The 49,985-nt window shown below is 71.4% G+C and carries 44 protein-coding genes, 1 tRNA gene and 1 pseudogene; 19 read left to right on the top strand and 27 right to left on the bottom strand.

The annotated features are described in order from the left end of the window. The first annotated feature begins 26 nt into the window (after positions 1 to 26). Together KCQ71_RS14935 and KCQ71_RS14940 are read left to right on the top strand one after the other, a co-directional pair. Positions 27 to 1,292: a glycine-rich protein gene (locus KCQ71_RS14935; protein ID WP_223407245.1), complete on the top strand. Its 1,266-nt coding sequence runs from the start codon at positions 27 to 29 to the stop codon at positions 1,290 to 1,292. A 24-nt stretch (positions 1,293 to 1,316) separates the two neighbouring features. Beyond that, positions 1,317 to 1,670: pseudogene (locus KCQ71_RS14940) on the top strand (Ig-like domain-containing protein); the annotation flags it as partial. A gap of 164 nt (positions 1,671 to 1,834) precedes the next feature. On the opposite strand, the gene KCQ71_RS14945 reads toward KCQ71_RS14940, so the two are convergent. Next, entirely contained in the window at positions 1,835 to 3,520 is a 1,686-nt protein-coding gene (locus tag KCQ71_RS14945; RefSeq protein WP_223407249.1) for a DEAD/DEAH box helicase, read from the bottom strand. A 206-nt stretch (positions 3,521 to 3,726) separates the two neighbouring features. Between KCQ71_RS14945 and KCQ71_RS14950 the strand changes: the two genes are divergently transcribed. Then, complete coding sequence (locus KCQ71_RS14950; protein WP_223407252.1) at positions 3,727 to 4,164, top strand: hypothetical protein; 438 nt, start codon at positions 3,727 to 3,729, stop codon at positions 4,162 to 4,164. 41 nt (positions 4,165 to 4,205) lie between these two features. Here the strand turns inward: KCQ71_RS14950 and KCQ71_RS14955 are convergent, their stop codons facing one another. Next, a complete protein-coding gene (locus KCQ71_RS14955) occupies positions 4,206 to 5,198 on the bottom strand; it encodes an aldo/keto reductase (protein WP_223407254.1) in 993 nt (330 codons plus the stop codon). Continuing rightward, positions 5,195 to 5,953, bottom strand: coding sequence for an SDR family NAD(P)-dependent oxidoreductase (locus KCQ71_RS14960; RefSeq protein ID WP_223407256.1), 759 nt, complete (start codon positions 5,951 to 5,953; stop codon positions 5,195 to 5,197). Before KCQ71_RS14960 ends, KCQ71_RS14955 begins: the two co-directional genes overlap by 4 nt. A 125-nt stretch (positions 5,954 to 6,078) precedes the next feature. Here KCQ71_RS14960 and KCQ71_RS14965 point away from each other — a divergent pair, with 125 nt between their 5' ends. Continuing rightward, positions 6,079 to 6,669 (top strand): SGNH/GDSL hydrolase family protein, encoded by a 591-nt coding sequence (locus tag KCQ71_RS14965; RefSeq protein ID WP_223407257.1) that lies wholly within the window; start codon positions 6,079 to 6,081, stop codon positions 6,667 to 6,669. Between the two features lie 194 nt (positions 6,670 to 6,863). Here KCQ71_RS14965 and KCQ71_RS14970 read toward each other — a convergent pair whose 3' ends face one another. The 10 genes from KCQ71_RS14970 to KCQ71_RS15015 form a co-directional block, all read right to left on the bottom strand. Continuing rightward, the gene (locus tag KCQ71_RS14970; protein ID WP_223407259.1) at positions 6,864 to 7,367 is read right to left on the bottom strand and encodes a hypothetical protein; all 504 of its coding nucleotides are present in this window, start codon (positions 7,365 to 7,367) and stop codon (positions 6,864 to 6,866) included. 164 nt (positions 7,368 to 7,531) lie between these two features. Next, positions 7,532 to 10,057: an ATP-dependent Clp protease ATP-binding subunit gene (locus tag KCQ71_RS14975; RefSeq protein ID WP_223407261.1), complete on the bottom strand. Its 2,526-nt coding sequence runs from the start codon at positions 10,055 to 10,057 to the stop codon at positions 7,532 to 7,534. 195 nt (positions 10,058 to 10,252) lie between these two features. Then, positions 10,253 to 10,762 carry an O-acetyl-ADP-ribose deacetylase gene (locus KCQ71_RS14980; RefSeq protein WP_223407263.1) on the bottom strand — a complete coding sequence of 170 codons (510 nt, stop codon included), beginning with the start codon at positions 10,760 to 10,762 and terminating at the stop codon, positions 10,253 to 10,255. A 109-nt stretch (positions 10,763 to 10,871) separates the two neighbouring features. After that, entirely contained in the window at positions 10,872 to 11,297 is a 426-nt protein-coding gene (dtd, locus tag KCQ71_RS14985) for a D-aminoacyl-tRNA deacylase (protein WP_223407265.1), read from the bottom strand. A gap of 4 nt (positions 11,298 to 11,301) precedes the next feature. Then, complete coding sequence (locus KCQ71_RS14990; RefSeq protein WP_223407267.1) at positions 11,302 to 12,294, bottom strand: asparaginase; 993 nt, start codon at positions 12,292 to 12,294, stop codon at positions 11,302 to 11,304. Then, a complete protein-coding gene (locus tag KCQ71_RS14995; RefSeq protein ID WP_223407269.1) occupies positions 12,288 to 12,620 on the bottom strand; it encodes a DUF2516 family protein in 333 nt (110 codons plus the stop codon). Before KCQ71_RS14995 ends, KCQ71_RS14990 begins: the two co-directional genes overlap by 7 nt. A gap of 25 nt (positions 12,621 to 12,645) precedes the next feature. Further along, a complete protein-coding gene (locus KCQ71_RS15000; protein WP_223407272.1) occupies positions 12,646 to 13,788 on the bottom strand; it encodes an FUSC family protein in 1,143 nt (380 codons plus the stop codon). A gap of 160 nt (positions 13,789 to 13,948) precedes the next feature. Beyond that, positions 13,949 to 15,049 (bottom strand): CAF17-like 4Fe-4S cluster assembly/insertion protein YgfZ, encoded by a 1,101-nt coding sequence (gene ygfZ, locus KCQ71_RS15005; RefSeq protein WP_372454036.1) that lies wholly within the window; start codon positions 15,047 to 15,049, stop codon positions 13,949 to 13,951. 77 nt (positions 15,050 to 15,126) lie between these two features. Beyond that, complete coding sequence (locus KCQ71_RS15010) at positions 15,127 to 15,756, bottom strand: nitrobindin family protein (protein ID WP_223407276.1); 630 nt, start codon at positions 15,754 to 15,756, stop codon at positions 15,127 to 15,129. A 49-nt stretch (positions 15,757 to 15,805) separates the two neighbouring features. Further along, complete coding sequence (locus KCQ71_RS15015; protein WP_223407278.1) at positions 15,806 to 16,528, bottom strand: hypothetical protein; 723 nt, start codon at positions 16,526 to 16,528, stop codon at positions 15,806 to 15,808. A 109-nt stretch (positions 16,529 to 16,637) separates the two neighbouring features. Between KCQ71_RS15015 and KCQ71_RS15020 the strand changes: the two genes are divergently transcribed. The 5 genes from KCQ71_RS15020 to KCQ71_RS15040 all read left to right on the top strand — a co-directional run bounded on the left by KCQ71_RS15020 (position 16,638) and on the right by KCQ71_RS15040 (position 20,544). After that, on the top strand, positions 16,638 to 17,405 hold the full coding sequence (locus tag KCQ71_RS15020) for a winged helix-turn-helix transcriptional regulator (RefSeq protein WP_223407280.1): 768 nt from the start codon (positions 16,638 to 16,640) through the stop codon (positions 17,403 to 17,405). 185 nt (positions 17,406 to 17,590) lie between these two features. Further along, entirely contained in the window at positions 17,591 to 18,238 is a 648-nt protein-coding gene (locus tag KCQ71_RS15025) for a DUF47 domain-containing protein (protein WP_308116646.1), read from the top strand. 4 nt (positions 18,239 to 18,242) lie between these two features. Continuing rightward, positions 18,243 to 19,235 carry an inorganic phosphate transporter gene (locus KCQ71_RS15030; RefSeq protein WP_223407282.1) on the top strand — a complete coding sequence of 331 codons (993 nt, stop codon included), beginning with the start codon at positions 18,243 to 18,245 and terminating at the stop codon, positions 19,233 to 19,235. Between the two features lie 121 nt (positions 19,236 to 19,356). After that, on the top strand, positions 19,357 to 19,800 hold the full coding sequence (locus tag KCQ71_RS15035) for a septum formation family protein (protein WP_223407284.1): 444 nt from the start codon (positions 19,357 to 19,359) through the stop codon (positions 19,798 to 19,800). 132 nt (positions 19,801 to 19,932) lie between these two features. After that, positions 19,933 to 20,544, top strand: a complete 612-nt coding sequence (locus KCQ71_RS15040) for a septum formation family protein (protein ID WP_223407286.1) — start codon at positions 19,933 to 19,935, stop codon at positions 20,542 to 20,544. A gap of 34 nt (positions 20,545 to 20,578) precedes the next feature. Here the strand turns inward: KCQ71_RS15040 and pstB are convergent, their stop codons facing one another. The 9 genes from pstB to KCQ71_RS15085 form a co-directional block, all read right to left on the bottom strand. Beyond that, on the bottom strand, positions 20,579 to 21,358 hold the full coding sequence (gene pstB / locus KCQ71_RS15045) for a phosphate ABC transporter ATP-binding protein PstB (RefSeq protein WP_223407288.1): 780 nt from the start codon (positions 21,356 to 21,358) through the stop codon (positions 20,579 to 20,581). A 54-nt stretch (positions 21,359 to 21,412) separates the two neighbouring features. Then, complete coding sequence (pstA, locus tag KCQ71_RS15050) at positions 21,413 to 22,462, bottom strand: phosphate ABC transporter permease PstA (protein WP_223407290.1); 1,050 nt, start codon at positions 22,460 to 22,462, stop codon at positions 21,413 to 21,415. Beyond that, on the bottom strand, positions 22,462 to 23,469 hold the full coding sequence (pstC, locus tag KCQ71_RS15055; protein WP_372454031.1) for a phosphate ABC transporter permease subunit PstC: 1,008 nt from the start codon (positions 23,467 to 23,469) through the stop codon (positions 22,462 to 22,464). Before pstC ends, pstA begins: the two co-directional genes overlap by 1 nt. A gap of 103 nt (positions 23,470 to 23,572) precedes the next feature. After that, entirely contained in the window at positions 23,573 to 24,715 is a 1,143-nt protein-coding gene (gene pstS, locus KCQ71_RS15060) for a phosphate ABC transporter substrate-binding protein PstS (protein ID WP_223407292.1), read from the bottom strand. Between the two features lie 228 nt (positions 24,716 to 24,943). Then, positions 24,944 to 25,924, bottom strand: coding sequence for an NUDIX hydrolase (locus KCQ71_RS15065; protein ID WP_223407294.1), 981 nt, complete (start codon positions 25,922 to 25,924; stop codon positions 24,944 to 24,946). Between the two features lie 3 nt (positions 25,925 to 25,927). Then, positions 25,928 to 28,135: an RNA degradosome polyphosphate kinase gene (locus KCQ71_RS15070; protein ID WP_223407296.1), complete on the bottom strand. Its 2,208-nt coding sequence runs from the start codon at positions 28,133 to 28,135 to the stop codon at positions 25,928 to 25,930. 27 nt (positions 28,136 to 28,162) lie between these two features. Then, entirely contained in the window at positions 28,163 to 29,173 is a 1,011-nt protein-coding gene (gene mshD / locus KCQ71_RS15075; RefSeq protein ID WP_223407297.1) for a mycothiol synthase, read from the bottom strand. Beyond that, positions 29,173 to 29,805 (bottom strand): hypothetical protein, encoded by a 633-nt coding sequence (locus KCQ71_RS15080; RefSeq protein ID WP_308116647.1) that lies wholly within the window; start codon positions 29,803 to 29,805, stop codon positions 29,173 to 29,175. The genes mshD and KCQ71_RS15080 overlap by 1 nt, the downstream gene beginning before the upstream one ends. A gap of 96 nt (positions 29,806 to 29,901) precedes the next feature. Further along, positions 29,902 to 31,107, bottom strand: a complete 1,206-nt coding sequence (locus KCQ71_RS15085; protein WP_223407299.1) for an alanine racemase — start codon at positions 31,105 to 31,107, stop codon at positions 29,902 to 29,904. A gap of 46 nt (positions 31,108 to 31,153) precedes the next feature. On the opposite strand from KCQ71_RS15085, the gene KCQ71_RS15090 reads away from it, so the two are divergent. The 8 genes from KCQ71_RS15090 (at position 31,154) to KCQ71_RS15125 (ending at position 38,021) form a co-directional block, all read left to right on the top strand. Further along, positions 31,154 to 32,494 (top strand): D-arabinono-1,4-lactone oxidase, encoded by a 1,341-nt coding sequence (locus KCQ71_RS15090; RefSeq protein ID WP_223407302.1) that lies wholly within the window; start codon positions 31,154 to 31,156, stop codon positions 32,492 to 32,494. Positions 32,495 to 32,535: 41 nt separating this feature from the next. Continuing rightward, complete coding sequence (locus tag KCQ71_RS15095) at positions 32,536 to 33,369, top strand: transglutaminase-like domain-containing protein (protein ID WP_223407303.1); 834 nt, start codon at positions 32,536 to 32,538, stop codon at positions 33,367 to 33,369. Positions 33,370 to 33,488: 119 nt separating this feature from the next. Next, a complete protein-coding gene (locus KCQ71_RS15100; RefSeq protein WP_223407305.1) occupies positions 33,489 to 34,004 on the top strand; it encodes a TM2 domain-containing protein in 516 nt (171 codons plus the stop codon). Between the two features lie 71 nt (positions 34,005 to 34,075). Then, positions 34,076 to 34,148: transfer RNA gene (locus KCQ71_RS15105), tRNA-Lys, on the top strand. Positions 34,149 to 34,319: 171 nt separating this feature from the next. Then, the gene (locus KCQ71_RS15110) at positions 34,320 to 34,895 is read left to right on the top strand and encodes a TetR/AcrR family transcriptional regulator (RefSeq protein ID WP_223407307.1); all 576 of its coding nucleotides are present in this window, start codon (positions 34,320 to 34,322) and stop codon (positions 34,893 to 34,895) included. 22 nt (positions 34,896 to 34,917) lie between these two features. After that, positions 34,918 to 35,913 (top strand): type I glyceraldehyde-3-phosphate dehydrogenase, encoded by a 996-nt coding sequence (gap, locus tag KCQ71_RS15115; RefSeq protein ID WP_223407309.1) that lies wholly within the window; start codon positions 34,918 to 34,920, stop codon positions 35,911 to 35,913. 87 nt (positions 35,914 to 36,000) lie between these two features. Then, on the top strand, positions 36,001 to 36,522 hold the full coding sequence (locus KCQ71_RS15120) for a hypothetical protein (protein ID WP_223407311.1): 522 nt from the start codon (positions 36,001 to 36,003) through the stop codon (positions 36,520 to 36,522). Next, positions 36,519 to 38,021 carry a glycoside hydrolase family 3 protein gene (locus tag KCQ71_RS15125; protein ID WP_223407313.1) on the top strand — a complete coding sequence of 501 codons (1,503 nt, stop codon included), beginning with the start codon at positions 36,519 to 36,521 and terminating at the stop codon, positions 38,019 to 38,021. The genes KCQ71_RS15120 and KCQ71_RS15125 overlap by 4 nt, the downstream gene beginning before the upstream one ends. Here KCQ71_RS15125 and KCQ71_RS15130 read toward each other — a convergent pair. The 4 genes from KCQ71_RS15130 to KCQ71_RS15140 all read right to left on the bottom strand — a co-directional run bounded on the left by KCQ71_RS15130 (position 38,018) and on the right by KCQ71_RS15140 (position 45,472). Then, positions 38,018 to 39,856, bottom strand: a complete 1,839-nt coding sequence (locus KCQ71_RS15130; protein WP_223407315.1) for a heparinase II/III domain-containing protein — start codon at positions 39,854 to 39,856, stop codon at positions 38,018 to 38,020. The two genes, KCQ71_RS15125 and KCQ71_RS15130, sit on opposite strands and share 4 nt — an antisense overlap. A 44-nt stretch (positions 39,857 to 39,900) precedes the next feature. Then, positions 39,901 to 43,617: a CBM96 family carbohydrate-binding protein gene (locus KCQ71_RS15135; protein WP_223407316.1), complete on the bottom strand. Its 3,717-nt coding sequence runs from the start codon at positions 43,615 to 43,617 to the stop codon at positions 39,901 to 39,903. 552 nt (positions 43,618 to 44,169) lie between these two features. Beyond that, positions 44,170 to 44,304: a hypothetical protein gene (locus tag KCQ71_RS27355; RefSeq protein ID WP_283248695.1), complete on the bottom strand. Its 135-nt coding sequence runs from the start codon at positions 44,302 to 44,304 to the stop codon at positions 44,170 to 44,172. Positions 44,305 to 44,440: 136 nt separating this feature from the next. Then, the gene (locus tag KCQ71_RS15140) at positions 44,441 to 45,472 is read right to left on the bottom strand and encodes a LacI family DNA-binding transcriptional regulator (protein WP_223407318.1); all 1,032 of its coding nucleotides are present in this window, start codon (positions 45,470 to 45,472) and stop codon (positions 44,441 to 44,443) included. Between the two features lie 78 nt (positions 45,473 to 45,550). On the opposite strand from KCQ71_RS15140, the gene KCQ71_RS15145 reads away from it, so the two are divergent. Then, a complete protein-coding gene (locus KCQ71_RS15145; RefSeq protein ID WP_223407320.1) occupies positions 45,551 to 46,780 on the top strand; it encodes a CobW family GTP-binding protein in 1,230 nt (409 codons plus the stop codon). 88 nt (positions 46,781 to 46,868) lie between these two features. After that, positions 46,869 to 47,570 carry a VOC family protein gene (locus KCQ71_RS15150; RefSeq protein WP_223407322.1) on the top strand — a complete coding sequence of 234 codons (702 nt, stop codon included), beginning with the start codon at positions 46,869 to 46,871 and terminating at the stop codon, positions 47,568 to 47,570. Between the two features lie 31 nt (positions 47,571 to 47,601). Here KCQ71_RS15150 and KCQ71_RS15155 read toward each other — a convergent pair whose 3' ends face one another. Continuing rightward, a complete protein-coding gene (locus KCQ71_RS15155) occupies positions 47,602 to 49,725 on the bottom strand; it encodes an alpha-galactosidase (RefSeq protein WP_223407324.1) in 2,124 nt (707 codons plus the stop codon). Positions 49,726 to 49,985: the final 260 nt, after the last annotated feature.

Raw genomic sequence — 49,985 nt, forward strand, 5'->3', positions numbered from 1 at the left:
CCCTGAGATTCTCCGCTCCTGCTGCCGTGGCTCTGCTGCTGGCCCTCGGCGCCGCGCCACCGGCGGTCGCCGCAGAGGGCGACCCCTGCGATGGGGCGACGCTGTGCACGCAGACCTTCGGCGTCACCGGCGCACCGCAGTTGTGGACGGTCCCGGACCACATCACGGAGGTCACCGTGGTCGTCGCCGGCGGTGCCGGCGGCAGGTACTTCTCCGACGGCGGCGCCGGCGGCCGCGCCGAGGCCGCGATCGCCGTCGAGCCGGGACAGCAGTTGGCGCTCGTGGTCGGCGACGTCGGGGAGGTCAGTCACGCGGGCGGTCGCGGCGGCTACGGCGGCGGCGCCGGCAGCTACGGCAACGGCTATGGCGGCGGCGGCGGAGGCGGCAGCTTCCTCTTCGCTGAGCACCCCGGGGACTGGGACCTGCTGCTCGCCGCCGGCGGCGGCGGCGGAGGCGCCCGCGATAGCAGTGACTGGGAGGCCTACGGCGGCAACGGCTACGGCGGGGCCGGCGGCTTCACCGGCTCCGGACCTGACGCCGACCCTGCGGTCGATGGCACCCATGTCGCGGGCGCCACCGTGACCGCGGCCGGTTACGGTGGCGCCTCGCCGCTGCCGGCCACATTCGATGGCACCGACTTCGTCCCTGGACAGGGCCAGCAGGGCGCCGACACCGGGGGCCAGGGCAGCGGCGGCGGAGGTGGCGGCTACTTCGGCGGCGCCGGGGCGCAGCAAGCCTTCCGGGGCGGCGGCGGGGGCTCCGGGTTCGTCGGCGACGGCATCACGGTCACGAGCGAGTCGGCCAACACCGGTCCGGGAGTCATCACCATCGGCTACGCCAACCTGGGCACCGCCGCACACCTGAGCACCGCGACCGTGGACGCGGTGGCAGGCGAGCCGATCTCGCTGACCGGCCTGATCCACCAGTTCGACGCGCCGGGCGGCGGCGGCACCCTGACCATCACGGCGACGCACGATGGGTCCAGCGAGGCCATCGCCGAACTGCCCGTGACCACGGCTGGGGACTTCCCCTACGCCGCGACGGCCGAGACGACCTTCGTCCCACCGACCCCCGGGACCTACCAGTTCGACCTGACCTACTCCGGTGATGCCATCCACGCGTCCGCGACCGCCGAGACCGTGACCGTGACCGTGACCGCAGCCCCGGCCGTTCGAGCGACGACGACCATCCTTTCCGCGGATCCTTCCGTCCCGACCGAGGGCCAGTCGGTGACGCTGTCGGCGCTCGTGACCGGAGCCGGGGACGAGGTCGTCGCACCCGCGGGGGCATGAGCCGGGAGCCGAGCCGTCACCCCGCCGGCAGGACCGACGCCGTCCGGGACCGTGACTTTCTCCGCCGACGGCATCGAGATCGGCACCGCCGCCGTGTCGGGTGGTGTCGCCACCATCGCCTGGACGGCAGGCCCGGCCGGAACGACCACCCTGACCGCCACTTACAGCGGCGACGCCGACTACGCGGGGTCCGCCCAGGAACTCATCATCACGGTGGCCGAGGTCGTGGCGCCGACCGATGACCCACCCGCCGCGGCACCCGCGGCCGGACCCGAGCTGGCCGCGACGGGCGCACAGATGTCACTCCTGGCACCGGCCGTCGCGCTGCTCATGGGTGGGGCCGTTCTGCTGCTGCTGCGCCGCCGAGTGGTCGGCTGAGCACCGCCGAACGAACGCTCGACGGCGGCCGTCGGCGATGCTCGCGCGTCGCCGTCGGCCGTCGGCACCTTCGGGTGTCGCCGCGCTCGCGTGACGCCAGACGGCTCGAGGCCCCCGTCCGGTAGGACGAGGACCTCGAGTTCGGTGTGGTTACCGGTGCTGGGTCAGCGACCCTGCGCCGGGGAGCCGGCTGGACGGCCGGAACGGCGCCCACCGCGGCTGCCCCGCGGCGCACCGCCGCCGGAACCGGACCCGGCGGCTGCCGGTCGCTCACCGGCCCAGGATGCCTGCATGCCCGAACGAGTCTGGCCGCCGGTGCTGGAGCCCCCGCTGTTGGTGGAGTACGTCAACGACGAGCCGCCACCGCGGGGGCCGCCGGAGCGTCCCCCACCGGAACGGGCGCCACCGGTCGGGGCGCCGGAGCGACCACCACCGGAACGGGCGCCACCGGTCGGGGCGCCGGAACGACCACCACCGGAACGGGCGCCGTCAGACGCGCCGCCGGAACGCGAACCCGCGCCCTCGCCCTGCGAACGTGCACCGCGCGAGCGGCCACCGGTACGGGCACCGGCGCCGGAGCGCTCACCGCCACGACCGCCGCCACCGGAGCGGCCGCGACCGGGACCCGACGGCGCAGGCGCAGTCGCCGCTGCTGCGGGGGCCCGTGATGGGTCCACCTTGGGGGCGACGTCACCGACGAGCTTGGCCACGGTGGCCGCGTCCGGACGCACCGGGGAGGCCGTGATCTTCGCGGCGCGGGTCAGCTGACGCACGTCGCCGCGCTGCTCGGGGAGCATCAGCGTGACCACGGTGCCACCGGAGCCGGCCCGCGCGGTGCGACCGGAGCGGTGCAGGTACGCCTTGTGCTCGGCCGGCGGGTCCACGTGCACGACGAGCTCGATGTCATCCACGTGGATCCCGCGGGCAGCGATGTCCGTGGCCACGAGCACCCGGACGGCGCCGGTGGAGAACGCGTCGAGGTTGCGCTCACGGGCGTTCTGGGACAGGTTCCCATGGAGGTCGACGGCGGGGATCCCGCTCGCGGTGAGCTGCCGGGCCAACTTCTTGGCCTGGTGCTTCGTCCGGGTGAACAGCAGCCGGCGGGAGGTACCGGCGGCGAGCTGCTCGATGATGTCGCGCTTGGCGTCCGCACCGGACACCTCGAAGATGTGGTGCTCCATGGCCGCGACCGGGGACGAGGCCGAGTCCACCGAGTGGGTCAGCGGGTCGGTCAGGTAGCGCTTGACGATGATGTCCACGCCGTTGTCGAGCGTCGCGGAGAACAGCATCCGCTGGCCGCCGCGCGGGGTGGCGTCCATGATCCGCTTCACGGCGGGCAGGAAGCCGAGGTCGGCCATGTGGTCGGCCTCGTCGAGAACCGCGATCTCGATGTTCTCCAGGTTCAGGTAACCCTGGCCCTTGAGGTCCTCGAGGCGACCCGGGCACGCGATCAGGATGTCCACGCCGTCGTTCAGCGCGGTGACCTGCTTCCCCTGGCCGACGCCGCCGAAGATGACGGTGTGGCGCAGGCCCGCGGCCGCGGCGAGCGGTGCGATGGTCTCGGCGATCTGGCTGGCGAGCTCACGGGTCGGGGCGAGCACGAGACCGCGGGGCTTGCGGGAGGCGGCCCGGCGGCCGTCGGTCAGCCGCGCCACCAGGGGCACCGCGAACGCGATGGTCTTGCCGGAGCCGGTCCGGCCGCGGCCGAGCACGTCGCGCCCGGCGAGGGTGTCCCGCAGGGTGGCGGTCTGGATGGGGAAGGGTTCGGTGATGCCGCGCGCGGTCAGGGACTTGACCAGCGCAGCCGGAACGCCCAGGGCCGAGAATGACGGCGTCTGGGCAGGAGTCATTGATGACAAGGAGTTGTTTCTCTCGTTCGTTGGGTTCACCGCAGTGGTCGACACTGGTGCTGCCTGGCCGAGTGGCCGGCGCATGAAGAACCGCGATGCCGGCGCGAACCATGCGCGCCTGATGTCCATCATCCCCCATGGCGCGGTCATTCAACGAATGACGTGAGAAGTGTCACAATGGAGTGCAGGAGGCAGGCGCGGTGATCATGGCGATTCGTTCGGGTATGACGGCGGTGCTCGCCTGCGCACTGGCGGTCGCCGTCAGTGCGTGCGCGGGTGGCTCCGGCGAGCCGTCAGACGCGGACCGGCCGGACGCGCTGGCGACCTGGGCCGCCGAGGACGCCGAGGGTGGGGACGGCGCGCTGCTCGTCGGGACCCTGGTGCTCGACGGCGGTTGCCTCGTGGTCCGTACCGAGGTGTCGCTGGAGGCGGACCCGTCGCGGCCGATGGAGGTCACGCCGGTGTTCCCGTGGCCCGAGGTGGAGTGGGACGGGCAGACCCTGCGCGTGCAGGGCATGTCCGTGTCGGTCGGGGAACAGATCGAACTCGGCGGCGGGCTCGGCTCGGGGCCGTTGCGTGAGGACAACCGCGTCGAGATCCCGGAGACCTGCCCCTCGGAGCAGTTCTTCTACGTGGGCGCGTAGGCGCCTTGCGAGGCGCCGACCCGGCACGGTGACGTCGCAGGCTAGGGCGCGACCACGCCGTCGGGCAGGAGTCCTTCCGCGACCAGGGCGGCCCACAGCCGGTCATCGACGTCGGTGGTCAGGCGATCCGCGAGTTGGCGCACCTCGGCGGCGGAGCTGAGGCCGAACGTCGCGTTGACGACGCCCCGGGCGCGGCGCCCGAAGTGCACGGCCGCGGTCGGCAGGTCCACCCCGAACCGGGCGCAGATGGCGGCGATCGCGTTCGCGCGCTCGACGATCGCGGCGGGCGCGGGCCCGTACTCGTAGTGGGCATCGGGTGCCACCCGCGGCCGCGCGAGCAGCCCCGAGTTGAACACGCCCACGTTCACGATCCCGACCCCGTGCTCGGCGCAGGCCGGCACCAGCTCGGGCCAGGCCGGCTGTTCGAGCAAGGTGTACCGGCCGGCGACCATGACCAGGTCGATCCCATGCCCACCTTGCCCGCCGGTGGGCGCGGCGCCGCGCACCAGGTCGACGAGCACCTCGACGTCCTTCGCGCCGGCTCCGATCGCGGCGACCAGGCCCTCCTCGCGCAGCTCGATCAGGGTCCTGACGGCGGCGTGCGCGTCCGCGCGCGGATACTCCTCGGGGTCGTGCAGGTAGGCCACGTCGACGCGGTCGAGGCCGAGGCGCTCCAGGCTCGCGGTGAGGCTGGCGCGGATCCCGGCCGGGCTCAGATCCACGACCCGACGGCGGGTGGTCGGCACCCAGAACCCATTCTCGGTGTCCAGTTCGCCGGGCACGTGGTCCGGGTTGGGTTCGAGCAGCCGGCCCACCTTGGTGGACAGCACGTACTCCTCGCGCGGCCGCTGCGCGAGCAGGGCACCGAGGCGTTCCTCGGACATGCCGAGGCCGTAGTGCGGTGCGGTGTCGAAGTAGCGCAGCCCGGCGGCCCAGGCCGCGGCGAGGATGTCTTCGGCGACGGCGTCGGGCACCGGTCCGTAGAGGTTGCCGAACGCGGCCCCGCCGACGCCGACCGGGGGGAGGTCGATCACGTGGCCGGCGCGGGGCGGGGTAGCTGGATCCCGGCCGTGCCACCGTCCACGGACAGGCAGGTGCCCGTCACCGACCCGCTGGCCGGGGAGGCCAGGAAGACGACGGCCTTGGCCACGTCCTCCGGCGCCACCAGCCGGCCCATCGGCTGCCGGCCCTCGAGCGCGGCGCGTTCGGCGACCGGGTCCGCGGCGTTCGCGAGCAGTCGGCCGACCCACTCGGTGCCGACCGTGCCGGGTGCCACGCCGTTGACCCGGATGCCCTCGCCCACGTGGTCGGCGGCCATCGCCTTCGTCAGGGCCAGCACCGCGCCCTTGCTCGCCGCGTACGCGGCCCGCTGTACGAGGCCGACGAGCGCGACGATCGAGGACATGTTCACCACGGCGGCCCGGTCCGACCGGCGCAGGTAGGGCAGCGCGGCCCGGGTGACGGAGGCGATGCCGACGACGTTCACGTCGAGCACCTTGCGCCAGATGTCCAGGTCGCCGTCCTCGACGGTGCCCTGGGCGCCGATGCCGGCGTTGTTGATGATCGCGTCGATGCCGTCGAGGGCCTCGGCCGCGGCGGCGATGGCCGCCCTGGTGGCCGCCTCGTCGGTGATGTCACAGACGAAGGAGGCGACACCCTCATCCGGGGACTCGGTCAGGTCCAGGACCGCGACCCGCGCGCCCTGCGTGAGGAACTCCGACGCCGTGGCCGCGCCGATGCCGGCCGCTCCCCCGGTGATGACGACCCTGAGGTCCTGGATGTCCGACATGGATGCCTCTCTGCAACATGGGCACGGCGCGCCCGCGCCGCCGATCGCGCTCATCCTAGAAGTCCGTCCGGATACCGACCACAGGGTGTTCACCCCTCGGGCGTCGATGGGTAGGCTGCCCGATCGTGACCATTCTTCTGACGGGTGACTCGATCACCGACGCCGGACGTGACCGTGACGACCTCGCCGACCTTGGCTCCGGCTATGCCGCCCTCGTTGCCGCGGACCTGCCGGGCGAGCGGGTGATCAACACCGGCATCAGCGGCAACCGCGTCGTGGACCTGCGGGCCCGCTGGGACGCGGACGTCCTCGCGCACACCCCCGACGTGCTCTCGATCATGATCGGCATCAACGACACCTGGCGCCGCTACGACAACGACGACCCGACGTCCGCGCAGTCCTACGAGACCGGCTACCGCGACCTGCTCACCCGCGCCCGGGCGGCGGGCATCGGCCGGATCCTGCTCGTGGAGCCGTTCCTGCTGCCGGTCCGCGGCGACCAGTGGGCCTGGCGCGAGGACCTGGACCCGAAGATCGCCGCGGTCCGGCGTCTCGCCGAGGAGTTCGGGGCCGAGTTCGTCGCGACCGACGGGCCGTACGCGCAGGCCGCCTCCCGCGCCGGCGCCACTGCGCTCGCCGCCGACGGGGTACACCCCTCCCCCGAGGGGCACCGCTTCCTCGCGGACCGCTGGCTCGAGGTCTACCGCTCCGCCTGACCAGGCATCGGGCCGCGGGTGGCGGGATGGCTGCCCGAGCGCTGCGTCACTGACCCGCCACGTGGGTCAGTGGCGCAACGCTCGCATCAGCGGAGGTCTGGAGCCGTCGAGCCAGTCCCGAACACGTCGAGGCAGTCGCCGCGAACCGGCTGCCTCGAGGCGCAGGCGACTAGCTCGACGCCTGTCAGCGCCCGTCAGCGGGCGTCGCTCTTGGCCTGCCGGCGAGCGCCCTGCGCCTTGCTGCTCGCGGCCGTCTTCTTCTGTACCGGTGCGCGCGAACCGACCTTGCTGCTGGCCTTCGCGCGGGAGGCCTTGGCAGGCCCACTGGCAGGCTCGGCCGGGCCCTTGGCGGCCTCACCGGCGGCGGCGGCGAGACGCTCCGCCTTGAGCTCGGCGGCACTGGCCCGAGCGGCCTTCGCCAGCGCCGCGCTGACCCGAGCCAGGGACTCCTCGAAGATCTCCGCCTTGTCCCCGCTGCGCCGGGGTGCCCGGCTGGCGGCGCCTCGGGCAGCCTTGACCGGCACCTGCTCGGCGACCTCGGCGCGGTGCAGCTTCACGTATTTCGTGCGGGCCCGCCGAACCCTGGTGAGGAGGGCATCGAGCCCGTCCTCGTCGAGGGTGTCCAGGTTCTTCTTCTCCGTCTCCAGGACGAGTTCGTACTCCTTGGACGTCAGGTTCCCGAGCGTTGCCTTTGCCACGATCCGCCTCCCGTTCACGCGCCGCGCGAGGGCCACGCCGCGCCAGGTCACCGAGACTACGCGGGCGATCCCGCCGCCGAACAGGGCCAACGGCCCCGTATCGACACGAAAGGGCCGGCCACCGTGATGGTGGCCGGCCCGTTCGTGAACGGCGATCGCGGGGATCAGTCCGCGGACGCGGCGGGCAGTTCCGGCATGGCGCCGGCCCCGACCGCGAGCGGTTCCTTCTCCTCGGTGGCCTTGGTCTCACCGCGGAAGGTGAACTCGCCGAGCAGACCCTCGCCGACGGCGTCGACGATGATGTTCTGGCCCGCGGAGAGCTCGCCGTAGAGGATCTTCTCGGAGAGCTGGTCCTCGATCTCGCGCTGGATCGCACGGCGCAGCGGCCGGGCACCGAGGACCGGGTCGTAGCCGCGCTCGGCGAGCAGTTCCTTCGCCGCCGGGCTGAGCTCGATCGTCATGTCCTTGTCCGCCAGCCGGTTGGCCAGCTGCGCCATCATCAGGTCGACGATCTGGAAGATCTCGTCCTGGGACAGCTGCGGGAACACGATCACGTCGTCGACCCGGTTCAGGAACTCCGGGCGGAAGTGCTGCTTCAGCTCGTCGTTGACCTTGACCTTCATCCGGTCGTAGCTCGTGGACAGGTCCCCACCGGCCTGGAAGCCGGTGAGCATGCCCTTGGCGATGTCCCGGGTACCGAGGTTCGTGGTCATGATGATCACGGTGTTCTTGAAGTCCACCACCCGGCCCTGGGAGTCGGTCAGGCGACCGTCCTCGAGGATCTGCAGCAGCGAGTTGAAGATGTCCGCGTGGGCCTTCTCCACCTCGTCGAAGAGCACCACGGAGAACGGCTTGCGGCGCACCTTCTCGGTGAGCTGGCCACCCTCCTCGTAGCCGACGTATCCGGGCGGGGACCCGAACAGCCGGGACACGGTGTGCTTCTCGGAGAACTCGCTCATGTCCAGCTGGATCAGGGCGTCCTCGTCGCCGAACAGGAACTCCGCGAGCGCCTTGGCGAGCTCGGTCTTCCCGACGCCCGTGGGGCCGGCGAAGATGAACGAGCCACCAGGCCGCTTCGGGTCCTTCAGACCCGCACGGGTGCGCCGGATCGCCTGGGAGAGCGCCTTGATCGCCGCGTCCTGGCCGACGATCCGCTTGTGCAGCTCGTCCTCCATGCGCAGCAGCCTCGAGGACTCCTCCTCGGTGAGCTTGAACACCGGGATCCCGGTGGACGCGGCGAGCACCTCGGCGATGAGTTCCTCATCGACCTCGGCGACGTTGTCCATGTCCCCGGACTTCCAGGCCTTCTCCCGCTCGACGCGGGTGTTGGCGAGGTTCTTCTCCTCGTCCCGGAGCCGGGCGGCGCGCTCGAAGTCCTGATCGTCGATCGCAGACTCCTTGGAGCGGCGGGTCTCGGCGATCTGCTCGTCGAGCTCACGCAGCTCCGGGGGCGCGGTCATCCGGCGGATCCGCAGGCGGGCGCCGGCCTCGTCGATCAGGTCGATCGCCTTGTCCGGCAGGAACCGGTCGTTGACGTACCGGTCGGCGAGCGTCGCGGCGGCCACGATGGCCGAGTCCGTGATCGTCACCCGGTGGTGCGCCTCGTACCGGTCGCGCAGGCCCTTGAGGATCTCGATGGTGTGCGCGAGCGTGGGCTCGGCCACCTGGATCGGCTGGAACCGGCGCTCGAGCGCGGCGTCCTTCTCGATGTGCTTGCGGTACTCGTCGAGGGTGGTCGCCCCGATCGTCTGGAGCTCCCCACGGGCGAGCATCGGCTTCAGAATGCTGGCAGCGTCGATCGCGCCCTCGGCGGCACCGGCCCCGACGAGCGTGTGGATCTCGTCAATGAACAGGATGATGTCTCCGCGGGTGCGGATCTCCTTGAGCACCTTCTTCAGGCGCTCCTCGAAGTCACCGCGGTAGCGCGACCCGGCCACCAGGGCGCCGAGGTCGAGGGTGTAGAGTTGCTTGTCCTTCAGGGTCTCGGGCACGTCGCCGCGCACGATGTCCTGGGCCAGGCCCTCCACCACGGCGGTCTTACCGACGCCGGGCTCACCGATCAGCACCGGGTTGTTCTTGGTGCGCCTGGAGAGCACCTGCATGACCCGCTCGATCTCCTTGCTGCGCCCGATGACCGGGTCCAGCTTGTTCTCGCGGGCTGCCTGCGTGAGGTTGCGGCCGAACTGGTCCAGCACGGCCGAGCCCGAGGGGGTGCCCTCGGTGGGGCCGCCGGCGGAGACCGGCTCCTTGCCCTGGTAGCCGGACAGGAGCTGGATGACCTGCTGGCGGACCCTGTTCAGGTCGGCGCCCAGCTTGGTCAGCACCTGGGCGGCGACGCCCTCGCCCTCGCGGATGAGGCCGAGCAGGATGTGCTCGGTGCCGATGTAGTTGTGGCCCAGCTGGAGCGCCTCACGCAGGGACAGCTCGAGGACCTTCTTCGCACGGGGAGTGAACGGGATGTGCCCGGACGGCGCCTGCTGACCCTCGCCGATGATCTCCTGCACCTGCTGGCGCACGGCCTCCAGGGAGATGTTCAGCGACTCCAGTGCCTTCGCGGCCACGCCCTCGCCCTCGTGGATGAGGCCGAGCAGGATGTGCTCGGTGCCGATGTAGTTGTGATTGAGCATCCGTGCCTCTTCTTGGGCAAGGACGACCACTCGGCGGGCTCTGTCTGTAAATCTCTCGAACATCTGCGTACTCCTCACGGGCCGGGACCGACACCGGTCATGGCGGTGTGTGTCATCGATGCTAACGGCGCCGGTCCGGCGATGATGCCCCTGTTCGCCAGCGGCAGAGAGCACGCCGGTCACGATCGTGCAACGCCCGACGGCGGATGGTCGCCGACGCTCGTCGGCGCACCCCGCTCGTCGTGGTCCGAGGCCGGTTCAGGCGAGCCGCGCCTGGAACTGCGCGAGGGCGTCGGCTCCGAACAGGACGAACCGGACCGTCTCGACGCCGGGTACGCTCGCCGCTCGTACGGTGCTCACCGCGATCTCGGCGACCTGTGCCATCGCCCAGCCGTAGACCCCGCCGCTGATCGCCGGGAATGCCACGGATGCGGCCCCGAGCCTGCTCGCGACGGCGAGGCTCGAGGAGAACGCGGACGCGAGGAGCGCCGGGTCCGTCTGACCCGCATGCCGGTTCGGCCCCACGGTGTGGATGACCCACCGGGCGGGCAGGTTCCCGGCCCCGGTCGCGACCGCCTGACCGACGGGCAGCCCGTCCCGGAGGGTGGTCGACCGCAGCCGCTCGCACTCGGCCAGCAGCGCCGGGCCTGCCGCGCGGTGGATGGCACCGTCGACCCCGCCACCCCCGAGCAGCGAGGAGTTCGCTGCGTTCACGATGGCGTCGACGGACTGGGTGGTGATGTCACCGGCGATGGCCTCGATGCGCATGACTCCACTGTGGCACGTCCGCGGATCCGGTCGCCCATCCGTCCGGTCACCCATCCGCACAGCGGGCCGCCTCAGTCCGGGTCCCCCACTTCCCGGCCACGGCGACCGCTCAGCTCTCCACGAGCAGCGTGAACGGCCCTTCGTTCACCAGCGAGACCGACATCATCGCGCCGAACCGGCCGGTCGCCGTCGGGATGCCGCGCTCGCGTAGGTCCGCCACCACCGCCTCGACCAACGGCTCCGCGACCGGCCCCGGGGCAGCCGCGGACCAGGACGGGCGCCGACCCTTGCGGGTGTCGCCGTAGAGGGTGAACTGGCTGACCACGAGCGCCCCGGCGCCCGGGGTGTCGGCCACGGACGTCTCCCCTTCGAGGATCCGCAGCTCGGCGATCTTGCGGGCCACGCGCCGCGCGTCGTCGACGGTGTCCTCGACCGCGACCCCGACGAGGGCGAGCAGTCCCGGGCCGATCTGCCCCACCACCGCACCGTCGACGCTCACCGACGCGGAACTGACCCGCTGCAGCACCGCTCGCATCGGGTCAGCGCAGTCCGGGCGGGGCTGCGGCGCCGAAGGCCGCGCGGATCGCGCCGGCCGGTGCCCCGCCACCGAGGACGGGCACCCGCCCCCAGGACCAGAACCCCTCGACGCCCAGCTCGTGCAGCGCGGCGGCGAGGATCACCGCACGGGCCCGCCCTCCGCCGTCGGACACCTTGAACGCGAGCGCGCGCCCGTCAGGCATCGCCGCCGCGTACACGCCGTCGGCGCCGTCCTTGGCGACCAGACCGGGCTCGGAGGTCATCGCCTCGGTGACGTCCCGGCCGGTGCCGCCGACCAGCCACGGGTGCGCGGTCATCGCGGCCCGCACCCGCGCCTCGGGTCCGGTCTCCGCGGCCGCGATCCGGGCGAACGCGCGCGCCAGACCGAGCACGGTGGTCGAGAACTGCGGCGCCCCGCAGCCGTCCACGGCCACGTGCGCGGGTTCGACGCCGGTCAGTTCGGTGATGGTCGCCGCGATCGCCTGCTGCAGCGGGTGCGCGGGATCCAGGTAGCCGTCCGTGGGCCACCCGGCGGCCCGGCAGGTGGCCAGCATGCCGGCGTGCTTGCCGGAGCAGTTGTGCGCGAGGGCCGACGGCGGTCTCCCGGCCGCGATCCAGGCGGCGGCGGTCGGTTCGTGCCAGGGCAGCGACGGCGGTGTGCGCAGGTCGGCCTCGCTCAGCCCGGCGCCGGCCAGGATGCTCGCCGCGACGTCGAGGTGGCGCGGCTCGCCGTAGTGCGAGGCGCAGACGAGCGCCAGCTGCTCGTTGCTGACCTCCAGCCCGGCGCGCAGCATCGCCAGCGCCTGCACCGGCTTGATCGCCGAGCGGGGGTAGATCACCTGCTCGGGCTCGCCGAGTGCGAGGACGGCCGCGCCGTCGGCGTCGAGGGCGACCAGGTGTCCGGCGTGCACCGACTCCACCAGCGTGCCCCGGATCACCCACGCCAGCGGCGCCCCGGGTGCGGGCCGATCCAGCTGCGGCGGCGGCTTCACCACCGGCCACCGCCACCGCTGCCGCCCGAGCCGCCGCGGCCGCTGTACCGGGCCACGGCGGGTCGCACGTCCGCGAGGTAGATGCCGGCCGGGATCGCCGCGATGAGCACGAGGAACAGCGAGCTGCCGCCACCGCCCGCGGGGATGCCGAGGAAGCCGAGCACCGTGGCCAGTGCGAGCACGCCGCCCCAGAACCCCTTGGTGCGCTTGTCCGCCGAGGTGAACGCCGTCGACGGCCGCAGCAGGGCGTCGACCAGGGCCCAGAGGGCGAGCCCGAAGGCGATGACGGACAGGCCGAGGAACAGGTACGCCTGGATGATCGCGATCACAGCATGAGGGTACGCGAGCGACGCCTCAGCCGGGACGCCCGGTGTCGATCTCGACGAGGGCCTCCCGGGCCTGGGTGCCGGTCATCCCGGTCAGCTCGAGCAGGTCCACCACGAGCGAACGCAGCAGCACCACCAGCGTCTGGGTCTGCCACCCGGTGAACGCCTGCGGGTCCAGGTCGCCCGCCACCGCGAGCAGCTGCGGACGCAGCCGGATCAGGTCGGCGTTCGAGCCGAACGCGACCCCGATGTCCCGGCTGGCCCGGGCGGTCACCTCGAGGATGTCGGCGACCCGGTCGTTGTCCTGCAGGTTGACGGAGACGGACCAGGACCGGCGCGCGATCACCCGGAGGTTTCGCATCGCCCGGTCGCACAGGGTGCTGGCCCGCTGGAGCCGGGTGAGGAGGTCGTCGTGGCGCAGCGCCGACGGCGTCAGCCGGGTCGCCTCGAGGGCGTCCCGCACGAGCGTGTTCCACTCGTCGATCACCCCCTGGGACCCGCGCGCCCGGACCAGGGCGTCGTTGAGGACCTCCGGATCGGCGAGCCGGATGCCGCGGGCCAGGTCCTCGGCGGTGATGGCCAGTTCCGCCATCCCGGCGGCGGCCAGCGACTGCGCCCGCTTGCGCACGTCGAGCGGCAGCAGGGCCGCGGTGAGCAGCGCCAGCGCCCCTCCGATCAGGGCGTCCAGCCAGCGCCCGACGCCGCCACCCAGGAGCGTCGTGGAGAACCCCACGATCACGACGGCCTGCACCCCGGCCTGCATCGCGAGCATCTGCGCGCCGTCGATGAGCCGGGCCATCGAGACCGCGAGCGCGAGCACCACGGCGATCTGCACGGGGCCGGTGCCGAACAGATGCGCGAACACCTCCCCGAACGCCACCCCGAGGGTCACTCCGAGCGCGAGCTCGGCCACCTTGCGCGGGCGCCGGTCGTTGCCGTACCCGAGGCACACCCAGGCGGCGATCGCCGCGAACACCGGCACCTCGTGACCGACCAGGTACAGCGCGACGGCATAGGCGATCCCGGCGGCCACGGACGCGCTGAGGATCCCCACGGCGTTCGAGCGGAGCCGGCGGACGCCACGGGCGACCCGGGCGACGACGAGGACGCGGGCCCGGCGAAGGTCGAATCGCCGTCGGGGTGCCTCGGCGCGCGCCGGTCCGTTGCTCACACCTGAAGAGCGTACGGGTGGCGGGCATCTCCCACCGATCGGCTGCGGCAAGGCCGCCCGACGGCGCTACCTCCGTCCCGCAGGCCCGTCCACTCGGGCGGGTGCTACAGCGTCCGACGGCGCTCCCTCGGTCCCGCAGGCCCGTCCGCTCAGGCGGGTGCTACAGCGTCCGACGGCGCAGCTTCGGTCCTGCGGCCGGCTCCGGTCGGTTGGTGCCCGCACCCTCGACGGACACGATGAGCTCCTGGGCGGCGGCGATGCCACCGACCGTCAGCTGGACGTCCGGGGCGACGTTGCGCTTGATGACGGCCAGGGCCACCGGGCCCAGCTCGTGGTGGCGCACGACGGACGTGACCCGCCCGACCTCACGTTCGCCGTCGAGCACCACCTCCCCCGGCTCCGGGGTGAGGTGCTCGCTGCCGTCCAGGTGCAGCATCACCAGCCGGCGCGGCGGCCGGCCCAGGTTGAAGACGCGGGCGACGGTCTCCTGGCCCCGGTAGCAGCCCTTGTTCAGGTGCACGCCGGTGCGCAGCCAGTCCAGCTCGTGCGGGATGGCCCGCTCGTCCACCTCCCTGGCCAGACGGGGGCGCCACGCGGCCACCCGCATCGCCTCCCACGCCCAGGCTCCGGCGAGGCGGGCCCCGGCGCTCTCGGCAGCCCGGACCACGGCCGGGACCTCGGTGCGAGGCACCAGCCACAGTTGCGCGGCCCACTCCGAGCCGGGGTGGTCGGCGTCGGCGGGGCCGTACCGGGTCGAGCCCGGGGCTGTGGCCGGCCAGGGGTCGCGCCAGGTCACCGGTTCGGCGCCGTCGTCGGTACGCAATGACGGCCCCGCGGCGGACGTGCCGAGGACGGCGGTTTCGGTGTCGACGGCCACGTCCACCCGGAGCATGAACCTCATCGACTCCAGGAACGCGGCGAGCCCCGCGGCGTCGTCGGCCTCGGTGATCAGCCAGGTGGTCGTGCCGTCGTCGACGACGGCCGGGGCGTGCTCGACGCGCCCGTTCGGGTCGAGCAGCAACAGTTCGGTGGAGACCCCCGGGGCGAGCGTGGCGACGTCCTGGGAGCTGAGGGTGTGCAGCCAGCTGAGCCGGTCCACGCCGGTCACGGTCACGACCCCGAGGTGGGACAGGTCCACGACGGCCAGCCCTCGGGCGAGGTCACGCTGCTCCCGGTTGGGTTCGCCGTAGTGCGCGGCGACACCCGAGTCGGGGCCGCCGGCAGCGACGGCGCCGTGGCGGGACAGCAAGGGCGAGGCGATGGTGGTCACACCAAGGTCAAGGCCGGCGGGCGCTGCTTCATTCCGGACCGCGGGTCCGCCCTCCGCCCCGATCGAGTTCATTGCCGCTGGAGCCGGCCGGAGGAGTAGGACTGCATCTCGTGCCCGAACGCGGCCATGTCCGTGGCCCACATGAGCTCGCTGCGCACGAGGCCGTACATCCGGGCGGCGGCGGAGACCTCCGCGCCGGACGCGGTACGGGCGATCAGGTCGGTCGCGAGCTCGATGCGGGGCCCCTGGACCACGCCGAGGTAGACGCTCACGTGGCCGCTCGGTTCGGCGAGCAGCACCTCGATCTCCGTGGCCGACGGCGGCGGTGCGGCCGAGCCGGTCGTCTCACCTTCCGCTGCGGCGGGCGCGGGCGCAGGCGGGTCGGTCAGTGCGCTGGGATCGTCGGGCACCGTGGGCACCACGCGCCAGAACCCGGACTCGGTGGCCCAGAGCTGACCGGGGCGCAGGGCGGACACGTCGATGTCACCCTCGAGGGAGTCGAGCTCGCCGTCGAGGTTCCAGGTGGTGGCGGTGTACGCGAGATACGGGCCACCGTCGGAGGTGAAACTGACCTCGACGAGGACCGGCCGCTCCGGGATGTCCGGATAGCTGAGGAAGCCCGGACCGCGCCAGGTGCCGAGCAGCCAGGCCAGCGGGTAGGTCTCGGGGGCAAGGCCGTCGGGGATGGCGAAACTCATGGGCTTGGACTCCCTGGGGGCGGGTCGGCTTTGCCGCCGATCGTACCCGTCAGACGAGCAGGAGCCGGGCCAGCACGTAGACCGGCAGCCCGGCCACGGCCACCGGCAGCATCGCCGCGGCCAGCGCCGGGAAGGGCCGCCCGGAGGCGGGGAACTGCCCGAACAGCCGGTGCGCCGCGGCGACCACGACCCCAGCGGAGAGGCCGATCAACGCCCCGGCGGTCGGTCCGACGTCGGTCACCGAGCCGACCGCGAACCCGCCCGCGGCGGCCACGACGATGGTGACCCCGGCGCCGATCCAGCCCGGGAACGGCAGGGCCGTACACGTCGCGGCGACGGCGAGCGTGACCGCGCCGCAGAGCAGCAGGCCGACCGCCGTCGGGCCGGTGCCGACGGCGATCCACCCGGTCGCGGAGGTGACCACCGCGGTCCCGGCCACGACGCCGGAGACCGATTCCACCAGGCGCGGGCGCCCGTCCCGGCGCACGAGTTCGTGCACGAACGCGCCCACCACGGACAACGCGAACACGACGGCGACATACGCGAGGTCGTCCGTGAGCAGCAGTACCCCGATCGAGGCCGCCACGCATGCAGCCAGCACCACACTGGCGCCGCGTGGCGCCGGCAGCCCCAGCAGCGCCGGCCAGCCGAGCGAGAACAGGGCCCCGATCGCAGCGACGGTGCCGACCAGCAGGTACCGGTCCCCGAACGCGGTGATGCCGATGCCCGCCGCCGCGGTCGCCGCGACCACCGCGCGGAACGCGCCGCTCATCATCTGCCTCGAGCACCCCTCGGTCGGTCCGCCGGCCACGATCCGGCCGGGCGGTACAGGCGGAACGCTACCTGCAATACGATGACGCAACCGGTCGGGAGGAGCACGCGTGGCAGAACTTCTGCTGCTTACGTCAGAGCCTGGCGGTTCGGCACAGGTGCTTCCCGCCCTCGCTCTGCTGCATCACCGCGTCCGCGTTGTACCGGTCGAGCCGTCGTCGCTGCTGGACGCCCCGGATGCCGATGTGGTGCTCATCGACGGTCGGCGGGACCTCGCGAGGGCACGGAGCACCTGCCAGCTCCTGCGGACGACCGGCATCGAGGTGCCGGTACTGCTCGTGCTCGGTGAGGGCGGGCTGTCCGTGGTGGGGCAGGACTGGGGTATCGACGACCTGGTCCTGGCCGATGCGGGCCCGGCCGAGGTGGACGCGCGGCTGCGGCTGGTCACCCAGCGCTCCGACCGGCAGACCAGCGAGGACCCGGAGGAGATCCTCGCCGGTGAGCTCGTCATCGACTCCGGCGGCTACACCGCGCGACTGCGGGGCGAGCCGCTGGACCTGACCTACAAGGAGTTCGAGCTCCTCAAGTACCTGAGCCAGCACCCGGGGCGGGTGTTCACCCGCGCCCAGCTGCTCCAGGAGGTGTGGGGCTACGACTACTACGGCGGCACCCGGACGGTGGACGTCCATGTCCGGCGCCTGCGCGCCAAGCTGGGCCCCGAGCACGACGCGATGATCGGGACCGTCCGCAACGTCGGGTACCGGTTCGACCTGCCCCGCGAGCGGCGCCCCGGCAGCGAGGGCTCCGTGGGCGCCGACCCGACCACCGCACCGGCTGTGACGTCGCCCACCGAGCCGACCACCGCCGTCGACGGTTAGAATCGGTTCCGACGCCGGGTCGCGCTAGCCCCGGGCTCCAACATCAGCCGCTACGAGCGGCCTTCGCGCCGTCAGGCGCTGGGCGGCCCGGCGTCATCTCCCGCACTCTCGCCGTTCGCCCGGAGTTCATCGGCGCGCCTCCAGTGCTCTAGCCTGAATCCGCTGACATTGCCCTTCCCCCCGGAGTGAATGCTGTGCGCTTCCGCCTGACCCCCCGCGATGTCACGTTCTTCGACCTCTTCGCCGCGAACGCGCAGCACCTCGTCGACGGTGCCGACCTCCTCGCCCAGCTGATCGGTGCCGAGCCGCCCGACCGGCCCGCCCACGCGGAGCGACTGCGACAGATCGAGCAGGAGGCGGACGGCGCCGAGGCCACGATCATGAACCGGCTGAACCAGACGTTCGTGACGCCGTTCGACCGCGACGACATCTACACGCTGGCCGCTGCGATGGACGACTGCATCGACGCCATGGAGGCGGCCGGGGACATCATCGTGCGGTACCAGCTCGTCGACCTGCCCGACGGCGTCGTCGCGATGGTCGCGACCCTGCAGCGGGCCGCCGAGCTGACCGCGGCAGCGATGCCCAAACTGCGCACGATGACCGACCTGAAGCCCTACTGGGTGGAGATCAACCGGCTGGAGAGCGAGGCGAACCGGACCTACCGCGCCCTCCTGGCGCACCTGTTCGGCAGCCCGCAGTTCCAGCGGAGCCCGGCGGACGTGGTGGAACTCATCAAGCTCAAGGGCGTCGTCGACGTCCTCGAGCAGGCGTCCGACGCCTTCGAGCGGGTGGGCAGCGTGGTCCAGACCATCTACGTCAAGGAAACCTGAGTCGGTGGAGTTCGCCCTCGTCGTGTTGGTGATCGCGATCGCGCTCGCGTTCGACTTCACCAACGGCTTCCACGACGCAGCCAACGCGATCGCGACCTCGGTCTCCACGAGGGCACTGACACCGCGGGTCGCATTGCTGCTCGCGGCTGTGATGAACATGGTCGGCGCACTGCTCGGCACCGGCGTCGCGGAGACCATCGGCAGCGGCATCGTCGACGCGCCGCCCGGCATCTCCGGCCTGGCTGTGGTGCTCTCCGGCCTGCTCGGCGCGATCACCTGGAACCTGATCACCTGGTGGAGGGGGCTGCCGTCCTCGTCCTCGCACGCCCTCATCGGCGGCCTCACCGGCGCGGGCATCGCGTCGCTGTCCACGGTGCACTGGTCGGTGATCTGGGACAAGGTCGTCATCCCGATGGTCGCCTCCCCGCTGGTCGGCTTCGTGCTCGCGTACCTGATCATGGTCGCGGTGCTGTGGATCTTCCGGAACGCGGCTCCGGGTCCCACCCAGCGCCGGTTCCGGGTGGCCCAGACCGTCTCCGCCGCCGCGATGGCGCTCGGCCACGGCCTGCAGGACGCACAGAAGACGATGGGCGTGATCGTTCTCGCCCTGGTGGCCGGCGGGCTGCACGAGGGCACCGGGATCCCGCTCTGGGTCAAACTCGCCGCGGCCGGAGCGATCTCGCTCGGCACGTACGCCGGCGGGTGGCGGATCATGCGGACCCTCGGCCGCAAGATCATCGAGCTCGATCCGGCCCGGGGCTTCGTCGCCGAATCGGTCGCCTCGAGTGTGCTGTACACGACGGCGTTCGTGTTCCACGCGCCGATCTCGACGACGCACACCATCACGTCCGCGATCATGGGCGTCGGCGCCACGAGGCGGGCCTCCGCGGTGCGCTGGGGCATGGCCCGCAGCATCGGGGTGGCCTGGCTGCTGACCATCCCGGCCTCGGCCGCCGTGGCCGCGGTGCTCTACCTGGTGCTCAGCATCTTCGTGTGAGGCCCGGGCACCTCTACCCATTCGCCGAGTTTCCGCGCCACGCCGCGGACTCATAGACTCGCCACGACACAGCGCACCGGGCTCGTACCGGTCGACCACTACCTCCGGAGAGTCCACACCCATGTCCCGTCGCATCGTCCGCACCACCCTCGCCCTGGTCGGCGCCGCCGGCCTCGCCGCGTCCCTGAGCGCCTGTGGCAGCCAGGTCGCCTCCGTCGACGTGGGCGCCTGCTCCAACGTCAGCGACCTGTCCGGTGAGCTCACCGAGATCCCCACGGTCGACTGCGGCGAGGAGCACGACGCCCAGTTCGTGCACGTCTTCGACATCGACCAGGACGGTGACTACCCCGGCGACGATGCCATCGCCACCGCCGCCGAGGAGGGCTGCCTCGCCGGCTTCGAGGACTACGTCGGCATCAGCTACGACGAGTCCGCGCTCGGCCTCGACTTCATCCCGCCGAACGAGAACACCTGGGACGCCGCGAACGACCGCCAGGTGCTGTGCGTGGCCTACCTGACCGACGGCACCACGACCACGGAGAGCTGGGAGGGCGCGGCCATCTGAGTCGCCCCCGACGCACCACCACGAAGGGCCGCATCTCCTCGTCACCGAGGGCTGCGGCCCTTCGCCGTCGGACCCCGGTCCGGTCGGGTACGTTGGTGCCGCGTCGCCCACCCGAACCGAGGAGTCGATCCGATGACCGCTGCCGCCCGTCGCCGTCGTGTCGTGCTGGCGATCGCCGCCGCAGTGCTCGTCGCGCCGGTCCTGGGGGCGTGCTCCGGGGATCCCGGGGACGAGGAGAGCCCGCAGACGTTCACCCAGGGCGGCGGCACCGAGGACCCGAGCGCCACCGGAGACCCGAGCAGCACGGACGACCCGAGCGGCACCGCGCCGCCGTCGACCCCCGCACCGGACACCACGACCGCCACCGACGATGCCGGCGTGCCCGTCGCCGGCGTGGGCGACTGCATGCGCGCGAGCGACCTGTTCGCCGTCATCACCGAGGGCGACGGGCTCTCCGGCCTCCCGACCATCGACTGCGCGACGGAGCACGAGGTCCAGATCGTTGCGATCTACGAGATGACCGACGACGCCTACCCGGGCGACACCGAGATCCAGACGGCGGCCCTGGCGGAGTGCACCACCTTGTTCGAGGGCTTCGTCGGCATCCCGGCCGCGGAGTCGTCGCTGTCGGTGGCGCCGATCACCCCGAGTGCGGACACCTGGGCCACCGGTGCCCGCACCGCGTACTGCGTGGCCGTCGCACCCGAACCGACCACGACCTCGTTCGAGGGCGCCGGCATCTGACCAACTGCGCACCCGAGCCGGCGCAGCCGGCTGCTCAGCCGAAGCGGCCGGAGATGTAGTCCTCGGTGGACTTCTCGGACGGGGTGGAGAACATCGTGGTGGTGTCGTCCATCTCGATGAGGTGCCCGGGCTTGCCGGTGCCGGCGATGTTGAAGAATCCGGTGCGGTCCGAGACCCGGGCCGCCTGCTGCATGTTGTGGGTCACGATCACGATCGTGTAGTCGTTCTTCAGCTCCGAGATCAGCTCCTCGATGGCGAGCGTCGAGATCGGGTCGAGGGCCGAGCACGGCTCGTCCATCAGGAGCACCTGGGGCTCCACGGCGATCGCCCGGGCGATGCACAGCCGCTGCTGCTGCCCACCGGACAGTGACGAGCCGGGCAGGTTCAGGCGGTCCTTCACCTCGTTCCAGAGGTTCGCGCCGGTCAGGGACCGCTCGACCAGGTCGGCCGCGTCGGACTTGCTGATCCGCCGGTTGTTGAGCCGCACGCCGGCGAGCACGTTGTCCGCGATGGACATCGTCGGGAACGGGTTCGGGCGCTGGAACACCATGCCGACCTGGCGGCGCACCTCCACCGGGTCCACGCCGGGACCGTACAGGTCCTGGCCGTCCATCACGGCCTTACCAGTCACGTAGGCCTTCGGGATGACCTCGTGCATCCGGTTCAGGGTGCGCAGGAACGTGGACTTGCCGCAGCCCGAGGGGCCGATCAGGGCGGTGACGCTACGCGCCTCGATCACCATGTCGATACCCTCGACGGCGAGGAAGTCGCCGTAGTAGACGTTCAGGTCGTTGACATCGATGCGCTTAGACACAAGCGGTCCTTCCGGGGCGGGCGGTGCGGGCGGGGGGAGTGGGAGTCACGGAGGTCATCGGACTCCCTTCGGGGAGAAGTACCTGCTGACCAGGCGTGCGATGAGGTTCAGCAGCATCACGATCAGGATCAGGGTGAGCGCTCCGGCCCAGGCACGATCGGCCGAGGCACCGCCCTGGGCGTACTGGCGGTAGACGAACACCGGCAGCGTCGCGATCCGGCCGTCGAACGCGTCCCAGTTCACGCCGGTGGCGATGCCGACGGTGAGCAGCAGCGGGGCGGTCTCACCGATCACGCGGGCGATGGCGATCATCACGCCGGTGGTGATACCCGCGATGGCGGTACGCAGCACCACCTTGACGATGGTCAGCCACTTCGGGACGCCGAGGGCGTAGGACGCCTCGCGCAGCTCGTTCGGGACCAGCCGCAGCATCTCCTCGACGCTGCGCACCACGACCGGTGTCATCAGCACGGCCAGGGCCACCCCACCGATCACGGCGGCCTTGTACGCCGGGCCGAAGATGACCAGGAACAGCGTGAACGCGAACAGGCCGGCCACGATGGACGGGATGCCGGTCATCACGTCCACCAGCACGGTGATCCCCCGGGAGAGCGGGCCGCGCCCGTACTCGACCAGATAGATGGCCGTGAAGATACCGAGCGGGATGGCGATGATCGAGGCGATGCCGGTGACGTAGACCGTCCCGATGATCGCGTGGAACGCGCCACCCTCGACCATCTGACCGAAGATCCCGGTCATGTCCGTCGTCAGGAAGTCCCAGCTGAACCTGGTCAGGCCGTCCCCGACCACGATCCAGAGCAGGGACACCAGTGGGATCAGCGCGATGATGAACGCGAAGGTGACCAGGGTGGTGGCGAGCCGGTCCTTGGCCCAACGCTCCCCCTCGACCACCCTGGAGGTCACGGTCATCAGGATCGCGAACAGGATCGCGCCGATGAAGAAGACGCCGGCGATGGTAGGGCCGTCACCGAGGAACTGGATACCCAGGGCAAGCAACAGCGAGACGGCGAGCACCGCGACCGGCGCCCACTTCGGGAGCTTGCGGGTGGTCCGGACCGGGACCGGGGGCGTGGTGACAGTCATCAGTTGGCTCCCGAGAACTCGGCGCGTCGCGAGATGATCCAGCGGGCGATGAGGTTCACGCCGAAGGTCATGATGAACAGGATCAGCCCGGACGCGATCAGGGCGTCGACACCGAGGCCGCTGGCCTCCGGGAAGTGGCTGGCGATGTTCGCCGCGATCGATTGATGCTGACCAGGCTGGAGCAGGTAGAAGTTGATCAGGTACCCGGGCGAGAGGACCATCAGCACGGCCATCGTCTCACCGAGCGCACGGCCGAGCCCGAGCATGGTCGCCGAGATCACGCCGGAACGTCCAAACGGCAGCACCGCCTGGCGGATCATCTCCCAGCGGGTGGCGCCGAGGGCCAGCGAGGCCTCCTCGTGCAACCTGGGCGTCTGCAGGAACACCTCGCGCACAGTCGCGGTGATGATCGGCAGGATCATGATCGCGAGCACGAGCCCGGCGGTGAGGATGTTGCGGGCCGGGGCCTGGTACCCGGTGAAGATGGTCGGTCCGACGTTCTCCTCCAGCCACGCAGTCGCCCCGTTCGTGCTGAGCCACGTGAACAGCGGGCTGACCAGGGGCTGCAGCCACTGGATGCCCCAGAGACCGAAGATCACGGACGGGATCGCAGCGAGGAGGTCGATCAGATAGCCGAGGCCCTGGGCGAGCCGACGTGGCGCGTAGTGCGAGATGAACAGGCCGATGCCGATGCTGAGCGGCACGGCGACGACGAGCGCGATGACCGAGGAGATCGCCGTGCCGAACAGCAGCGGCCAGACCCAGGACCAGAGGTCGCGTCCGAGCATGAAGCCGACGTCCTCGAACGCCGAGGGGGCCGCAATGAGTGCAGGCCAGGCGCGTACGAGCAGGAAGATCGCGACGGCCGCGAGGATGATCAGGATGAAGATCCCGCTGGCGGTGGAGATCCCCTGGAACACGCGGTTGCCGAGCCGTCCTGGGGTCCGGCCGACCCGCACCTTCGGAGGCGCTTCGGGGTCCGAGGGGGGTGATTCGGCGACTGCCACTGGTCCTCCGGGCGATTTGGGGGGATGGGAGGTTACGACGTGCGTCAGGCGAGCCGGTGCTCAGCGTACTGAGGCACCGACCCGCCTGACCTGATGGGCTGGATCAGCCGGCGACCGTGATCTGGTCGAGGGCCGCGGTGACCCGCTCGCGCAGGTCGTCCGAGATCGGGGCGGAACCGGCGACGTCCGGCTGAGCGGCCCGGTCCTGGCCCTCGGGGCTGGCGACGTAGGTGAGGTAGGCCGCCACGTTCGCGGCGTCCTCCTCGGTCTCGTACACCGAGCACGCGATCGAGTAGGAGACCAGCACGATCGGGTAGGTACCGGCCTCGGTGGTGTCGCGGGCGAGGTCGATCGTCAGGCGCAGGTCGGTCGCGTCAGCGGCGGCCGGGGACACGTCGAGGATCTGCGCTGCGGCCTCCGGGGAGAACGGCACGTACTCCTCACCGACGCCGACGGCGACGGTGCCCAGGTCACCGGCGCGGGAGGCGTCGGCGTAGCCGATGGTGCCTTCGGCGCCCGAGACGGTGTCGATCATGCCGGAGGTCTGCGCACCGGACTGGGTACCGGAGATCGGCCAGGTCTCGACCGGACCGTGGGTCCACACGTCGGCCGCGGTGGCCGTGAGGTACTCGGTGAAGTTCTCGGTGGTGCCGGACTCGTCGGAACGGTTCACCGGGACGATCGGCAGGTCGGGCAGTTCGACGTCGGGGTTGGCGTCGGCGATGGCCGGGTCGTTCCAGTTCGTGATCTCGCCAGCGAACACGCCGGCGATGGTGGCCGGGTCCATGTTGATGTTCTCGGCCTCGACGCTCGGCAGGTTGTAGATGACGGCGATCGGGCTGACGTACAGGGGCAGCTCGATGACCTCGCCGCCGTAGCAGCGGTCCACACCGGAGGCAAGCTCCTCCTCGCTCATCGCGGCGTCCGAACCGGCGAACAGCACGGTGCCGTTGAGGAACTGCTCGCGGCCGGTGCCCGAACCCGTCGGGTCGTAGCTGACCGTGACGCCCGGGTTCGCCTCGGTGAAGCCGGCGATCCAGCCACCCACGGCGTTCTCCTGGGAGCTGGCGCCGGAACCGGCGATGGAGCCGGAGAGGTCGCTGGTGGCCCCTCCACCGTTGTCGCCACCGGTGTCGCCGTCGGTGGACGTGTCGTCGCCGTCGCCGCCACCACAGGCAGCGAGGGTGAGCGCGAGGGCGCTGATCACAGAGATGCCCGCCAGGCGGCGGCTAGGTGCAAGCTTCACGTTCGAATCCCGTTTCTGTTGGCTGGGTCGGGACTGCGCACCCGGAGAATTCCCATGGCGTGCCGCAGCCACGCTTGACGGTAGGGAGCGTGGGTGTATGCGTCTCCTGATTCAGGTGAACAGCAGGTGAACGAGCCACAACAATGGGCGTGATGTTCGACACGAGTCAATGGCACGAGGCACTTCCTTGGGCCACCGTTGAGGAATGGTTGAGCCTTGTACTACTGCTCAGGCCTCGAGTCCGCGCTGACGCTCCAGGGCCACCAGGCGCGATTTCCCCGAGGACCGCCGCGCCATGTGGATCACCAGCAGCTCGCCGGTGCGCAGGTACGGGTCCCGGTCCGGGATGGCCTTCGAGAGCCGGTAGGGGCTGCGCGCCGAGATGCAGGTGAGGATGATCGGCAGCACCGGGCGATGGGTTGAGACCACCGTGGGCCGGTGCCGCGCGCCGAGCAGCGCGCCCATGAAGGAGCGGACGCCGGACTTGTCCTTCTTCGCCGCGTGCTCGGTGAGCTGGGGCGCGGTCATCAGGTCCAGACCGCTCGCGTCCAGGTAGGGCGCAACGGTGGCCACGCACCGCTCCCACGGCGACGAGATGACCTCCTCGACCCCGTAGGCCGCAAGGATCGGCACGATCGCCGTCGCCTGCTTCTCGCCGACCGGCGTCAGCGGACGGGTCTGCTCGTCGCCCTTCCAGGAGGATCGGCTCCTGGCCCGCCCGTGCCGGGCCACGATCACCGTCCAGGTGTCCAGCAGGCCGTCCTCCCAGAGGTCGAGCAGGGCCCCGAGGGGCTCGATGTCATCGGACCTGGTCAGGAGCTTGCGGGCCGCCTTGGCCTCGACCCAGCGGGACTCGTCCACCTCGTGCTTGGAGGCGTCCTTGATCCTACCGCGGGGCGCGATGGCGGGGCACTCGTCGGAGACCGGCCGTGCCGCCCAGTACGAGCAGACCTTCACCCGTCCGTCCGTGAGCTTGTACTTCACCGATGGCAACGGAACACCGAGGAGGACCGAGATGCCGGTCTCCTCCTTGACCTCCCGGACGGCGCACATCGGCAGCGACTCTCCGTCGCCGTCGACCTTGCCCTTCGGCCAGGACCAGTCGTCGTAGCGCGGCCGGTGGATCAGCAGCACCTCGAGGCGTCGCCCCACCACGCGCCAGACCAACGCCCCGGCGGCCTGCACCGCCGGAAGGGACGAGTTGGCCACGCCTCAGCGATCCACGCTCGCGCGGCGCCGGTGCGCCGCCATGAGGGACTCCTGCAGGTCCAACAGCCGATTCCCGTCGTCGTCGAGGTAGTGCCTGGTCCACACATGCCGGCCGTCGCCCGCCGGGGCGAGGTGCCAGGTCGCCGTGGTGTCCGCCGCCGACCGGTCGATCAGGCCCACGAGCTCGGCGATGTGGTCGGGATCGATCACCCGGATCAGCACCTCCACGCGCCGGTCCAGGTTGCGGTGCATGAGGTCGGCGCTGCCGATGAAGACCTCCGGGTCGCCGTCGCCCGCAAACGCATAGATCCGGGAGTGTTCCAGGAAGCGCCCGAGGATGGAGCGCACCCGGATGTTCTCGCTGAGCCCCGGGATCCCGGGTTTGATCGCGCAGATCCCGCGGACGATGACGTCCACCGGCACCCCGGCCTGGGATGCGCGGTAGAGGGCATCGATCGTCACCTCGTCCACGACGGAGTTCATCTTGAACTTGACCCACGCCTCGCGGCCGGCGCGCTTGTTCTCGATCTCCCGGTCGATCCGCTCGATGAGCCCGTTCCGGATGGATCGCGGTGCGACCAGGAGCCGGTGGAACCGGGACTTCGGGGCGTACCCCGAGAGCTGGTTGAACAGCCGGGTGAGATCCTGGCCCACCTCGGAGTTGCAGGTGAGCAGGCCGTGGTCCTCGTACAGCCGGGCCGTCTTCGGGTTGTAGTTCCCGGTGCCGACGTGGCAGTAGCGGCGCAGCCCGTCCGCCTCCTGGCGCACCACCAGGGAGAGCTTGCAGTGGGTCTTCAAACCGACGATGCCGTACACGACGTGTACGCCGGCCTGCTCGAGCTTGCGGGCCCAGGTGATGTTCGCCTGCTCGTCGAAGCGCGCCTTGATCTCCACGATGGCGAGCACCTGCTTGCCGGCCTCGGCGGCGTCGATGAGGGCGTCGATGATCGGGGAGTCACCGGAGGTGCGGTACAGGGTCTGCTTGATCGCGAGCACGTTCGGGTCCGCGGCCGCCTGGGCGAGGAACTGCTGGACGCTAGTGGAGAACGAGTCGTACGGGTGGTGCAGCAGGATGTCGTGGTTGCGGATCGCGGCGAAGAAGTCCGTCGGGTTCGCGCTCTCCACCTCGGCCAGGCCGCGGGCGGTGGCGGCCACGAACCGGGGGTACTTCAGCTCGGGCCGGTCGACGTCGGTGAGCACGCCGAGGCCGGTCAGGTCCAGCGGGGACGGGAGCTCGTAGACGTCCGCATCCCCGATGTCCAGCTCGCGGATCAGCATCTCCCGGAGCCGGTCGGTGAACCCGGCCGCGAGCTCGAGCCGCACCGGGGGCCCGAACCGGCGCCGCAGGAGCTCCTTCTCGAGCGCCTTCAGGAGGTTCTCGGCGTCGTCCTCCTCGACCTCCAGGTCCTCGTTGCGGGTGACCCGGAAGATGTGGTGCTCCACGACCTCCATGCCCGGGAACAGGTAGTACAGGAACGACGCGATGACGTCCTCGATCGGCACGAAGGAGGCGATCTCGGCGGTGTCGGTGGCGTCCTCGGGGCGGACCGGCCGGCCGGAGGCGTCCACCGCGATGAACCGGGGCAGCAGCGGCGGCACCTTCACCCGCGCGAAATGCTCCTTGCCGGTGCTCGGGTTGCGCACGATCACGGCCAGGTTCAGGGACAGCCCGGAGATGTACGGGAACGGGTGCGCCGGGTCAACGGCCAGAGGGGTCAGCACCGGGAAGATCATCTTCCGGAAGTACTTGTGCAGCCGCTCCTTCTCCGTCTCGTGGAGCTCGTCGAAGTGCACCAGGGTGATGCCCTCCGCCGCGAGCGTGGGCTGCACGAGGTCCGTGAACACCGACGCGTGCCGGGCGGTCAGCTCGTGGGCCTTGACCGAGATGGAATCGAGCACCTGCCGCGGCAACAGCCCGGACGCACCCGGCACCGCCATGCCGGTGGCGATGCGTCGCTTCAGGCCGGCCACCCGGACCATGAAGAACTCATCCAGGTTGGACGCGAAGATGGACAGGAACTGGACCCGTTCGAGCAGGGGCAGCCCCTCGTCCTCGGCCAGCTCGAGCACCCGCTCGTTGAACGCGAGCCAACTCAGCTCCCGGTCCGCGAACCGGTCCTCGGGCAGCTCGTGCGGCTCCGCGTCATTGAACGCGTCGACGTCGAGGGTGATCGAGTTGACGCCGTCCAGACTGTCCACCTGCTCGCTCATGAGCCCCATCGTGGCACCTCCCGGCGTTCAGTGTGAACCGGTGCGTGCGTACTGGACATGGGCACGGGCCCGGTGGAATCCGGCGCGCTCGTACACGGCGATCGCGGGGGCGTTCTCGCCCTCCACATACAGCTCGAGCCCGGTGAGATCCCGGGCCGCGAACGCCGCCATCGCGTGCGCGGTGAGCAGCCCGCCGATGCCGCGGCCCTGCGCGTCCGGGTCCACGCCGAGCACGTAGATCTCCCCCACCCGGTCGGAGATCTTCACCCACATGGAACCGAGTGTTCGGCCGCTGTTCACATCCTCGGCGAGCCAGAACAGTCCTCGGTCGAACCACGGCTGGGCCATCCGTGCCTCGAGGTCGGCGCGGGTCATCCGGCCCTGCTCGGGGTGGTCGGCGAACGCGCGTGCGTTCACGGTCAGCCAGGCCTGCTCGTCGCGGCCGGGTTCGAAGGTGCGCACCCGAACGCCGTCGACGGCGGAGGTCGCCTCGGTCTGTGACGGCGCCCTGGTCGGTGCGGGCGCGGTCATCACCCAGAGGTCACGGACCACGCTGAGCCCGCGGCTCGCCGCGAGCGCCCGGGCGGGTGCAAGATCGCCGTGCGCCCACACGCGCACGTCCCTAGGTCCGTCCCCCTCCGAGCCGTCAGTGCCGTCAGTGCCGTCCAGCACCGCATCCAGGAGGGCCCCACCGATCCCCCGGCGTCGCGCCGCCGGGTCCACGGCGAGCTCGCCCGACCCATCGGCCACCTGGGCGTACCCGACGATCGGGACCTGCCCACCGCCGTCGGGCACCGACGTTACGGCGCCGTCAGCGACGACGCGCCCACCGCCGTCGGGCACGACTCGCGCTCCGCCGTCGGGCCGTTCTGGCCCACCCCGGACGAGCAGGTGCCGCACGGACCTATCGCCGTCCAGATTCAGCAGCGACTGCTCGTCGAACGCGGCCTCGCCGTCGGCGGCGGCCACCCGGGCGGTGAACTCCCGCACGGCAGCGACGTCCGCGGCGGTCAGCGTCTGCGCGACCTCGATCACCATCAGTCCAACCGCCCGGCTCGCCAGAGGGCCGCGGCATTCTCCAGGTCGGTGGCGGTGTCCAGCAGGGCACCGGCGTTGCGGGTGAGCCGGGTGGCCCGGTCCCGGTCATCGAGTTCGACCCAGTCCGCGTCCATGGCCGAGCCGGTGGCGAGCACCCGCAGGAACGCGGCGGCGCGGTCCAGGGTCACGCCCAGGTCCCCCCGGAACACACCGGACAGCACCGCGTCGGCGAGCTCGCGGATCTGGTCCGGGCCGGGCGGTGACGCGACGCCTGCGACGACCCCGGCGACCTCCGCGCGGTGCAGGCCGAGGTGGTAGCGCTCGGCGATGGTGTGCGGGTCCCGCCGGGTCCACTCACGCAGGAGGTAGAGCCGCCAGAGCGCTCCGGGCAGGGTGTCCGCCGGGCTCTGCGACCACATCGAGGCGACCGTGTCCAGGCCCTCGGTGTCCACGAGGGTGATCAGGCGTCGCACCAGTTCCGAGTCCTCGGCGCCATCCCGGCCGCCGAGCACAAGGGCACCCGCCGTCGTGTGGGCGAGTTCGGACCGGACCGCCGGGTCGATGTCACCGGCGATCTGCTCTGCCTCCTGCGGGCTCAGCATCGCGGGGCGGCGGAAACGGTGCGTACTCAACATGCTCCTCGAGATCGGCGATCGTGGGCCGGGCGACCCGGACGCCTCGACAACGCCGCGACGCCACCGGGCATTCCGGGTGACGTGGATCGGCACTCACCCGAAATTTCGGCCCTCACCACGATACGTGGGCACCGTCTCGCGCACACGTTCGCCCCGGACGAGGTGCACGGCGTCGAACCTCTCCAGCATCTCGCCGGCCTTCGGGTGCCGGAACCAGACCCTGGTGCCGATGGCGGGCACACGGTGCCCACGCCGGTATCGCAGCGGTGTCTGCACCTCGCCCGCACCCTCGGAGCGCAGCAGTGCCGAGCCGTCGACGGCGCGCGGCAGCCGGTCCGTGCCGGCCGGGCCGGACGCCGCGTACCCGCCGCCGAACGCGGTCGCGATCCGGGTTGCCGGACGGCGGACGACGTCAAGCCCGAAGAAGGCGGCCGGGCGGGCGGTGAAGCCGGAGTAGTCGTCGAACAGGGTCGGACAGAACAGGCCGGAGCCGGCGGTCACCTCGGTCACGGTCGGGTCCGTGGCGACGTCGTGCACGGACCCGCTGCCACCGGCGTTGACCAGCAACCGCCTGCCCAGGTGCTCCTCGAGGGCGGCCACCACGGCGGGGCGCCGGCCGGCGAGCTCGCGCAGCGAGGCCCGCTTGAGGATCCGGACCCCGACGCCACGCAGACCGGCCTCGCCCAGCCCCGCCACCTGTGCGTCGTAGAACATCACCCCGCGCACCCGGACCCGTCCGGTGCGCTCCACCGCCCGGGCCAGCACGACGGCGTCGGCCGGGGTGCGCAGCGGCGAGCGCCGCACGCCCAGGTGCACCCCGAAGGGCGGGATCCGCAGCGAGGCGTCCACGTCGATGCACACCTGCACGGCCGGACCGCCCGGGGACCCGGCCCGGATCAGCGCCCGCTCGATCAGAGCGATCTGGGCGACGTCGTCGACCATCAGTGTGATGGACTCCCGGGCCGCCGGGCTCGACGCGAGCGCCACCAGCGACGCGGTGTCCACACTCGGGTACCCGACCAGCACGTCGGAGATGCCGTCCTCGGCGAGCCAGAGCGCCTCGGCGAGCGAGTAGGCCATCACGCCGGAGAAGCCGTGCACGTCCAGGGCTCGGTGCACCAGCTGCCGCACCCGGACCGACTTGGTCGCCAGCCGCACCGGGGTGCCGCCGGCGCGGGCGATCAGATCCCGCGCATTGATGTCGAAGGTGTCCAGGTCCACGACGGCGAGCGGTGCACTCAGGGATCGGGTCGCGTCACGCCATGGCGCGGGCCGGCCGACGGCCCCGGATCGACTCATGCCCCCATTGTCACGTGTGCGGGCAAGTCCGCGCGATGATGTCCCGATGACCGCACCTGCCACGTGGCGGAACTGGGCCGGGACCGCGTGGGCCAAGCCCAGCCGGTTCGCCCGCCCCGCCTCCGAGGACGAGGCCGCGGCCCTGGTCCGAGCGGCCGCCGAGACCGGCGGCCAGGTCCGGGCGGTCGGGGCCGGGCACTCGTTCACCCCGGCTGTCGTCACCGACGGCACCATGGTCAGCCTGGACCACCTCGACCGGGTGGAGTGGGTGGGTCCGGAGGAGGCCGACGGTGCCCGGGAGGTCCGCGTCGGCGCGGGCATCCGGCTGTCGGCGCTGTGCGGGGAGCTCGCGCGGCGCGGCCTGGCCCTGGAGAACATGGGCGACATCGACGCGCAGTCCCTGGCCGGGGCGATCTCCACCGGCACCCATGGCACCGGCGCGGCCTTCACCGGGTTCGCCGCCCATGTACGAGCGGTACGGCTGATCACGCCCGACGGCGACATCGTCACGGCGAGCGCGGCGCAGCGCCCGGAACTGTTCGAGGCGGCCCGGCTGGGGCTGGGCGCGGTAGGGCTGCTCACCGCGATCACGATGCGGTGCGTGCCCGCGTTCGGGCTGCGCGCGGTGGAGACGCCGATGCTGCTCGGGCAGGTGCTGGAGTCGCTACCCGAGGCAGACGGGCCGGTCGCCACCAACGAGCACTTCGAGTTCTACTGGTTCCCGTACTCGCGCGTCGCGCTGACCAAGGCGAACAACCGGGTCCGGCCGGGTGACGGCGAAACGCCGCTGCCCACGTGGCGCCGGATCCTCGACGACGAGGTGCTCTCCAACGGCATCTTCAACGCGACGAACGTGCTCACCGCGAGGCTGCCGGTGCTCACCCCGACCGTGAACCGGGTCGCGTCGCGGCTGCTCACCGCCCGGACGTACACGGCATCCTCGGCGGCCGTGTTCACGTCGCCGCGCCGGGTGGTGTTCAAGGAGATGGAGTACGCGCTGCCCGCCGACGCCGTGGTGCCCGCGCTGCGCGAGGTGGACGCCTGGGTGCGCCGGACCGGGGAGAACGTGCCGTTCCCGGTGGAGGTGCGGTTCGCGGCGGCGGACGACGTGTGGCTCTCCACGGCACACGGGCGGGCGAGCGGGTACATCGCGGTGCACCAGTTCCACACCCTGGCCCACGAACGGTACTTCCGAGCGGTCGAGGACATCATGATCGCCCACACCGGTAGGCCGCACTGGGGCAAGATGCACCGCCGCAACGCGGCCGCCCTGGCCGACCTCTACCCGAGGTTCGCCGACTTCCTCGCGGTGCGGGACGCCGTCGACCCGCACGGCCTGTTCGCGAACCGGTACACCGACACTGTGTTCGGGCCCGCCGGGAGGTAGCATCGCCGGGTCCGCCTCGCCGACCGTGAGAGGTGCCCGCAATGCGCCGGTCCGTGAGCGCCGACCTCGACTTCAGTACCGGCGAGGGCGCCACCCAGGTGGCCCTGCTGATCGCCGTGGCCCGCGCGCCGGGGCTCGAGATCACCGACGAGCTGACGGTCACCAAGGACGGCGACCCGGTCGAGGTCGTGGAGATCGGGGCGCCACACCACGGGGTGATGCACCTCGTCGAGTTCGACGCCGCGACCGTCCGCGGCGCCCAGGTGCGGGTCCGGTACAGCGCCACGATCGACGGCGACCCGGCAGCGGCGCTCAACCTCGCGCCGGCGCCGAGCACGTCCGACCTGCTCACCTACCTGCGCCCGAGCCGGTACGCCGAGTCCGACGAACTGCTGCCGACGGCGCGGCGTGAGTTCCGTGGGCTGAGCGGCCTCGGGCTGCTCGACGCCGTCGCGTCGTGGGTCCGCGAGCGCCTGTTCTACGTGCCCGGGTCGAGCCGGGTGACCGACGGCGCGGTCTCCACGATGCTGCACGGGCAAGGCGTCTGCCGTGACTACGCGCACCTGGTGGTGGCGCTGCTGCGCGCGATGGACACCCCGGCCAGGCTGACCGCGGTGTACGCGCCCGGGCTGAGCCCGATGGACTTCCACGCGGTCGCCGAGGCATGGGTGGCGGGCCACTGGCACGTGGTGGACGCCACCGGGCTGGCCCCGCGCAGTTCCCTGGTGCGGATCGCCACCGGTCGCGATGCCGCCGACACCGCGTTCCTGTCCAGCTACGGCGGCGGGCTGCGGATGGGGCCGCAGCGGGTGATGGCCACGGTCGACGGCGACCTGCCCGTGGACGAGCCGTCGACGGCGGTCCGGCTGCCCTGACGCCCGCTCGGACGGGCAGAGCTGCCCGCGGGATCCGGACCCGGGTGTCCGCGCTCAGGCCTAGAGTTGCCTTGTACCCGGCGTGGGCCGGCGGGCGACCAGCGCGAGGGGACCGGCAGATGTCATACAACAACCAGTACGGCCAGCCGCCGCAGGACCCCTACCAGGCGAGCGGTCCGCAGTCGTGGGGCGGCAGCGGACCCGCGGTGCCGGGTGGCGAGGCGTACGGGCAGGGAGTCGTCCCGCACGCGTACGGGCAGAACTCCTACGGCGAGCCCGGGCCCTATGGGTCGGCGCCCGGAGCATATGGGCCGGCCCCCGGGACGTACGGACCCCCGCCCGGTGCCTACGGTGCGTACGGTCCGGTCGCTCCGCCGCAGAAGGACACCACCGCGACGTACCTGCTCTGGTTCTTCCTCGGCTGGCTCGGCGTGCACAACTTCTACCTGAACCGCGTCGGGCCGGGCATCGGCCAGGTCGCGCTGTACGTCGTCGGCTGGGCCACCGCGGTCATCCTGATCGGCTGGGTGATGCTCTTCGCCTGGTTCGTGTGGTGGATCATCGACGCGTTCATGATCCCCGGCATCATCCGCGAGCAGAACCACCGGGCGACCGGCTACCCGCAGCCCTGGTAGTACGAGCGGCACAGGCACGGCGGGCCGCCGAGTAGACTTCCCCGGCGAGTACGAGCCGCCGTGCCGCTCGCGGGCCTCTAGCTCAATCGGTAGAGCTGCGGACTTTTAATCCGTAGGTTGTGGGTTCGAGCCCCACGGGGCCCACCCACTGTTCCCCGTTCTTCGAACCGCGCCGTGCTCCCGTCCTTCGAACCGCGCCGTGTTCCCGTTCTTCGAACCGCGCGATATCACGCCGAGTCCCCCTCCCGATGCGTGCTCACGGCATCGTCTCCTTCCCGCTGGCATTCTGTACATACTAGTTGTTACAGTCGCCTCGTGAACTCGCGCGACGAACTGACGACAGCTATGGCGGACCTGCTGTGGGAGCGCGGCTATGCGGCGACGAGCCCGCGCGAGGTGATGGCGCGTGCCGGGGTCGGACAGGGCAGCATGTACCACCACTTCAGCGGCAAGCACGAGCTGGCTGTCGAGGCACTGTCGGCGGTCACCGGGGAACTGACGGGCGAGTCCGCACTGCTTGAGGGGGGGGCCTCACCGCTGGAGCGGATGAAGAGCTACCTCTCGATCCCGCGCGCGGGAACCCTCGGGTGCAGGGTCGGCCGGATGACCCAGGACCCGCAGGTGGTGCTGGATGCGGAGCTCATCGCGATCGTCGCGAACGCCTTCGACACGATGCTGGGCCGCTGGGAGGAGGCGATCACCGCCGCGATCGCGGCCGGAGAACTGCCGGCGGGCATCGTGCCGGCCGACCTCGCCCGGACCCTCGCCGCGGTCATCCAGGGCGGCTACGTCCTCGCCCGCGCGAAGGGTGAACAGGGCCCCATGGACGCCGCGATCCGCGGAGCCGTGTCCCTGCTCGACGCCGCGCACGCGGCCGGCACCGCCGACTGACCAACCCGAGAAGGAGAACCCCATGACAGTTCGTATCGGAATCAACGGATTCGGCCGCATCGGCCGCAGCTACCTGCGCGCCGCCCTGGGCAGCAACGCCGACGTCGAGGTCGTAGCGATCAACGACATCGCCGACGCCGCGACCCTCGCCTCGCTCCTGGAGTGGGACTCGCTGGGCGGGCATCTCGAGGGCGTACAGGTCGACGACGACGCCATTCTCGTCGACGGTGCGCGCATCCGCGTCACCGCAGAACGCGAGCCGGCCGACATTCCGTGGGGCGAGGAGCGCGTCGACGTCGTCATCGAGTCCACCGGCCGGTTCGCGGATCCGGACAGCGCGCGTCAGCACCTGGCCGCAGGAGCGCGAAAGGTCATCATCTCCGCGCCGGCGTCCGGCGACGTGCCCGCGGTCGTGCTGGGCGTCAACGACGAGGCGATCGACGTGGCGCAGGACGTGTTCTCCAACGGCTCGTGCACCACGAACTGCCTCGCCCCGATGGTGAAGGTGCTGCACGAGGCGTTCGGTATCGAGTCCGGGCTCATGACGACGATCCACGCCTACACCAGCGACCAGCGCCTGCACGACGCTCCGCACGGGGACCTCCGGCGCGCCCGCGCCGCCGGCCTGTCCACGATTCCGACATCCTCTGGTGTCGCGAGCACGATCGGCCGCATCATCCCTGAGCTCGACGGGAAGCTCACCGGTCTCGCACTGCGCGTCCCCGTGCCCGTCGGCTCGATCACCGACCTCACGGTCAAGCTCACCCAGCCGGCGACCGTCGAGGAGGTCAACTCGGCCTTCCGCACCGCCGCTGCGACCCCCGGGCTCTCGCCCTACCTCGCGTACTCGGAGGCGCCCATCGTTTCGGCCGACATCGTGGGCAACCCCCACTCGGCGATCTTCGACGCGCCCCTGACCCAGGTCGTCGGCGATCAGGTCAAGATCTTCGCCTGGTACGACAACGAATGGGGATTCTCGAACCGGCTCGTGGAGCTGTCCGAGCGCATCGGCGCCTAACGGCCGCACCGGCGCTACCTGGCTCCGACCCGGACAGGTGGCGCCGGACCGGTGCGGGTCCGGGGTACGCCCGGCTACCGTCTACGCATGAGCCACCTCGAGCCCACGCCCGCCGACCGGCTGGGCCGGCACCCGCGGATGCGGCACGTCGCCAACTGGGTCAACCTCTCCACCGTGCTCGGGCTCGGTGTGGCCATGGCGGGCGGCGCGAGGATCCGCCGCGGCCCGCAGCTGCTGTACCTGGCCGAGCGCTACCGGTGGCGCTTCCCGAACGGCAGCGCGTTCACCGTCGGCGACGTCGTGATCACCCGCCACGACATCGGGAAACTCACGGCCAATCGGCCCACCCTGCTGCAGCACGAGGAACGACACAGCCGGCAATGGATGGCCTGCCTCGGCCTCCCGTTCATCCCGCTGTACCTGCTCTCGATGGGCTGGTCCTGGCTGCGCACCGGAGACCGGGCGGCCAGGTGCTTCTTCGAGCGCGACGCGGGCCTTGCCACGGGCGGCTACGCCGACGTGCCGCCGCGCCCGCTCGGGCCGGCACTGGTGAAGCTCGCGCGAGAGGTCACGAGGCTGCGGACGGCGCCGTCGGGGGTGCGCCCGTGACGGGCGCCGATCCCGCCCTCGACCGGCTCGCGCACGCCGTCCTCTGGCCCGGCTTCGCCGGCACCACGGCCCCGGCCTGGTTGTTGCGGGCGCGCGCGGCCGGCGCCCCGGGTGCGGTGCTGTTCGCCACGAACATCGACGACGGCGACCCGCACCAGGCGGCACGTCTGGTCGCCGAACTCGGTGGTCCGGATGCCGTGGTGGGCATCGACGAGGAGGGCGGTTCGGTCACCCGGCTGCACGCACGCACCGGGTCGCCCGTGCCCGGTCATGCCGTGCTCGGCCGCCACGACGACGTCACGGCGACGGCCGCCGTCGCCGCCCGGATCGGGACCGAGCTGGCCGAGCGGGGCATCGGGGTGGACCTCGCCCCGGTCGCGGACGTGAACAGCAACCCGGCGAACCCGGTGATCGGGGTGCGCTCGTTCGGCGCCGAGCCGGATCTGGTGGCCCGGCACACGGCCGCGTACGTGCGCGGCCTGCAGAGCACCGGCACGGCCGCCTGCGCCAAGCACTTCCCCGGTCACGGGGACACCGCGACCGACTCCCACCTGGGCGGCGCCCGCTCGTCCGCGTCCGTGGCCGACCTCAAGGAGATCCACCTGGCGCCGTTCCGCGCCGCGATCGACGCCGGCGTCCGGGCCGTGCTGACCGCGCACCTGGTGGTCGATCACCTCGGCCCGGAGCCCGCGACGGTCAATCCCCGGGCGACCGCGCTGCTGCGCGGACTCGGGTTCGACGGCGTGATCGTCTCGGATGCGCTGGACATGCGGGCGATCTCGGCGACCCTCGGGATCGGGGGTGGCGCCGTGGCCGCGCTGCGGGCCGGCGTGGACCTGCTGTGCCTCGGCAACGCCGGCGTCTACCCGGTCACTGCTACCGACCCGCACCCGGACGAGCGCACGTATGCCGAGACCCAGCACGCCATCGTCGAGGCGCTGCGCTCGGGTGCGCTCGACCCCGAGGTCCTCGAGGCGGCGGCCGCTCGGATCGAGGCGCTGCGGTCCTGGGTCTCCCAGCAACGCGCGGCGACCGGCGCCCGCACCGCCGCCCCGATCACCGACCGGGCCGCCGTCGAGGTCGCCCGGGGCGCCTGCGAGGTGCGCGGCGACGTCTCCCTGCAGCCCGGATCGGCGGTGGTGGTCGTGGACGGCCGTGCGGGCCGGAACGAGGCCGCCGGCGCCGTCCCCGATCCGGTGGCAGCCGCGCTGGCGCAGCGCCGGCCGATCACGGCAGTCACTGGCGCCGGGACGACCTCGGCGGACTTCCGCAGCACCGCCCGGGACGCCGAACTCGTCCTCGTGCTGGACCAGCCGCACCTACGCGACGTCGAGCGGGACCTGCTCGAGACCGTCCTGGTCGCACGCCCGGACGCGGTGGTGGTGCGACTGGGCTGGCCGGACGAACTCGCGTCAGCGCCGGCGCGCTTGATCACCACGTACGGGTCGGGCGCCGCGAGCGGCCGGGCGGTCGCGGACCTGCTCTGCGGGCCGCACTAGCCGCCCTCTGGCGCCGCCGAGAGCGCGCGCAGACCTGATCGCGGGCCCCTTGATGCCCACCCATCCAAGCGGACGATCTGCGGCAGCGACGGCACCGCCACGCCGTCGACGATTGGGTCGAACACGACCGACAACGCGAAGGACGACGCATCACTCACGCGAATCGTCAGCTTCGACTGCCCGTTTGCCGCCTGACCATCCGGGTTGGGAGACGACGGTAGCGGCACCGCGTCCATCACCGAGAACACAGCCCCTGCAGGAGCGTCCGCGATACGTGCCAGCACGGTCCGCCCATCAAGCGTCAGCACCGCCGACCGGCCATCCGGTGCGATGTCGACCGTGGCCGAGGTATGCATGAACCACCACGCATCCGCCGGCTCCGAGGCCTGCACCTCGTCCTGCACGACCACCCGGGTGCGGTCATCGATCATCGCAACCCCGCGCTGCCAGGCATCGACACCGCGATCCGCGTAGGCCTCGCTCAGGTCCGCCACCGTCCAGCCCGCACCTCGTGATGAGCCGTGCGCGATCACCTTGCCCCTCGCCGTCGGAGCCTGGTCAGGTCCGCTGCCGGAGCTGATGACGAGCGTGTTGTGCCCCTCCGCGCGCTTGCGGTAGTAGGTCCCGCGCCGGCTGCCGAAGTAGCCCGGCAGGCTGTAGGAGTCTGCACCCAGATCCTCCGCCCAGCGGACGCCCCCGGCATCGAGCACGAAGGTCCCCATGTCCAGGTCGCCGTGGCTGCTCGCGTTGTCACCGGGTCTGAAGCCGGTGAACAGGCCGGTCGAGTCGCCCCAAGCCGACCTGGAGAGCGCGATGCCGACATGTTCGTACACGGCGTCGGTCGCCAGCCTTGCCTGTGCCGGTGTCGCGCGGTCCGAGAGTCCGTACCAGACCATCGCTGCGGCTGGATCGGCCGACGCCAACCCCTCGTCCGCCCACCACGCGTACTCCGGGTGCTCGTACCGCTCGGCCAACCAGTACATCTCCGGCAGACCCCCTTGGGCGGGCGACGCGTCAGCGACGTTGAAGCTGAGGCCGGTCGTGCCCGCCATGTGAAGTGCGAACGCCCCGGTCTCAGCAAGGCCGGGGGCATCCGACATGCCGAAGTCGCGGCCCGTGGCCGACACCAGGCTCGCGATGTACTGGACAAGGTACTTTGTCGCGTACTTCCAGTAGACGATCCCCTCAGGAAACCCGCCCGAGGGGGCGTACTCGTCGATCGCCGGCCCGACATGCCTGAGTCCAAGCTGCAGAAGCCGCTCGGTGAGAGCCGGATCGACATCGGCCAGGGCCAGGCTCGCCATCGCGATCCCACCCACGCACACGATCTGCCAGTTGTTCGTCTCGGTTGTCCAACCCGCACCGTTCTCGTACGCCTCCAGTGCAGGTCGCAGACCCTTGCTGATCATGGCGGCCGCGACGATCGATCGCCGTTCGTCATCGAGGTAGGCATGGAGCCAGTCGTAGCCGATGGCAAAGCCGTTCAACAGCTCCGCCACCGCCAGGAAACTCTCCGGGTTCCAGTCTGGGAACGCGGCAGCAGCCTCGAGCTCGACGGCGGCGCGCTCGGCGTACGCGCGATCCTCGGTCAGCCGGTAACTCAGTGCGAGCATCCACACGCGGGTCTTGACCTGGCGCGCCGGCCACAGCAGAGACCGCCTGTTGGTGAACTCGTACACCGTCGTCGGCTCGTCCAGGAGAGCATCGGCGCCGGCCAACAGCCGCCCCTGCAGGGCAGCAGCACCCCCGTCCGACTCGACCCATGCGTGGATCTGGGCCAACCGGTCGTCGTCGGCGATCAACCGCGGATGGTCGCTACGCACCAGTTCGATCACACTCTCCGGCACGACCGGCGCGAACCCCGCACGCGGTGCCATCCTCAGCCACACCCGCTCGTACGGCCTGTGGCTGTGGTACCGATCAGCCCAGACATGGTGCCCGGCCCGCAGCTCAGCGGACCGTCAATGCTCGAGTCGATCAGGACCACTGTGGCATCGGGTGTAAGAGCGACCGGCCCCTGCACCGTGGCATTGTCCCACCAGACGTTCGAGCTGCCGGACACCGTGACGGGCCCGATCAGCGTGCTGTCCTGGACGCGGATGTCCCCCGCATCAGCCGCAGACACCGGTCCCTCGATGTGCGAACCGGTCATCGAGACATTCGTCCCGGAGGCGACGGTGACCGGCCCATCGACCTCGGCATCCACGAGGCAGGCCCAGTCACCCGAGAGCTCCAGGGGCCCGGTCACCGAGCCGGTCACCGGTGAAGCACAGACATCCTCGATCGCCCAGGTCAGCACGAGCGCCGGGCCATCCGCTCCGGCTTCGCGGGCAACAACACTCGCGCCGAGGGCTTGTGTGTCGTTCTCGTCCTGCTGGAGCGAGAACCCGACAGCACCATCGGCCAGCGCTGTCGCGACCGCGTCGGTGACATCGATGCTGGTCTGGGCACTGGTCTCACCCGACACGAAGCTGCCCACGACCTCGCCAACGGCAGGTCGCGTGTTCCACGTGACGTCTCGCTCCTGCCAGTCGGCTGCCGCCGTGTAGACGTCCACGGCCATCGTGCGCCCTTCGCCCACGTAGGTCGTCATCACCAGCTCCGCGCTGACCAGGTCGGCGTGCGGCGCCGGCAGGTCGAAGGCGAGGTAGGTCACCCTGTTGAAGCCCGCATCCGCCCGCGGAACTCCCTTGATCGTGAGCACCGATCGCCCGCCGTACGTGGAATCGGCATAGGTGCCGTCGCGGACGAAGGTGTCGCGCGCCACAGACACGATCGTGGTCTCCGGATCCGTCACGGTGATCTCGACGGCGTCGAAGAGCAACCGGCCGCTCTCGCCGCGCCACCACGCGATCACAGTCGCGACGCCCGGTGCCCTGGCCACGAGGAGCTCGTCGGTCACCTCGACCACCGCGGGGTCGGTCGTTGTGATCTCGACACCCTCGGGCACCGCCGTCGTGCCGTCGCTCAGCTCCATCGCCACCGTCAGCGGCTGAGCGGTCTCCATGGCCATGTCGCCCGCAACACCGAGCGAGAGCGCGACGGGCACCGGCTCGGACGAGACGTTGGGCCAGAGGCCATCGGCCGTCACCACACGGAGCTCGGACAGGCTCATCCAGGTGTTCGCGCTGTTGCCATGACCCACGATCCGCACATATCGCGCCGTCGCAGAATCGAACGGGATGCTCTCCATCTCCAGCGTGCTTCCGCTGCTGCTCCCGGACCAGCGCGGGATCCAGGATCGCCCGTCCATCGACGTCTCGACGTCGAAGGTGTAGACCCGCCGATCTCCTTGGCTCCACGCCACCTGCACGCCTGAGATCTCCGCCTGCGCAGGCAGGTTCGCGCGCAGCCACTGGCCGTCGCCGTTCGCCGACCAGAACGTCCCCAGATCGCCATCGATGGCGTTCCGCGTGGGGTTGGCGCCCACGATGCTTCCGGTCAGGAAGCCCTGAACCGGCTCGAGGAGGTAGAGCCGGTATCGTGCGGCGCAGTCGCCCGCTCCGTCATCGACACAGATCGTCGCCACTCCCGGCAACGAGTCGGGCATCTGGATGTCGACGGCGTGGTTCGGGTTCGCCGCGTCCGCTTCGATCGTTCCGAGCGACTCGGTCTCAAGAACCAGGCTGCGAGACTCCGGACCGAACCCAGGAACCGTCACGCCGTCGTAACGAAGATCGGCCAAGGCCGCCGAGCCGCCGTCAGGAGCAGTCCACCCGCCCAAGGGGCCGACCTGCGGCAATGGCGGCACCGCAATGCCGTCGACGACTGGGTCGAACACGACCGACAACGTGAAGGCCGAAGCATCGCTCACCTGGATCGTCAGCTTCGACTGCGCGTTGGCTGCCTGGCCATCCGGGTTGGGAGACGTCGGCAGCGGTACCGCATCCATCACCGAGAACACAGCGTCCGCAGGTGCCTGCGCGATGCGTGCCAGCACGGTCCGCCCATCACGCGTCAAGAGCGCCGACCGGCCGTCGGGGGCGATCTCTACCGTGGCCGAGGTATGCATGAACCACCATGCATCCGCCGGCTCCGAGGCCAGCACCTCATCTTGCACGACCACACGTGTGCGGTCGTCGAACATCGCAACTCCGCGATGCCAGCTCTCGACGCCACGGTCGGCGTAGGCAGTCGTGAGGTCCGCGACCGTGAAGGCGGCGACCGGGGAAGATCCCTGGGCGATCACCTCGCCGGTGCCCGTCACCGACTGGTCGGGTCCGCTGCCGGGGTTGACGACGAGCGTGTTCTGCCCTTCCGCGCGCTTGCGATAGTAGGTCCAGCGCTCGCTGCCGAAGTAGCCCGGCAGGCTGTAGGAGTCGGTCCCGAGCTCGTCAGCCCACCGGTGGCCCCACGCATCGAGAACGAACGTGCCCATGTCGAGATCGCCGTGGCTGCTCGCGTTGTCGCCCGGACGGAAGCCAGTGAAGAGTCCCGTCGATGTGCCCCACGCCGACCGGGACAGTTGCACCCCGACGGCGTCGTAGCCCGCGTCGAGCGGTAGCTCCGCCACGCCCGGCGTCACCCGCTCCGAGAGCCCGTACCAGACCATCGCCGCAGCGGTGTCAGGTGCCTCCGAGTTGTTGCTCAAACCGTGGCCCTCATCCGCCCACCAGGCGTACTCAGGATGCTCGTACCTATCGGCCATCCAGTACAGCTCCGGCGGTCCACCGTAGGCAGCGGAGGCGTCGGCGAAGTTGAAGGAACGTCCACTCGAACCTGTCATGTGCATGTTGAAGGCGCCGGTCTCAGCCAGGCCGGGCGCGTCCGAGATGCCGAGGTCGGTACCGATAGCCGATTCCAGGCTCGCCATGTACTGCACGAGAAATCGCGTCGCGTACCGCCAGTACATGATCCCCTCGGGGTACCCACCTTCGGGGGCGTACTCGTCGATCGCCGGGCCGATGTGCTCCAGCCCGAGTCGAAGGAGCGATTCCGTCAGCTCCGGGTCCACGTCCGCCAAGGCGAGACTGGCCATCGCGATACCGCCGACACAGACGATCTGCCAGTTGCTCGTCTCGGTTGTCCAGTTGTGGCCCGCCTCGTAGCTTGCCATGGCCGGTTGCAGCCCCATCTCGATCATCGCCGTGGAGAGGACCGATCGGCGCTCAGGGGTCAGGTACGCGTACAACCAGTCGTAGCCGATCGCGAACCCGTTGAGCAGCTCGGCCACGGAGAGGAAGGCCTCAGGGTTCCAGTCCTTGAAACCAGCAGCAGCCTCCATCTCGACGTAAGCACGCTCCGCGTAGATGGGGTCTTGAGTCAACCGGTACGCCAGGGCCAGCGTCCACACCCTGGTCTTGACCTGGCGTGCGGACGCCAGGATGCTGCGGCCGTTGTGCACGTACTCCGTGGTCGGCTCGTCCAGGATCGCATCCGCCTCGCCGAGGAGCTCGTCTCTCACCGCCGCCGCACCGTCGTCGGCTGCGATCCACCCCTGGATCTCGGCAAGGCGATCATCATCAGCGATGAGCCGCGGGTGATCGGGCCGCACCATCTCGACGACACTCTCCGGGATGTGTGGAGCGAACCCACCCTCGGCTTGTGCCGGGGCAGCGAGCGATGCCACGAGCGCACACGCCAGAGCTGGCGCCACCCATCCAGTGTTTCGTCTCATCTTCTTCTTCTCTCTTTGTGCGACAGCGCACAAGGCTGTCAATCGGCGAGCTGCCATGGACCGTACGGATCGCCAAGTACTTCGTTCCTCGCCCACCAGATCCCCGGGGCCGGTGCGACTCGTACTCGACGCCATCGCCTGCGGCGAACGCGCGCCAGGATGTCCAGGGCGCAGTCCTGTAGGGAGTCGCCCCGACCCTTTGCCGCGCGCCGTACGGCCGACCCGGCACCTCGCCCTGCGTCCACCACGACGCCAGCCAGGCCACACCCTCTCGTGCGCGACGAGGTGGCCGGCCACGTAGTCGGCGGCCGCCACCCAGCCTTCGGCTCGGGAACGAAGTCGGGTGCGGCAGGACCGCAGGACCGGTCCACCGTCAGGTCGTCGACGGCGCTCGCCACGGTGGGGCACAGCCCGACACCACCGCTCCTGACGAGAGTGTCGCGCACCTGGACGACCTGGGCGCGGTCGATCGTCACAGTGATGAGGTCCGTGGATCGTGGCCCCGGCTCGACCGGTCCGTCGGCGTGCCGCTCACAGGATGATCTCGGCGTCCGACGACTCATCGCCGAGGGCTGCGATGAGCCCGGGTGAGTGCGCAACCCCGACGTTGAGCGTGGCCCAGGACGAGCGAAGCGAGACGGTGCGCGGAGCGGGGGTCGAGGTCACGGTTCCCTCCCGTGCGGCATCGGTGCCGCTGGTGGTTGTCGTCTGACGAACATCGTTGACGTATCGTCGCGTCAAACATTAGTGGTGACGTATCGTCACGTCAACAACCTCGATCAAACCGTAGCGCGACGATGCGTCAGACCGCCGTCCACCACGGGGCCGGCACCGCTGGAGGACGCGCTGTGCTGGCGCGCGGGATGAGTACGGGGGCCGGGGAGTCGACGAGCCCGAACCGGGTCGGCGCGCCCGCGAGAACCGCGGCGATCGCCTCGACAGCGCGGGCGCCGAGCTCCGCCATCGGCATTTTCACGGTGGCAAGAGGCGGGCGGAGGTCGTCGGCGACCTCGGCGTCGTGGATCGCGATGAGCGACAGGTCGTCGGGGACGCGGACGCCCGCGTCGAGGGCCGCGTTGAGGGTGCCGACCGCGGAGAGCACGTTGTTGACGACGATCCCGGTTGGCCGGCGCCCAGAGGCCAAGATCGCCGCGAAGCCTTCTGCTCCGGCGGAGGACCCGAACCCGGAGCGGTTCGCCGGGCGCGGCTCGAGCCCGGCATCAGCCATCGCTTCCGTGTAGCCCCGGTAGCGCTCCGAGGTGGGGATCCAGGACGCACCTCCGACGAACTCGATGTCCCGGTGTCCAAGGTCTAGCAGATGCTGGGTCGCGACCAGTCCGGCGGCGGCATCGTCGATCGCAAGCCACCGCCCATCCTGCGCGTGACGTCCCTCGACCACGATCACCGGCGCGGGGCGGGCCCGCAGGTGCCGCATAACCTCGTCGTCGATGAGTCCCTCGCTGCGGACGATGATCCCGTCGATCGAACCCTGGCCCAGCAGCCGGGCCAGGAAGTGGCTGCCGGAGCGCATCCACATCGCGTCGCCGAGCACCACCGCCCAGCCGCGTGCCTCGGCGGCGTCGTAGATGCCGTGGAACATCTCGCGGTAGATCGGATTCTCGACCTTCTGGACGACGACGGCTATCGTGCCCGCCCGCTGTCGCCGCAACGCCCGGGCAGCATCGTTGGGCACGTACCCGAGGTCCGCGATGATCCCCTCGATTCGAGCGCGGGTCTCCTCGCTCATGCGCGTGTGCGTGGTGCCGTTGACGACGGCGGAGACCGCCGAGATCGAGACGCCGGCACGGCGCGCGATCTCCTTCTGGGTGGCCATCCTGCTCATGGTAGGCCGAGTCCCCCGCGGCTGGAGCCTGGTACTCACATCACTCAAGTAAGGCTATCCTAAGCATCCATGAGTGAGCGTTCCGAGTCCCAGGGACCACCGCGCGTGCCCGTCGCGGTGCTGGCGAGCGTCGACCCGATCGACCGGGAGATCGCGGTCACCAGCGCCCTCGTGGACCGCCCGGATGTGGTCGCGGTGGTCCATGACCTCGAGGGTCACCGGCTCCGGCGTCGGATCCTGCACGCCGGCACTGCCCTCGAGGACATATTCGTGGAACTCGACCACGTCTGCCCGGCCTGCGCGGTCCGCGAGGACGCCGTGCCGGTCCTGGCCCGGCTGGCACAGACCGGCTCGTACGCCGGCATGATCCTCGCGCTGCCCGCCGCGGCCGAACTGCTGCCGGCGGTGCGCGGCCTCGCCCAGCACCTCGGGGCCGACGGCGACCTGCGTTCCGTTCGCCTTGGCGCCACCGTCAGCCTCGTGAACCCGGACACGCTCGCCACGGACCTCCTCGGCGAGGAGGACCTCGCCGACCGTGGCCTGATGCTCGCCCATGGCGATCACCGGGCGATCGGCGAGGTGCTGCTCGGCCAGCTGCCCGTCGCGGACGCGGTGCTGCTCACCGCACCGGCGCAGACCACCGTGCCCGCGCGGGTCGGCATCAGCCCGACCACCCACGCCACCCACGGCGCCCATCTCGGCTCGGACCTGCTCGAAGCGCTCCGCGCCCCCGAGAGCACCCGCTGGGAGGACGCCCACGACCCGTGGCTGAGCGGCGTACTGGGCCACCCGCACTCCACGACGGCCACCGAGCGCCGTGCCCACCCGCTGAGCATGGCACCCGGGCCAGGAATGAGCGGTGACGGCCCCGGACCCGACGCGGACGGCGCCCGGACCCACCCGGGCGAGGCAACGCCGTCGGGCGTGTGGGCCCTCGACCTGTGCTCCCCCGCGGCCGTGCACCCGGGCCGCCTGCTCACCCACATCGACGCCCTGATCAACGGCCCGCGGGTGGTCCGCGGCCGGTTCTGGGTGCCGAACCGGCCCGACTCGGTGTGCGGCATGCTCGGTGCCGGGCGGCAGTTGAGCGTCGGGATCGCCTCGCAGTGGAACCACCACGCCCCGCACACCCGGTTCCTGGTGGTGGGCGCCGGGCCGCACCGGGCCTCGGTGGCGCAGGCGTTCGAGGAGTCCCTGCTGACCCCGGCCGAGCGGGCGGAGGGACTCGCACCGTGGCTGGACCGGGAGGACGACCTCGAGCCGTTCCTCGGCGCCCGGTCCTCGTCCGGGACGGCCTGAGCCGGCCTGCCCCCTTCGGCGGCACCACGCGTCGACACCCGGCAAGAACGTGTGCGTGGGCGCCGCGTCCAGGCCTACCGTCCGTGACATGACGCTGCGTCTGCTTGCCGTGACATTCGACGCCCACGACCCCGCGGGGGTGGCCGAGTTCTGGGCCGGCATGCTGGGACGGGCCGTCGTCGACGACGCGCGCGGCCGGCTGCTGCCCGGCTCCGAGACCCAGGTCGGCCTGCGGTTCGCACGCAGCGGGGCCGCGAAGAGCGGCCCGAACCGGATCCACCTCCACCTGACCAGCGCAACGCCCGCGGACCAGCAGGACACGGTCGCCGCGGCCGTCGACCGCGGCGCCGCCCACATCGACGTGGGCCAACTGCCGGAGGAGGGGCACATCGTGCTGGCCGATACCGGCGGCAACGAGTTCTGCGTGATCGAGGCCGGCAACCAGTTCCTGGCCGGCTGCGGCTTCCTCGGCGAGGTCGCCTGCGACGGCACCCGCGAGGTCGGCCTGTTCTGGGCGGAGGCACTGGGCTGGCCCCTGGTCTGGGACCGGGATCAGGAGACCGCCGTCCAGTCTCCGCACGGCGGCACGAAGGTCGCGTGGGGTGGCCCGCCCCTGGCCCCGAGGCCGTGGCACGACCGCCAGCGGTTCGATCTGGTCGCCGAGGGCGACCTGGCCACCGAGGTCGACCGGTTGGTCTCCATGGGTGCACGCAGGGCCGGCCTCGGAGACGACGGCTCCGTGGCGCTGGCCGACCCCGACGGCACCGTGTTCAGCCTCTCGCAGGGCTGACCACCCGAAAGACCCGGCTGGCAGGCCCCCTTCAGACCGCCCGCACCTCCAGCAGCACCGCGTGCTCGGGGCTCATCCGCGGCAGCGCCAGACCCACCCGGTGCAGCATCCGCCCGGACAACCGCACCCCACGCTCGGCCCACGGCAACGGCCGGCCCCAGCCCCCGCCGTCGCCGGCCTCGACCGGAACCAGCGTGACCTGATAGGTGAGGTCCGCGGCCAACCCGGCCAGCGTGACCGGCCCGGTCGGCTGGTGCGCCGACGTCGCCAGCAGGACGCCTGCGAATAGCCCGTGCCGGCCGTCCGGGGCGACGATGCCGTGCACGAACCGGCTCGGGTCCGGCTCGTCCACGCGGACCGTGCGCCCGGTGTGCAGGAGCTCGCGGTAGCGCTTGTGCGCGGCGATCCACTCGGCCACGCGGGCTCGCTCGGCCGCGGACGCGGCCGTCAGGTCCCACTCCAGCCCGAAGTGCCCGAACATGGCGGTCGCGGCCCGGAAGGACAGGTCGTGGGTGCGCCCGGTGCTGTGCGAGGTGGGCGAGGCGACGTGCGCCCCGACGAGTTCGGGCGGCAGCAGCAGCCCCGTCCAACGCTGGATGTGCTGGCGTTCGAGCGGGTCGATGCAGTCGGAGGCCCAGACCCGGTCGGTGCGCTCCAGGACCTCCAGGTCCACCCGTCCGCCGCCGGAGGCGCAGCTCTCGATCTCGACCTCGGGGTGCGCGGCCTTGAGGTCGTCCACGAGCCGGTAGAACGCCGCGGTCTGGGCGTGCACCAGCGCCTTCCCGGTGACCGGGTCGCACGCCTCGATGAGGTCGCGGTTGTGGTCCCACTTCAGGTAGGCGATGTCGTAGGTGTCCAGCAGCGCGAGCAGCCGGCCGCGGATGTGCGCGAACGCCTCGGGGATCGTCAGGTTCAGCACCTGCTGACTGCGGAACTCCATCGGCAGCCGGCCCACCGGCGCGAGGATCCAGTCCGGGTGGGCGTGGGCCAGGTCGGAGTCGACGTTGATCATCTCCGGCTCCACCCACAGCCCGAACTCCATGCCCGCGCCGCGCACGTGGTCGATGAGCGGCCCGAGCCCGTCCGGCCACACGTCGGCGGAGACCTCCCAGTCCCCCAGGCCCGAGGTGTCATCGCGGCGGGAGCCGAACCAGCCGTCGTCGAGCACGAACCGCTCAACCCCGACGGCGGCGCCCAGGTCCGCGAGTTCGGTCAGCTTCTCGAGGGTCTGGTCGAAGTAGACGGCCTCCCAGGTGTTCAGGGTGACCGGCCGGGGCCGGGTGGCCCGGCCCGGCCGGGCGCGCAGCCACTCGTGGAACCGCGCGGACATCTCGTCAAGGCCGATGCCGTAGGAGTAGTAGAGCCACGGGGTGGTGTAGTGCTCGCCGTGGGCGAGCACGATCTCGCCGGGCAGCAGGAGCTCGCCGCCGCCGAGCAGCTTGCGCCCGTCGTTGTGGTGCTCGGCGTACATGCGGTGGTTGCCGCTCCACGCCGTGTGCACGCCCCACACCTCGCCGCCGCCGAAGGAGAACCCGGTCTCCCCGGCGATCATCAGGGTGGTCGAGGCCAGCCCGGTCCGGCCGCGTCGGCTGTCCTGACTGCGCACGCCGACCTGCCAGGGCGCGCGCTGCGGGGCGCGTTCGCGCAGGTGGTGACCGGTGAAGTCGAGGACTTCGGTGGCCCGGAGCGGCACAGGCAGGCACAGCTGCGCCGCGTCGAGGGTGAACGGCGCGGCCGCGTGGTTGGTCACCGTGGCGCGTTGGCGCACCAGGCCCTGGGGGGTGAGCTCGAGGACGACGGCGAGGCCGAGTCCGCTCGTGTCGCTCGCCTCGAACTCGGCGTGGTCGGCGGCGACGCGTGCGCTCGTGACGGCGAACCGGTGGCTGGAGCGCGCGCCGGCGAAGTGGCCGCTCAGCCCGGGCGTGCCGGGCCAGCCGGCGGACAGCTCGGGAAGCAGGCTCACCTGGACCGGGTCGTTCGTCTGGTCGGTGACCTGCTGGGGGCGTGCGGCGAGGTCCAGATCCGCCAGTGCGGCGCCGGGCACGTCGCCGAGATCGGCGCCCCAGTGCAGCACCTCGGGCAGCCGGTCGCCGATGGTGCGTAGCACGAGGGAGACCCCGCCGGCGCGCAGGTGGTGGAGCACGGGCTCGGACATAGGTGGACCTCCGGCAGGGTTCGGGATCGGCGCTGGGGGCCCGGGGGGGCCCCGGCCCCCCCCCGGGGGTGGGGGACCCCCCCGGACCCCCCCCCCCCCCCCCCCGCCCCCCCCCGCCCCCCCCCCCCCCCCCCCCCCCCCCCCCCCCCCCCCCCCCCGCCCCCCACGGCCCGCTCTTCACTCCCCCAACCCGGCGTGGCCGACGCATCTCCCAGACCGCATTCGACAGGTACTGGCGCGATGCGAGGAGGGCCGTCGGC

This window comes from Occultella gossypii, from assembly GCF_019947135.1.
Classification (GTDB): domain Bacteria; phylum Actinomycetota; class Actinomycetes; order Actinomycetales; family Beutenbergiaceae; genus Occultella; species Occultella gossypii.

Excerpts from the sequence above, each read along its gene's own strand:
- KCQ71_RS14945 (WP_223407249.1), bottom strand. The coding sequence starts at position 3,520 with ATGACTCCTGCCCAGACGCCGTCATTCTCGGCCCTGGGCGTTCCGGCT.
- KCQ71_RS14950 (WP_223407252.1), top strand. The coding sequence starts at position 3,727 with ATGGCGATTCGTTCGGGTATGACGGCGGTGCTCGCCTGCGCACTGGCG.
- KCQ71_RS14960 (WP_223407256.1), bottom strand. The coding sequence starts at position 5,953 with ATGTCGGACATCCAGGACCTCAGGGTCGTCATCACCGGGGGAGCGGCC.
- KCQ71_RS14975 (WP_223407261.1), bottom strand. The coding sequence starts at position 10,057 with ATGTTCGAGAGATTTACAGACAGAGCCCGCCGAGTGGTCGTCCTTGCC.
- KCQ71_RS14980 (WP_223407263.1), bottom strand. The coding sequence starts at position 10,762 with ATGCGCATCGAGGCCATCGCCGGTGACATCACCACCCAGTCCGTCGAC.
- dtd (WP_223407265.1), bottom strand. The coding sequence starts at position 11,297 with ATGCGAGCGGTGCTGCAGCGGGTCAGTTCCGCGTCGGTGAGCGTCGAC.
- KCQ71_RS15010 (WP_223407276.1), bottom strand. The coding sequence starts at position 15,756 with ATGAGTTTCGCCATCCCCGACGGCCTTGCCCCCGAGACCTACCCGCTG.
- KCQ71_RS15015 (WP_223407278.1), bottom strand. The coding sequence starts at position 16,528 with ATGAGCGGCGCGTTCCGCGCGGTGGTCGCGGCGACCGCGGCGGCGGGC.
- KCQ71_RS15035 (WP_223407284.1), top strand. The coding sequence starts at position 19,357 with ATGTCCCGTCGCATCGTCCGCACCACCCTCGCCCTGGTCGGCGCCGCC.
- KCQ71_RS15040 (WP_223407286.1), top strand. The coding sequence starts at position 19,933 with ATGACCGCTGCCGCCCGTCGCCGTCGTGTCGTGCTGGCGATCGCCGCC.
- pstA (WP_223407290.1), bottom strand. The coding sequence starts at position 22,462 with ATGACTGTCACCACGCCCCCGGTCCCGGTCCGGACCACCCGCAAGCTC.
- KCQ71_RS15070 (WP_223407296.1), bottom strand. The coding sequence starts at position 28,135 with ATGAGCGAGCAGGTGGACAGTCTGGACGGCGTCAACTCGATCACCCTC.
- mshD (WP_223407297.1), bottom strand. The coding sequence starts at position 29,173 with ATGGTGATCGAGGTCGCGCAGACGCTGACCGCCGCGGACGTCGCTGCC.
- KCQ71_RS15085 (WP_223407299.1), bottom strand. The coding sequence starts at position 31,107 with ATGAGTCGATCCGGGGCCGTCGGCCGGCCCGCGCCATGGCGTGACGCG.
- KCQ71_RS15090 (WP_223407302.1), top strand. The coding sequence starts at position 31,154 with ATGACCGCACCTGCCACGTGGCGGAACTGGGCCGGGACCGCGTGGGCC.
- KCQ71_RS15095 (WP_223407303.1), top strand. The coding sequence starts at position 32,536 with ATGCGCCGGTCCGTGAGCGCCGACCTCGACTTCAGTACCGGCGAGGGC.
- KCQ71_RS15100 (WP_223407305.1), top strand. The coding sequence starts at position 33,489 with ATGTCATACAACAACCAGTACGGCCAGCCGCCGCAGGACCCCTACCAG.
- gap (WP_223407309.1), top strand. The coding sequence starts at position 34,918 with ATGACAGTTCGTATCGGAATCAACGGATTCGGCCGCATCGGCCGCAGC.
- KCQ71_RS15120 (WP_223407311.1), top strand. The coding sequence starts at position 36,001 with ATGAGCCACCTCGAGCCCACGCCCGCCGACCGGCTGGGCCGGCACCCG.
- KCQ71_RS15140 (WP_223407318.1), bottom strand. The coding sequence starts at position 45,472 with ATGGCCACCCAGAAGGAGATCGCGCGCCGTGCCGGCGTCTCGATCTCG.
- KCQ71_RS15145 (WP_223407320.1), top strand. The coding sequence starts at position 45,551 with ATGAGTGAGCGTTCCGAGTCCCAGGGACCACCGCGCGTGCCCGTCGCG.
- KCQ71_RS15150 (WP_223407322.1), top strand. The coding sequence starts at position 46,869 with ATGACGCTGCGTCTGCTTGCCGTGACATTCGACGCCCACGACCCCGCG.
- KCQ71_RS15155 (WP_223407324.1), bottom strand. The coding sequence starts at position 49,725 with ATGTCCGAGCCCGTGCTCCACCACCTGCGCGCCGGCGGGGTCTCCCTC.